Genomic DNA, 56,843 nt, shown 5'->3' on the forward strand with positions numbered 1-56,843 from the left:
TGTGGTTTTCTCTTCCTTTGTGCGCTGCGCGGCCCGCCCCCGCGCCGGTCCCCCACTCGGGGGGGGGGGGGCCGCGCCCCCCCGACCGGGGGGGGGGGGCGGCGCGCCCCCCCCGCCCGATCGGGGCCGCGTGGCTGCGGTACTTCGACGAGACCTCGCCCGCCTACGGGTTCGTCGGTCCGGACGTCCCGGAGCTGGCGATCGGTGTCGATGCCGCGAGCCGAGGCGGCGGAGTCGGCCGGAAGCTGCTGCGCGCGCTCTTCGAGTCTGCGAGAGCGCGGGGCATCGCCCGGATCAGCCTCAGCGTCGAGCGAGCGAACCCGGCCGCGCTGCTCTACGCGGCCGAGGGGTTCACCGTCGTGGAACGCCGCGAGCACGCCGACACCATGCTGCTGAGACTCTGAGCCGCGAGCTCGGCGTGCCACACTGCCCCCATGGCCAAACCCACCACGATCGACGAGTACCTCGACGCGTTCCCCGAGGCCGAACGCGCGCTGCTGGAGCAGCTGCGGCGGCTCGCCGACGAGGCGGTTCCGGACGCGACCGAGGCGATCAAGTGGGGCAATCCCGCGTGGGTGCACCCGTCGGGGACGATCCTGTTCGTGATCAGCGGCCACGCCAAGCACGTGAACTTCGCGTTCACCCCGAGCACGAAGGAAGCCTTCGAAGCCGACCTGGCAAAATTCGACACCGGCAAGGGCACGGTGAAACTCCGCTACGACCAGCCGCTTCCGGAAGACCTCCTCCGCCGCATGATCGCCCACCGCCTCCGCGAGCACGAACAGGACGGCGTCCTGTGGATGTGATCAACCGGTCAGCACGACCACGTCGTTGATCCACTCCGCGCCCGACCACTCGGCAGGCAACTCGGCCAGGCACTCGGCCGCCGCCGCGCGTGCGGCCGAGGAGTCACCGAGAGCGCTCAGGACCAGTGCCCGCTGCCCCAGGAAGAAGCACGGGCGGTACCAGTAGCCGCTCTCGGGCAATTCGTCGTCGGGTGAAAGCCGCTCCACCAGCCGATCGGCCTCGACGAGCGAGCGGGCCCGCCGCCGAGGTCTCGTCCTCGAGCCGACGCACGGAGAACAGAACAGCAGCGAGCGCGTTCAGCCCCGCCTCGTCGGCACGACCTGGTTGTGCCGCACTCGCGAGGAGACGCTCACCGTCGTCGGTTCCCGACAACACACTCGCGGGGTCGAACACATCGGCCTCGGCGAGCTCGGCGGACAGCAGTTCCCTCCCGGTGCGCTGGAGCTGATGGACGCCTGGTGCGGAATGCCCTGCATCGCTTGCACTTTGCGGGTGCCCGGGTCGTTCGATCAGCTCGCGTAGTGGTCTGTGGCGTTGATCAGGGCGTCGAGGATTCCGGGTTCGTCGTAGGCGTGGCCCGCATCGGGGATGATCCGCAGGTCTGCCTCCGGCCAGGCTTCGGCGAGCTCGAAGGCGGTGAACGGTGGGGTGATGACGTCGTAGCGGCCTTGGGCGATGGTGCCCGGGATGCCGTGCAGGCGGTGGGCGTTGGCGAGGAGTTGGCCTTCGGCGAGCCAGGCGCCGTGCACGAAGTAGTGGGTTTCGATGCGGGCGAAGGCCGCGGCGAACGCGGGGTCGCCGAAGTTCTCGACGAGCTCCGGGCGCGGCAGCAGGCCGATCAGGCTCGCCTCCCAGCGGCTCCAGGCGATGGCGGCGCGTTCGCGGACCTCGTCGTCGGGGTCGTGCAGCATCCGGTGGTAGGAGCGCAGCACGTCGTCCCGCTCGGATTCGGGCACCACGGCGATCAGGTCGGCCCAGCGGTCGGGGAAGAGGTTGGCTGCGCCGCCCGCGTAGAGCCAGTCGAGCTCGGACCGCCGGCAGGTGAACACGCCGCGGAGCACGAGTTCGGAGACGCGCTCCGGGTGGGTTTCGGCGTAGGTCAGCGCCAGGGTGCTGCCCCACGAACCGCCCAACACCAGCCAGGATTCGATGCCCAGGTGTTCGCGGAGGCGCTCGATGTCGGCGACCAGGTGCCAGGTGGTGTTGCTGCTCAAATCGGCGCCGAGAGCTCCCGCGTCGGGCGTGCTGCGACCGCATCCGCGCTGGTCGAACAGCACGATCCGGTAGGCGTCGGGGTCGAAGAGGCCGCGGTGCGCGGGCGTGCAGCCGCCGCCGGGACCGCCGTGCAGGAACACCGCGGGCTTCCCGTCCGGGTTGCCGCTCTCCTCCCAGTGGACGAGGTTGCCGTCGCCGACGTCGAGGTGACCGGAGGCATGAGGTTCCCGCTGCGGGTGGAGATCGCGCATGCACGCCATCGTGCCCCAGCGGTCGGCGGCGCGGGGGTGGTTTCGCGGCCCGACCTGCGGGACGTGATCACGGGGGGTCGTCAGAGGCGACGGACGCCCTCCAGGACCGCTTCCAGGAGTTGGCGGTTGGGTCGTTGGGCTTGACGGGACGCCTTGTCCGTGACGAGGTCACCGCGGTCGATCAGGTCCGACACCAGGACCTTGGCGACCACGATGGGCGTGTCCAGATGCGCGGCGACCTCGGCGATGGACATCGGGCGCACGCACAGGCGCAGGATCTCCTCGTGCTCAACGGAAACACCGCTGCGATCGGCACCGCTCCACGACGTCAGCAGCTGGGTGGCGACGTCGAGTTCCGGTCGTGCCGGGCGGGTGCGACCGTGCACCATGGCATACGGTCGCACCAGCGGCCCGGACTCCTCGTCCAGCCAGAGCTGGCCGTCTTCAGACATGGGAGCGCCTTCACTGCTGGCGCAGCTGCGACACGGCATCCACCCTCGGGGCCGCGCTCAGGTACTCGCCGACACGGATCACCATCAGGTTCATCTCGTAGGCGATCATGCCGACGTCCGCGTTCTCGTCACCGAGCAGCGCCATGCACGCACCGGCGCCCGCCGCGGTGACGAACAGGAACGCGGTGTCCAGTTCCACCACGGTCTGCCGGACGCCACCGCCGCCGAAGTGCCTGCCGGTCTCCTTGGCCAGGCTCTGCAGCGCGGAGGCCATGGCCGCCAGGTGGTCGGCGTCTTGCGGGGTCAGTCCCTCGGACCTCGCCAGCAGCAGCCCGTCACCGGAGAGCACTACCCCGTCGCGGGCGCCCACGACCCGGTTGACCAGGTCGTCCAACAACCAGTTCAGGTCATCGTCAGAACCGATCTGTTCGCTCATTCCTGCGCTGCTCCTCGAAATCGTCGGGTCAAGCTCGGTCGCGGCCGCCGGCCCGGCGCGCATCCAGGGTTCCGCGTTGGAACGCCGACATGGTGCCACGCGTCCGCTCAGGCTGGAGCGCCGCAGTGTCCTGCGCAACTCCGCCGTCGGGTTCGTCGCGCAACTGCGGGGCCAGGTTCTGCTGGCGGTCGCGGCGCGGCAGCTGGGGCCGCTCGACGTCGGGATCGTCCGACGGGAAGCGCGGTTCGAACTCGGCCACGGGCTCCTCGATCGCGGTCACCGGGGCGGTCCGCGCCTCGCGGACCACCGACTGCCCGGTGGCTCGTTCTCGGGCCTTCTCGGCCAACTGCGACATGCTCTGCTTGTCGCCCTGCGCCGCCTCTTCGGCGACGATGTGCGGTGGCAGCAGCACGAACGCCACCGTGCCCTGCTCCTCGGCTTCGCGGAGGTCGACCTCGATGCCCCGGCGGGCCGCCAGGCGAGCGACCACGAACAGCCCCAGCCGGGAGTCCCCGCGACGCGTGATGTCCTCGAAGCGCGGCGTGGTGGCCATCAGGACGTTGGCCTCGTCGCGGTCGGCGGGGCGCATGCCCAGGCCCTCGTCCTCGATCTGGATCAGCACGCCGCGCGGCGTGTCGCTGCTGTAGACCTGGACCTGCGAACGAGGCGGCGAGTAGGACGTGGCGTTGTCCATCAGCTCGGCGAGCAGGTGGATCACGTCGCCGACCGCAGCGCCGACCAGCGAGATCTCCGGCGCGGAGTGCACCCGGATCCGGTAGTAGTGCTCGGTTTCGGCGACCGCGGAGCGGATCACGTCGATCAGGCGCACCGGCTTGCGCCACTGCCTGCCCGGCTTCTCACCCGCCAGGATGATCAGGTTCTCGGCGTTGCGCCGGGACCGGGTCGCGAGGTGGTCGAGCTGGAACAGGCCCTCCAGCCGTTCCGGGTGCTCCTCGCTGCGCTCCATCTTGTCCAGGGTCTTGAGCTGGCGGTGCACCAGACCCTGGTTGCGGTGCGCGATGCCGAGGAAGACCTTGTTGGCGCCTTCCTTGGCCTGGTTCTCCTTGACCGCGGCGACGACCGCGGTGTGGTGGGCGGTGTTGAACGCGTCGGCGACCTGGCCGATCTCGTCCGCGCCGTAGTTCAGCGGGGTCAGCTCGGCTTCGATGTCGAGCTCTTCGCCGTGTTCGAGCCGCTCCATCACGTTGGGCAGCCGCTCGGTGGCCAGCAGCAGGGTGTCGTCGCGCAGCTTCTCCAGGCGCCGGACGAGCACCCGGTTGACCAGCACCCGCGCGTTGCGGGCGGCCAGCATGATGCCCAGCAGCATGGCGGCGAGCGCGACGAGGCTGCCGACGATCACGCCGATGAGGTGTCCGCCGGTGTTGCTGACGGCCATCAGCGCGCCGGAGCGGACCTGCTCGACGGCGAGGGCCGAGAGGTCGCCCGCGACCTGCGCGGTGCTCTGCCGCCAGGAGGCCTCGTCGACGGCGAAGCGGCCGGAGCGCTGCGGCGGGTGGCCGATGAGCTGGTCCTCCTGCTGAGCGACGCTCGCCCAGGCAGGACCTCCTCGCAGCCGCTCGGCGATGTCTCCGGCGCGCGGCTCGGCGGCGGGGATCTCGGCTTCGAGGGTGTTGCGGTAGGAGCCGACGAGCTGGGCGAACTCGAGGTGGGCCGCGGTGCTGAACTCGCCGTCGGCGAGCGCGATGGTGCCGACCGAGGCCGCGCGCGACATCTGGTCGGCGGCGCGGAACAGCTCGGTGCCCACGTGCCCGGCGTGGCCGCTCTCGGTGTCGGCGACGGTCTCGGTGTAGGACTCGAACACGTCGAGCCCGGCGTCGAGGACCTGGTTGTAGTAGTCCAGGGCCTGGGTGCGGCCGGCCTGACCGGATTCGGCGCTCTGCCGCTGCTCGGGCAGCTCGGCGAGCAGCCCGTCCAGCTGCTTGATCTTGCCCGCGACCTCCGGGGAGGCGGATTCGCCGGCGACCCGCAGCGTGCGGCGCATCTCGGCGACGGTGCGGTCGGTCTTGGGCCGCTGGGCGGCCACGGCGGTCGGATCGGCTCCCGGGCCGCTGAGCCGGTCGACGACGAGCCGCCGCTCCTCCTGCAGGGCCGCGAACGCGTCGGCGCTCGGGAGCGCCGCGTCGCGGATCTCGGTGGCGACCACCCGGGAGTGAAAGCCCTGGTAGATCGGCACCGCCGAGAACGCCAGCCAGATGGCCAGCAGGATGATGCTGGGTGCCAGCCCGACGCGGGTCAGGCGGGCCCGGATCGTCTTGTGCTCACTACCCGAACTGCTCCGCGTCACAGCGCCTCGTAACCGTCGAACCGGTCGCGGTTCGGCGCACGTTCGCCGGAATCGCGACTCAACTCAGCAGGGCTCCGCGACCGGGGATGCGGCGCGGAATTCGGCATCAGCATGAGGCACGCGAGTCTGGAACTCACCGCTCGTGACCAAGCCGATACCACTGTCAGCGTCGAACATCGTTCGCCCGACAGGATGAACGAACCCTAGCACAGGGTGATCTTGAGCCCCGATGAACGTCATCTCCCGCGCAATCCCGAGAAACGTGCGACCGAGGATCATGCCGACATTTCGAGAGGTCGATTCTGGAATCCGCGCATCCGAGCGCGCAGGATGGCGGCATGACCAACGACGTGGCGATCATCGGCGGCGGAATCGTGGGCCTGGCCACGGCTCACGCGCTCATCGAGCAGCAGCCCGACCGCCGGATCACGGTGCTGGACAAGGAACGTCACTGGGGCGCGCACCAGACCGGGCACAACTCGGGCGTCATCCACAGTGGACTTTACTACCCGCCGGGCAGCGCGAAGGCGCGGTTCGCACGAGCCGGCGGTGAAGCGATGTACCGCTTCTGCACCGATCACGGAATCCCCGTGCGGCGCACCGGGAAAGTGGTGGTCGCCACCTCGACCGATCAACTGCCCCGACTCGCGGAGCTGCAACGCCGCGGCACCGCCAACGGCGTGCAGGTCAGCGAACTCGACCAGATCGGCCTGCGCGAACGCGAACCCCACGTGCGCGGGGTGCGGGCGCTGCTGGTCCCCGACGCCGGCATCACCGACTTCGCGGCGGTCAGCGAGAAGCTGGCCGAGCTCCTCGCCGAGCGCGGAGTGGACCTGCGACCCGCCACCGAGCTGCTCGGAGTCCGCCGCGACGGCTCCGACCTGGTGCTGCTCACCGACCGGGGTGAGATCCGCACCCGCCGGGCGGTCAACTGCGCGGGGCTGCACAGCGACGCCGTCGCCGAGCTCGCCGGGACCACGCCGCCCGCCCGCGTCCTGCCGTTCCGCGGCGAGTACTACGAGACCACGTCCTTCAGCCGAGACCTGGTCAACGCGCTGGTCTACCCGGTACCCGACCCCGCGTTCCCGTTCCTCGGCGTGCACCTGACCCGCATGATCGACGGCAGCCTGCACGTGGGCCCGAACGCCGTACCGGCGCTCTCGCGCGAGGGCTACCGATGGGGCGCGATCTCGCCGTCCCACCTGCAGCGACTCGCCACCGACCCGGGACTGCGGGTGCTGGCCAAGAAGTACTGGCGCACCGGTGCGGCCGAAATCGCCCGCTCCGCACTGAAACCCCTGTTCCTGCGGGCCGCCCGCACCCTGCTGCCCGACCTGCGCGGCCACGACCTGCTGCGCGCCGAGGCGGGCGTGCGCGCTCAGGCCATCACTCCCGACGGCACCCTCGTCGACGACTTCCTGGTGGTGGAGGACGAGAACTGGGTCCACGTCCTCAACGCCCCCTCCCCCGCCGCGACGGCGTCCCTGCTGATCGGCAAGGACATCGCCGCCCGGCTGCGATCCCGGGGCTGAGCGCGCTCAATCCCGGGCCTGGGTGAGGTCTTCGAGGTATTCCTGCAGGGTCTTGCCGAGGAGGTAGGTGTCGGCGGGGGCGACCATGGTGAAGGTGTCGTCCGGCGATTCCGGGATGACCGCCGAGCGGCCGGTGGGCGAGTGCCGGATCTCGATGCCGTGGCGCCAGCGCTGGAACTCGCCGCCCTCGCCCCGGTAGGCGACCGAGAGCCGGGCTTCGGTGTCGTCGCCGCGGGCCAGCAGGTCGGCCACGGCGCGGGCGTCGTCGGTGGGGACCTCGCGCTGCTTGAGCTCGTAGGCGAGCCAGTCCGCGGCCTGGTCCCGTTCGGCGGTCTCCGCCCGCGCTTCGGCGAGTTCGCGCGTGGGGACCGTGACCTCGCAGCCCTCGGCGGGTTCGCGCTTGGGCAGGCACGCGACGAGCGCGGGCCAGGGCGCGTCCGGGCGGACGACCTCGGCGGTCACGTCCTCACCGGACACCCGGACCCGCACTCCCCCGCCGTCGCCGACCGCGACGACCGCGCGCAGCTCGGGTTCGTCCGGGACGCGCACCTCGGCCAGGCCGAAGACCGACGCGCGCGAGAGCGTGCTCGCCACCTCCCGCAACTGCTCGGACACGTCACCGGGTTCCGGTGCGACGCCCAGGAATTCGGCCACCTCGTCGGTCACGTCGCCCAGCAGCGCGGCTAACTCGCGCAGTCCGCACTGCACCGACTCAGTCCCCCTCCGGCTGCGCGATGCGGCGGACGATGCCGGCCAGCGCGCTGCTGACGATGGACACGATCAGCGCGCCCCAGAAGGCCGCCCAGAAGCCGTCGACGTGGAACGGCAGGTCGAGCTCGCCCGCGAGGTAGCTGGTCAGCCAGAACAGCAGGCCGTTGACGACCAGCCCGAACAGGCCCAGCGTCAGCACGTAGAGCAGGCAGCCCAGCGTTTTGGCGATCGGCTTGAGCACCAGGTTGACCAGGCCGAAGATCACCGAGACGGCCAGCAGCGTCAGGACCTTGGTGGTGGTGTCCTCGCCGGAGAGGTCGATCCCCGGCAGGGCGGTGGTGATCCACACCGCCACCATCGTGATCAAGATGTGCAACAGCAGTCCCACAGCGCCTCCCTAGTCGATCTACCGGAAACGCTACCGCCGAACGCGCTCGCGGGTCAGTCGAACAGCGTCCCCACGAGGTCGAGGGCGTCGGCGCGGGTGCGGGTGCGCGCTTCCAGGAACCGGTAGACCAGGCCCTGGCGCAGGCCCCACGGGCAGATCTCCAGCTCCGGGAGTTCCAGCGACTCCATGATCACTTCGGCGACGATCGCGCCGGCCAGGATGCGCCTGCCCCTGCTGCGGGAGACGCCGGGCAGCTGCGCGCGCTGCTCGTGGTCGAGTTCGGCGAGCCGGGGGATCCACCGCGACAGTTGCTTGAGGCGCAGCCGGTGCGGTCGGCGGGCCACCTCGTCCGGCGAGCTCTCGGTGAGCACTGCGAGCTGGCGCAGCACCTTCGACAGCGCGAGCGGGTGACCGCCCTCCACCCGGCTCAGGGCTTTCGGGATCGTGGCGTGCAGCTCCCGCCGCAGGTCGGCGAGCTGCGCGGGCGTCGGCGGGTCGTCGGGCAGGAACTGCCTGGTCAACCGGGCGGCTCCGTGCTGGAGCGAGACGACCAGATCGGGGTCGGTGCCGGTTCCCGTCGCGACGTCCACGGTGCCGCCGCCGATGTCCACCGTGGTCATCGCCTGTCCGCTGCGGCCGTGCCAGCGGCGGGCCGCGTGGTAGGCGACGGCGGCCTCGTCGCGCGGGGTGAGCACGCCGATGCGCACGCCGGCGGCCTCGCCCAGGCGCTTGCGCAGCCGAGCACCGTTGCTCGCGTCGCGCACCGCCGAGGTCCCGTAGGCGATCAGCGCCTCGGTCGGCTTGTCGGACGCGGCGCTCACGCAGTGCCGCACCGCGCGTTCGGCGTCGGCGATGCCCTCCTCGGTGACCCGGCCGTCGGGCAGGGTGTGCTCGGCGAGCCGGGTGCGGGACTTGACGCTCCAGGTGGCGCGGGGCATCCGCGGGCTGGCGAGGTCGACGATGTCCAGGCGTGCCGCAGCGGAGCCGATGTCGAGCATGGCGAGTCTCATGACGAAGTCACAGCCTTGATGAACGACATGCCACCAGCATGGGCATGGCGTACGTCGTGCGACCAAATCGCCGCGTCGCATTGCGAGGTGCATCACATGAGGCGACGGTGCGGGCGGGCTCCCCGCTGGGGCGTACTCGGCGGTAACCTCGCCTGCAGACCTCGGCGGTGTCGCCGCGACCCGCCGCCGCCGGACCCGGAAGGAACGGCCGATGCGCATCGGGATGCCGCTGAACTACAGCGGAGGCTTCAAGGAAACCGTCGACGACCTGGCGACGTACGAGAAGGCCGGGCTGGACATCGTCTACGTCCCGGAGGCTTACTCCTTCGACGCGGTCAGCCAGATGGGCTTCATCGCCGCCAAGACCGAACGGCTGGAGATCGCCTCCGGCATCCTCCAGATCTACACCCGCACGCCCACCCTGACGGCGATGACCGCGGCCGGGATGGACTTCGTCTCCGACGGCCGGTTCACCCTCGGCATCGGAGCCTCGGGACCGCAGGTCATCGAGGGCTTCCACGGCGTTCCGTACCACGCGCCGCTGGGCCGGACCCGGGAGATCGTCGACATCTGCCGGCAGGTGTGGCGCCGGGAGAAGGTGGAGCACAGCGGCAAGCACTACAACATCCCGCTGCCCGCCGAGCAGGGCACGGGCCTGGGCAAGCCGCTGAAGCTGATCAACCACCCGGTGCGCGAGCGGATCCCGATCCTCATCGCCGCCATCGGCCCGAAGAACGTCGAGATGGTCGCCGAGATCGCCGAGGGCTGGGAGCCGATCTTCTTCCTGCCCGAGCGCGCCGGTGACGTCTGGGGCGAGCCGCTGGCCGCGGGCAAGGCCAAGCGCGACGCCTCGCTCCCGCCGCTGGACGTGGTCGCGCAGGCGCCGCTGGCCATCGGCGAAGGCCTGGAGGAGCTGGTCGACTTCGTGCGACCTATGGTCGCCCTCTACGTCGGCGGCATGGGGGCCAAGGGCAAGAACTTCTACAACAACCTCGCCCGCCGCTACGGCTACGAGGCCGAAGCCGAGGAGATCCAGAACCTCTACCTCGACGGCAAGAAGGACGAGGCCGCCGCGGCCGTGCCGCGCGACCTGCTGGAGAAGATCTCCCTCATCGGCACCGAGTCGCACGTCAAGGAACGGCTGGCGGCGATGAAGGAAGCCGGTGTCACCACCCTCAACGTGACGCCCTTCGCCGGTGACGCCCCGGGCCGCGCCAAGCTCATCGAGCAGGTCAAAACCCTCGCCGAGGACGTCTGACCCACGACGCGAACGGGGCCCGAGGTGACCACTCGCCACCTCGGGCCCCGTCCCGTCCCCGATTTCAATGGAACTCCCGCCCCCGATTTCCACTGAAGTCCCGTCCCCGACTTCAGTGGAAGTCCGGTGATGGCGGATTTCCGTTGAAATCGGGGTTCTGACTTCCATTGAAATCGGGAACCCCCGCGGGGGTCAGGCTTCGGCCGGGGTTCGGGCCGGAGCGGGTTGCTTGGTGTGGGTTTCGCGCAGGTAGAACGCTGCGGCGAAGGTGCACACCGACATCGCCAGCAGGAACACCGAGACCGACGCCGAGGTGCCGGTGGCGGCCAGCAGCGCGGTCATGATGAACGGTGTTCCGCCGCTGACCAGGATCGCCGCCAGCTGGTAGGCCAGCGACGCGCCGGAGTAGCGGACCCTCGGGTGGAACAGCTCGCTGAGGTAGGCCGCGAGCGGGCCGTAGGTCATGCTCTGCCCGACGCTACCGATGCATCCGGCCAGGGCGATGAGCCAGATCGACGCCGTGTCGATCAGCCAGAAGAACGGGAACGACCACAGCGCGAGCATCCCGGCCCCGATCAGGATCATCGGGCGGCGGCCCAGCCGGTCGGACCACGAACCGGAGAAGAAGATCACGAAGATGCCGACCAGCGAGGTCAGCAGCGTGACCCCGAGCAGCTGCTGGCGGGGCAGGCCGAGTTCACGGGTGCCGTAGTCGAGCAGGCCGGAGATCCCGATGTAGAAGAACGTGTTCGTGGCGAACAGGAGCCCGGCGCCCAGCAGCACGCTGCGCTTGTGATCGCGCAGGACCTCCATCAGCGGTGCCTTGACGACCTTCTTCTCCTGGCGCTCCTGCAGTTCCTGGAACACCGGGGTGTCCTCGATCTTGAGCTGGATGTAGAGCACGACCGGCGCGAGCACCGCGCTGAACAGGAACGGCAGCCGCCATCCCCACGACAGGAACGCCTCCTGGCTCATCATCGCGCCGACTCCGAGGAACGCGAGGTTGCCGAAGATGACGCCGAACGGCACGCCCATCTGACCGAACGTGCCCGCCATGCCGCGCTTGCCGCTCGCGCTGTTCTCGGTCAGCAGCAGCACGATGCCGCCCCACTGCCCGCCGACCGCGATGCCCTGCAGGAATCGCAGCGTCACCAGCAGGATCGGAGCCGCGACTCCGATGGTGCCCGCACCGGGCAGCACGCCGATGAGGAACGTCGCCGTGCCCATCATGATCAGGCAGGTCACGACCGCGGGCTTGCGGCCGATCTTGTCGCCGAGGTGGCCGAAGACCAGGCCACCGATGGGGCGGGCGACGAACCCGGCCCAGAACGTCGCGAAGGACAGCAGCACGCCGATCAGCGGTGAGGCGTTCGGGAAGAACTGCGTGCCGAACACCAGCGCGGCCGCGGTGGCGTAGATGAAGAAGTCGTACCACTCGATGGAACTGGCGATCAGCGCCGCGCCGAGCAGCTTCTTCGGCGTTCTGGGTGGTTCTTGTGCAGTCATCGAAAGACTCCCTTGTCTTAGGACCAGACCGACCGGTTGGTATGACTGTGATGTCCGTCTCGTCTTGAGTCAAGGGGCAATCTTCGGCCGGTCAGCCCTCGTTGAGCACCCGGATCGGGGAACCCGCCGCGAAGGCCTGGACGTTCTCGACGGTCTCGACGAAGAACGCCTGGTAGGTGTCGTCGGTGACGTAGCCGATGTGCGGGGTCAGGACCGTGCGCGGCGTGTCGCGCCACGGGTCGTCGACGGGCAGCGGCTCGGTGTCGTAGACGTCGATGCCCGCGCCGGCGATCCGGCCCTCGCGCAACGCAGTGCGCAGCGCGTCCTCGTCGACGATCGGGCCGCGCGAGGTGTTGATCAGGTACGCGGTGGGCTTCATCAACGCCAGCTCGGCGGCTCCCACCAGACCGCGGGACCGCTTGCCCAGCACCAGGTGGATGCTGAGCACGTCGGACCGCGCGAACAGCTCGTCCTTGCCGACCAGCCGCGCGCCGGCCTCGGCCGCGCGCTGCTCGGTGAGGTTGCCGCTCCAGGCGATCACGTCCATGCCGAACGCCCGTCCGACCGTGGCCATGTGCGAGCCGAGCCGCCCGAGCCCGAGCACGCCGAGGGTCTTGCCGCCGAGCTCCACGCCCACGCCGGTCTGCCAACCGCCGGTGCGGATCTGCCGGTCCTGCCCGGGGATGTCGCGCAGCAGCGCGAAGATCAGCCCCCACGCCAGCTCGGAGGTCGCGCCCCACCCGCCGCCGCTGCCGGTACCGGACACCACCACGCCGTGCTCGCGCGCCGCGTCCAGGTCGATCGAGGCGTTGCGCATGCCGGTGGTGACCAGCAGCTTGAGGTTCGGCAGCCGGGTGATCACCTCGCGCGGGAAGCGGGTGCGCTCGCGCATCGCGGCGATCACGTCGAACGGCTCCAGCCGCGAGACGAGCTCGTCGACGTCGTCGATGTGCTCGGTGAACACCTCGACGTCGAGCCCGTCCCAGTCGGCGTAGCTGCGGGCGACGTCCTGGTAGTCGTCGAGCACTGCGATCCGCATGTCAACCCTCCGCTTCGGCTCCGGCATCACGGGACGGCGAAAATCCTACGCAGGTGATCGCATCCGACGGGGGTGGCGCGGGACACTGGGCCACGTGACCGGATCGACCGTGCTGCACCTGCTGCCGTTGAGCACCTTCCACAACGACCGCGACCAGCCCATCACAGCCTCCAGCCTGTCCTCGCAGGGCTTCGTGCACTGCTCCCCCGACGTGCCCACCACGCTGGCCGTGGCCAACAACCTCTACAGCGACGTCGAGGAGCCGATGGTCGCCGTCGAGCTGGACCCGGGGAGGCTGTCCGCACCGGTGCGCTGGGAGGCCGCCGACCCGGCGCCACCGCCCGGGGTGTCCGACGAGGCGCTGTTCCCGCACGTCTACGGCCCGCTGGATCGCGAATCGGTGATCGGCATCCGCTACGCGCGCCGCGACGTCAAGGGCCGATTCCTGTCGCTGGAGTCGCGCAGCCGCACCGCCGAGGAGTTCGACCTGCTGCCGCATCCCGAGGGCGGTTGGTACCGGCGGACCTGGGCCAGCCCGGTCGAGGTCGAGCGCCCCAACGGCACCCGGCCGACCGCGACCACGATCTTCTTCCTGCTCCCGCCCGGCCAGCGCTCGGCGTGGCACGTGGTGGCCTCCGACGAGGTGTGGCTGTGGCACCGCGGCGGCCCGCTGACGCTGCACCTGGGCGGCACCGGGGCGAAGCCCTCCGACCACCCCGAGCAGCTGGTGCTGGGCGCCGGTGCGGGGCAGACCCCGCAGGCGGTGATCCCGGCGGGGACCTGGCAGTGCGCCTCCGCTGCAGCGACGGTCGAATCGCTGGTCACGTGCGTGGTGTCGCCGGGGTTCGACTTCGCCGATTTCGAGGTGCTGTAGGCGGGTCGAAGGAGGAGTGCCGCGGCCCCGGCCGGCGCATCGCACCGGGACCTCCCGCGACGACGACGTCACCGCGCGGGCCGCGGACGGTTGCGACGACGGCGGCTGCCGCCGGTAGGAACGCTCCCCTGGCCAGCAGCGCCGCGCGGTGCCTGCGGTAGGCGGCGACGAGACCGCGCTGGTGATCGCGGTGTCTGCCTCGGCGTGTCGTGCCGGAGCCGAGCATTCCTCGCTCCACCCACGACATCACGATCGAGAACCCGAGAACGATTCCAATGCCGATGCCCGCCGCTCCGGCGAACCCCGTCAATGAATTCAGCACCGGCAACACCCCCGAAACCTAGCCGGTCCGCGTCCATCGGTTGCCCGTGCGACGCCACCCGGTACCCCGGTCGGGTCGGCGGCCTCGCGTTCGAGTCGTCCGATGCACGAGCAGATCCACTGTGGCCTGTTGTTTTCACGGTAGGTGCGGGAAGCCGTGAACGCCGCACACGTTCCGGCCCGATCGCCCCAACGGGTGAAAACGATTTCGCGGCGGATCGATCCTGTGCTCCGAACGATCGTTGATCGGGCAATCTGATGGTCGTCAGGGCTACCATCGAGCCCGAAGTCGCCGCGTTCCGAGCTGGTCGGCGGGCAACCCACCACCACCGTCGCGCGTGTTGACCCGAGAGGCCCGATTCCCAAGTCCGGGGAGGTGTCGGCCGTGCGGGGTTATCCCGTTCATCTGCTCTTCCACCTGCTGGCGATCGTCGCCGGCCTCGCGGTCGGCGTCGGCGGTGCGCTGTGGTGGCTGGGCAAGGACCGCAACGCCCTCTACCTGGCCATCACCGCGCTGATCGTCGGGATCGTCGTCCTGCTGCTGCAGGGCTTCTACATCAGCGCCAGCCAGCCGCGACGTCCCGTTCCGCGCAGGCCCATGCCGCCGGCTCCACCGTCGCACCCGCGGTTCCAGCCGGTCGCCGAGCGGCGCGAGCCGACACGCCCGGACCTGGAGCCGGTCGCCCCGCCGGAGGCGGGATCCGACTCGGTCGACCAGGAGACCAAGACTTCGGCGATCGACGCCCTCAACGAGCACACCAAGGGCTGAGTCGTCGCATTGCAGCGGCCGTTTTTGCCACCGAACCCTTGCGATGTGTGACGCGAGTCACCATCCTGGGCTGAGTTTCGGGTTCACCCGGGAGGCCAGTCATGTCGATCATGCGGGTCAAATCGGTCGAGCAGTCGATTCAGGACGCCGAGGCACCGGAATTCCGGTTGCGCCGCGTGCTCAGAGCGGTTGACCTTCTCGGCATCGGGATCGGCGCGATCATCGGCACCGGGATCTTCGTGCTCACGGGTGTCGCCGCGGCCACCGACGCCGGGCCGGGCATCTCGATCTCCTTCGTCATCTCCGGCATCGCCTGCGGACTCGCTGCCCTCTGCTACGCCGAGTTCGCCTCGGTCGTGCCCGTCGCCGGGTCCGCCTACACGTTCTCCTACGCCTCGCTCGGCGAGTTCCTGGCCTGGATCATCGGCTGGGACCTGATGCTGGAGTTCGTCATCGGCGCCTCCACCGTCTCCGTGGGCTGGTCGCAGTACTTCGTCGAGGCGCTCAGCGCGGTCGGCCTCGGGTTGCCCGAAGCGCTGACCGCCGCACCGGGCGCGGGCGGGGTGATGAACCTGCCCGCCGCGATCATCGCGCTGCTGCTGACCGTCGTGCTGGTGGTCGGCATCCGGCTCAGCGCTTCGGTGACCAACGTGGTCGTGGCGATCAAGCTGGCCGTGGTGCTGTTCTTCATCATCTTCGGCGCGTTCTTCGTCAAGACCGCCAACTGGGACCCGTTCATCCCGCCGCACCAGCCCCCGGACCCGTCCGAGACCGGCTCCGCGCTCAACGACCCGCTGATCAACGCGATCTTCGGCGGCACCGGCTCGTTCGGCGTCAGCGGCCTGGTGGCCGGAGCCGCGCTGGTGTTCTTCGCCTACATCGGCTTCGACATCGTCGCCAGCGGCGCGGAGGAGACCCGCAAGCCGCAGCGCGACATGCCGATCGGCATCCTCGGCTCGCTGGCCATCTGCTCGGTCCTCTACGTGCTGGTCTCGCTGGTGATGACCGGCATCGTCAAGTACGACAAGCTCGACACCGCCGCACCGATGGCCACCGCGTTCCAGGCGATCGGAGCTCCGTGGGCCGTCGGCCTGGTGTCGCTGGGCGCGATCGCCGGTCTGACCACGGTGATCCTCATCCTCATGCTCGGGCAGGCCCGCGTCGGCTTCGCGATGGCCCGCGACGGGCTGCTGCCGGTGTACTTCGCGAAGGTCCACCGCAAGTACCGCACGCCCTACCGGATCACGGTGATCACCGGAGTCGTGGTCGCGATCATCGCCTCGCTGACGCCGATCGACGTGCTCGCCGAGATGACCAACATCGGCACCCTGTTCGCGTTCGTGCTGGTCTCGATCGGCGTGCTGGTGATGCGCCGGACGCGACCGGACCTGCCGCGCGCGTTCCGCGTCCCGCTGGTCCCGGTGATCCCGATCCTCGCCGCGCTGGCCTGCCTCTACCTGATGCTCAACCTCGAAGGCTGGACCTGGCTGCGATTCGGCATCTGGATGGCCCTCGGCCTGCTGATCTACTTCGTCTACAGCAAGCACCGCAGCCGTCTCGGGCGCGGCGAGACCATCGAGGACGCCGCCGAGGAAACCGACTGAGACCTCAGGCGACGAGCTGCTCGTCGACGAAGCACCACATCCAGTTCTCGCCCGGCTCGAAGGAGCGGATCACGGGGTGGCGGGTCTGCTCGTGGTGGGCGGTGGCGTGCCGGTTGGGGCTGGAATCGCAGCAACCGACGTGGCCGCAGTCCGTGCAGATCCGCAGGTGCGCCCACACGCTCTCACCGGCGGCGAGGCAGTCCTCGCATCCGTTTACGCTGCTGGGGTTCGGCCGCTGAGTGGCGGCACCGGTCAGGTGTGCGCAACGATCCGACATCGTCTGGTCCCTTCTCTCCTGCCGCTCAGCATGTCCCGACGGGAGTGAGCATGCACGACCTGCCCGCTTTGATGGCCCTGCTCGCCGGAGCGCTGGCCGTCACCGCCCTGTCCCGCCGGCTCGGCGTGTCGGCACCGCTGGTGCTGGTCGTGGTCGGGCTGGGGGTCTCGGCGATCCCGGGCGTGCCGGACTACGCGATCAACCCCGACGTGATCCTGCTGCTGATCCTGCCACCGCTGCTGTACTCGGCGGCGCTGCACAGCTCGACGGTGGGGATCAAGGCGAACCTGCGGCCGATCGGGCTGCTGGCGATCGGTCTCGTGCTGTTCAGCACGGCGATCGCCGGGGTGGTCGCGTGGTGGCTGGTGCCCGGTTTGCCGCTGAGCGCGGCGCTGGTGCTCGGTGCGGTCATCGCCCCGCCGGACGCGGTGGCGGCGACGTCGATCGGCCGCCGGGTCGGGTTGCCGCGCAGGCTGATGACGGTGCTCAGCGGCGAGAGCCTGGTCAACGACGCGACCGCGCTGACCGCCTACCGGGTCGCGGTGGCCGCGGCGATCGGCACCGGCACCTCGCTGCTGTCGGGCCTGGGCATGTTCCTGCTGGCGGCGGTGGGTGGAACGCTGATCGGTCTGGTGATCGCCTGGGTGGTCAACCGGGTCAAGCCGCTGCTGCGCGACGACATGCTCGACAGCGCGGTCGGGCTGATCGTGCCGTTCTTCGCCTACTTCGTCGCCGAGGAGGCGCACACCTCCGGAGTGCTGGCGGTGGTGGTCGCCGGGCTGTACCTGGGTCACCAGGCGCCCGCGCGCAGCGCGGCGACGCGGGTGCAGGACAAGGCCGTGTGGGGCGCGGTGGACACGCTGCTGGAAGCGGTCGTGTTCGCGCTGATCGGCCTGCAGCTCAGCAGCGTCGTGGCCGGGGTGAGCACCGGGTTCGGGCCGCTGCTGCTGGCGGGCTGCGCGCTGACGGTCGCGGTGGTGCTGGCGCGCGTGGTGTGGGTGTTCGGCGCGATGTACCTGCCGGAGTGGCTGCGCGGCAAGCGCCCCGACTGGCGGTACAAGCTGGTCGTGTCGTGGGCCGGGATGCGCGGGGTGGTGTCGCTCGCTGCGGCCTCGGCGATCCCGACGGTGACGCTGTCCGGGCAGCCGTTCCCGCACCGCGACGAGGTGCTGTTCCTGACCCTGTTCGTCACGCTCGCGACGCTGCTGCTGCACGGCACCACGCTGCGCCGGTTGATCGAGCGGCTCGGCGTGACCGGCGGGGAGGACTACACCGACGCGCTCGCGGAGGCCCAGGCCAGGCACAACGCCGCGCGCGCCTCGCAGGAGCGCCTCGACGAGCTGACCGCGGAGACCGAGCCACCGGGTGACGTGGCCGATCAACTCCGGCGGGCAGCGGAGCAGCGCGCCAACCGGGCGTGGGAACGGCTGGGCCGCTCCGACGAGGAGCTGGGCGAGAGCCCCACGGCCGCCTACCAGAGGTTGCGCAGCGAGATGCTGGCCGCCGAGCGGGCGGTGTTCGTGCAGTTCCGCGACGCCCGCCGGATCGACGACGAGGTGCTGCGCCGCGTCATGCACCAGCTCGACCTGGAGGAGCTGTCACTCACCCGGGACTGACGGGAGGAAGCCCAGCTGCGCCGACAGGTCCGCGGACGCGTCCCGCATGTACCCGACGGCCTCTCTCACCCGCTCGCGGGTGAAGCGGTAGGTGGGTCCGGACGCGCTCAGCGCCGCCACCACGTTGCCCTCGTGGTCGTAGACGGCCACGGCGGCGGCGTTGAGCCCGATCTCGAACTCCTCGTAGCTGGTCGCGTAGCCGTCGTGGACGATCAGCTCGAAGTCCTTGCGCTGCTGGCGGGCGGCGGTGACGGTCTGCTCGGTGTACTGCTCCAGCTTGCGCGCCAGGACGCGGTCCTGGTCGTCGCGGGGAGCGTGGGCGAGCAGCACCTTGCCGCTGGAGGTGGCGTGCAGCGGCGTGCGCTGGCCGACCCAGTTGTGCGCGGTGACCGAGGCGGTGCCCCTGGCCTGGCTGATGTTGATGGCCACGTCGAAGTCGCGGATGGCGATGTTGACGGTCTCGCCGAGTTCGGTGGCCAGCGAATCGCAGTAGGCCTGGCCGATGCGCGAGAGGTCCAGCCGCTCGGTGGCCGCGCCCGCGAGCCGCACGATCCCGAAGCCGATGGCGTACTTGCCGCGCTCGCCCAGCTGCTCGACCAGACCGCGCGATTCCAGCACGCTGACCAGACGGGAGGCGGTGGACTTGTGCACGCCGAGCTCGCCTGCGATCTCGGTGATGCCCACCTCGCCGTTGCGGGCCAGCAGTTCCAGCACGGTCACCGCCCGGTCAACAGATTGCACCAGGGCACCCGAGCTACTTCCGCGTGATTGAGACGCACTAGCCACGGGCCAGACCCTATCGGCTCGCCGGACCTATTCCGCGATCATCCGGGATGGGCGGGAATTTCTGTTCCTCATTGTGCAACACCCGAGGTCACTTGGCGAGCGCCGAGCAACGCCGTGGCGAGGTGGTCGGCGTAGGAGTTGCGGACCAGGACCCGGTAGCCGGCGTCGAGGCGCCAGACGATCACCGGGACCCCGGCGACGAGGGTCTGCGCGCAGCGCCCCGGGACGAACACCCCGGGGTGCAGGTCGAGGGAGCACAGGGCTTCCAGGACCTCGCGGTCGTGCAGGCGCAGGGTGGTGCGGGCCGCCGACACGTCGACCAGGCTCCGATGGCCCGGCTCGGTGCCGGTGACCCCGATCAGCAGGTGCTCGTCCGGTCCGAGACCGAGGGCGGCGCGATGCTCGTCCCCGGTCACCCGGTCGACCTCCGGAAGTCGCAGTCCCAGCGCGAACTCGGCGTCCGTGCGCACGTCGAGCTGAGGCAGGAACGGCTCCTCGACCAGGACTTCCGCGAGCTCGGCCGCGCGGTGCCCGAGCGGGCTGCGGCGCAGGTCAACGTCGACCGTCACGGCGGGCTCCTTCCGGGTCGTAGAACACCGGCTCGCGCACCCGCACCGGCACCTCGCGGCCGTCGAGCGAAACCCCGACGCGCTCGCCGATGCGGTCCCGCCCGGACTCGACCAGCGCCAGCGCGATGGTGCGGCCGAGGATCGGACTGCGGTAGCTGGAGGTCACGTGGCCGATCCCGCCCGCCAGGCGGACTCCTTCCGGCAGGAGCTCGGCGGGGTCCTCGGTCAGCAAGCCGACGAGCTGTTCGCGGTCGGCTCGGGCGGTGTCGGAACGGCTCAGCGACCGCTTGCCGATGAAGTCCTTGCGCTGCGAGACGGGCATCCCGAGGTCGAGCGGGGTGACGGTGCCGTCGGTGTCCTGGCCGACGATGACGTAGCCCTTCTCCGCGCGCAGCACGTGCATCGTCTCGGTGCCGTAGGGCGTGACGCCGACGTCCTCCCACAGCGCCAGGCCGTACCAGGACGGGACGTTGATCTCGTAGGCCAGTTCACCGGAGAACGAGATCCGCGCGATGCGGGCGGGAATCCCGTTGTGCAGCGCGGTGTCCCGGAACTCCAGGAACCCGAGCTCGCCCAGGTCCGGCGCCAGCCGCGCGACGACCTCACCCGAGTCGGGGCCGGTGACGGCCACCGCCGCCCACTGCTCGGTGACCGAGGTGCAGCGCACGTCGAGGTCGGTCCACTCGGTCTGCAGCCACTGCTCCAGCCAGTCCAGCACCTTCTCGGCACCGCCGGTGGTGGTGCTCAGCAGGTAGTGGTCGGGAGCCAACCGCAGCACGACTCCGTCGTCGAAGACCATTCCGTCGGCGGAGCACATGATCCCGTAGCGCCCCTTGCCGACCGGCAGCTTCGCGAACCCGCCGGTGTAGACGCGGTTGAGGAACTCCGGCGCGTCCGGGCCGACGACCTCGATGCGGCCGAGCGTGCTGACGTCCTGCATGGCGACCCCGGTGCGCGCGGCGAGGCACTCGCGGTGCACGGCCGCGGCCATGTCCTCGCCGGGCCGCGGGTAGTGACGCGGGCGCCGCCACTGCCCCACGTCCTCGAACACCGCGCCGTGGGCCACGTGCCAGGAGTGCATCGGGGTGGTGCGGATCGGGTCGTGGAGGTCACCGCGCTCGTGGGCGGCCATCAGCGCGAACGGGACCGGGACGTAGGGCGGGCGGAACGCGGGAGTGCCGACCTCACCGGGTCCGACTCCGAGTTCGGCGGCGATGACGGCCATCGCGTTGACCCACGAGGTCTTGCCCTGGTCGCTGCCGACCCCGATGGTCGTGTAGCGCTTGATGTGCTCGACCGAGCGCAACCCGGCGCCGATCGCGCGTCGGATGTCGGCGACCGTGGCGTCGCGCTGGAAGTCCACGAACTGCTCGGTGTCGTCGCCGGGCGTCAGCCAGACCGGGTGGGGCGGGCGGATCGGTTCCGGCGGCAGGTCCGGCGCCGCGGGCGCGGCCGTTCCCGCTGCGCGGGCGCCCGCCCGGAGCCCTTCGGTGATGCAGCCGGGGAGGTCGAAGGTTCCGTTCGCGGCACCGGCGACCAGGCCGTCGACCGGCCGCACCGCGGCGATGCCGTCGTCCCAGAGGCGGTCGCCGTCGTGCAGGTGCAGCACCGGGCTCCAGCCACCGCTGACCGCCAGCAGATCGCAGTCGATCTCCGTGCCGTCGGACAGCAGCACCGATTCCAGGCAGCGGCCGGAGGTGGCGGCGACGGTGGCCCCGGCGATCACCGGGACGTCGGCGGGTGGCGGGTCGCTGCGGCTGTCGACGATGGCCCGCACCCGGCACCCGGCGGCGGCGAGCTCAGCGGCGGTGGCGTGCGCGCTGTCGCCGGTGGTGGCCACGACCGCCTCGCGACCGGGCACCACGGCGAACCTGCGCAGGTAGGTCGACACGGCCGAGGCCAGCATGATCCCGGGCCGATCGTTGCCGGCGAACACCAGAGGCCGCTCGTGCGCCCCGGTGGCCAGCACGACCCGGCCCGCCCTGACGTGCCACATCACGTTCCCCTGAGCGATCAACAGGTAATCACCCGCATAACGCCCGATCACCGTAGCCCCCAACAAGATTCGAACCCCCTCCTCACCTCCACCCCGACGACCCCACCCCACGTCGCCCCGAGTACCGCCGTAATCAGAACCCGGAATACCGCCGTATTCGTGTCCCCGATTACGGCCGTATTCGGGATCGGGGGTCTGAACACGGCCGTGATCGGTCAGGGTGGTGACGGCGTGGGTGATCCAGTCGATGGGGCGTTCGCCGCCGAGGGTCGGGCCGTGCTCGACGAGCAGGACGCGTGCTCCTGACTGCCCTGCGGCCAGGGCGGCGGCGACCCCGGCCGGGCCTCCGCCGATCACGGCGACGTCGGTGTGAGCGTTCCTGCGGTGGCACTTCGGCGCGTCGCCGCTGGTCAGCCGACCGACGCCGGGGATGCTCTCGGCCTCGAGCCCGTCGCGCAGCGGAACCTCGGTGGCCTGCGCGAACGGATCTCCGTCCACGCTCACCAACGCGTTCGGCTCGGTGAGGTCGGCGGTGAGGACACCGCGCGGCCGGTCCAGGTAGGTCGAGCGGGCCACCTCGACGCGTCCGGACGCGAGCAGCGCCGAGGCGAGCGTGTCGCCGGGATGCCCGGAGAACTCGGTCCCGTCGAAGGTGAATCGCAGGGTGCGGGACCGGTCGATCCACCCGCCGTCGTCGAGCCGCATCACGCCACCTCGTCGGTCTCGGTGTTGCGCCACAGCTCGAACCAGCGGCGGCAGCCGGCCGAGTGCACCCACCGCTCCCGCCACCAGCCGCACGGGTTGTCCCGCACGAACAGGAAATCCGCCCACTCCCGGTCGTTCAACGCCCCGGGCTCGGCCGGGTAGTCGACGGCCTGGCCGCCGTAGCGGAACTCGACCTCGTCGCGCTCCCCGCACCAGGGGCACCGGATCCGCAGCATCGCGACCTCCCGGGATCAGTGCGCGACGGCCGCCGCGCCGTGCTCGTCGATGAGGGCGCCCGTGACGAACCGGTCCAGCCCGTAGGGCTCGGCCAGCGGGTGCGGGCGTCCGTGGGCGATGGTGTCGGCGTAGACCTGACCGATCCCGGGGGTGGCCTTGAAACCTCCTGTTCCCCAACCGCAGTTGAGGTACAGCCCCTCCCACGGGGTGGGGCCGATGATCGGCGAGGCGTCGGGGGTGACGTCCACCGTGCCCGCCCAGGTCCGGATCACGTGCGCGCGGGCGAAGATCGGGAACAGCTCCAACGCCGAGGCGAGCTGACGCTCGATCACGTGCACCGACCCGCGCTGCCTGTACCCGATGCGGGAGTCGATGCCCGCTCCCACGACCAGCTCGCCGCGATGCGCCTGGCTGCAGTAGACGTGCACGTGGTTGGACATCACCACGCACGGGTGCACGGGTTCCAGCAGCTCGGAGACCAGCGCTTGCAACGGGTGGCTCTGCAGCGGCAACCGCAGGCCGAGGGTGTCGGTGAGGGTGCTTGTGCGTCCCGCCGCGGCCAGCGCGACCCGGTCGGCGCCGATGTCGCCGCGCGAGGTGCGCACCCCGCGCACCCGGTCGCCGTCGGTGAGGAACCCGGTGACCTCGCAGCCCTCGACGAGGTCCACGCCCATCTCGTCGGCGCGGCGGGCGAAGGCCCACGCCACCAGGTCGTGCTTGGCGATGCCGCCGCGCGGTTGCCACGTCGCGCCGAGAACCGGGTAGCGGCAGTCGGTGTTGATGATCGGGCAGATCCGCGAGACCTCCTCGGGCCACACCCATTCGGCGTCGATCCCGTTGGCGCGGTTGGCGAAGACCCGGCGTCGGGAGTCGCGCACCTCCTGCTCGGTGTGGGCGAGGTTGAGCACGCCGCGCTGGCTGAGCAGCAGTTCGCAGTCGAGCTCGGCGGGCAGCGTCTCCCACAGCTTCAAGGCGTGCTCGTAGATCCCGGCGCTGGCGTCCCACAGGTAGTTGGAGCGGATGATCGCGGTGTTGCGGGCCATGTTCCCGCCTGCCAGCCAACCGCGTTCGAGGACGGCGACGTCGCGGATGCCGTGTTCGCGCGCGAGGTAGTAGGCGGTGGCCAGCCCGTGCCCACCGGAACCGACGACGACCACGTCGTAGTGCCGGGCGGGCTCGGCGTTGCGCCACAGCCTCTCGGGCGGTTGCGGAAGCGGTGCTGCGACCACGGCCACCTCCCTGCGATTCGGAGGTGAACCCAGGCTAGGAGCGCCGCGACGAGCGGGTCAATTCACGAAAGAGGGACGGTGCTTCCCGTTGTCCCACAACAAGATCCACGGCTGAAAATTCGTGTCGACGGGCTCTTGACGCACCCCTTTCCCCGAGCGCACTGTTGCGGTATGCGCAGATAGTTGTCGTAGACGCAACAAGGCGGCAGCCATGGTTTCGAGCGTCCAAATCCTGCTCGTGGGGGCGGGCATCGTCGGGTGCAGCACCGCTTACCACTTGGCGCGCCAGGGGATCACCGATGTTCTCGTGGTCGATCAGGGACCGCTCCCCGCGACCGGCGGTTCGAGTTCGCACGCACCGGGCCTGGTCTTCCAGACCAACGCCTCGGAAACGCTGAGCCGGCTCGCCGCCGACACCGTGCGCCTGTACTCCTCGTTGGAGGTCGACGGGTCGCCCTGCTTCCACCCGGTCGGCGGCATCGAGGTCGCCACCACCCCCGAGCGCTGGGACGACCTGCACCGCAAGCTCGGCCTCGCCACCGCGTGGGGCATCGGCGGCGAACTCCTCGACCCCGGTCAGGTGCTCGAACGCATCCCCGGCATCGACGCCGACCGGATCCACGGCGGGCTGCACGTGGCCACCGACGGGATCGCCAAGCCGGTGCGCGCCGCCGAGGCGATGATGCGCGAAGCGCGGCGGCTCGGCGTGCGCTTCGAAGGCGCGACCGAGGTCACCGGGTTCGAGATCACCGGCGACCGGATCACCACCGTGCGCACCACGTCCGGGGACGTGACAGCGGAAACCGTGTTGTGCTGCGCGGGGATCTGGGGCCCGAAGATCGGCCGGATGGCCGGGGTGACGATCCCGGTGCAGCCGCTGGCGCACCAGTACGCGGTGACCACGCCGGTGCTCGACGACGGCGAAACCGAAGTGGCGCAACCGATCCTGCGCCACCAGGACCGGTCGATGTACTTCCGCCAGGTGCACGACCGCTACGGCATCGGCTCCTACCGGCACCGGGTGATGCCGGTGCGCACCGACGAGCTCACGCCCACCGTCACGCCCGGCACCGAAGCTCCCTCCGAAGGCGGTGGCTGGAAGGGCATGGCCTCGGTGCACCCGTTCACGCCGGCGGACTTCGCCGGTCCCTGGCGGGAGGCGCGGCGACTGCTGCCCGCGCTGCGCGAGGCCGAGATCGGCGAGGGCATGAACGGGTTGTTCCTGTTCACCTCCGACGGGATGCCGGTGCTGGGCCGGTCCGAGGTGGAGAACTTCTGGATCGCCGAGGCCGTGTGGATCACCCACGCCGGCGGCGTCGGCCGGGCGATGGCGCAATGGCTGGCAGGGCGCACCCCGGACATCGACCTGCGGCAGGCCGACCTGCGGCGCTTCGACGACTTCGCCCGCAGCCCCGCCTACCTGGAGCAGCGCAGCGCGCAGAGCTTCCGCGAGGTCTACGACATCATCCACCCCCAGCAACCGCCCGAGCAGCCCCGGCCGCTGCGCACCAGCCCGTTCCACGACCGGCAGCGCGAACTCGGCGCGGTGTTCCTGGAGGCCTCCGGGTGGGAACGGCCGCACTGGTACGCGAGCAACGAGAAGCTCTTGCAGGGCAGGGAGATCGCGCGTCCGGGGGAGTGGGCGGGCCGGTTCTGGTCACCGATCGTCGGTGCCGAGCACCTGGCCGCCCGCGAAGGCGTCGCGATGTTCGACATGACCTCGCTGCCGCGCGCCGAGGTCACCGGCCCCGGCGCGCTCGAGCTGTTGGGCCGGCTCACCACCAGCAAGATCGACCGGCAGCCCGGCTACGTGACCTACACGCTGATGCTCACCCCCGAGGGCGGCATCCGGTCGGACATCACCGTGGCGCGGCTGGAGCGGGATCACTTCCAGATCGGCTGCAACGGTCCTCGCGACATCGCGTGGCTGCGCGACAACGCCGACGCGACCGCGCAGGTCCGCGACATCACCGGCGGCACCTGCTGCATCGGGCTGTGGGGTCCGCGCGCCCGCGAGGTGCTGGCCGCGCTGGCCGACGTCGACGTCTCGCACGAGGAGTTCCGGTTCTTCCGCGCCCGGCGGCTGCACGTCGGCGAGGTTCCGGTGGTGGCGCTGCGGCTGTCCTACGTGGGCGAGCTCGGCTGGGAGCTCTACACCTCCGCCGAGTTCGGCCGACGCCTGTGGGACCTGCTGGCCGGTGCCGGTCACGGCATCTTCCCCGCCGGCCGCGGTGCGTTCAACGGCATGCGGCTGGAGAAGGGTTACCGCGCCTGGGGCACCGACATGTGGACCGAGCACACCCCGGACGAAGCCGGTGTCGCCTTCGCGGTGAAACCGGACAAGGGGCCCTTCACCGGCCGAGAAGCCCTGCTCCGCCGGGGAGAACCCACCCGCCGCCTGGCCTGCCTGCGCATCGACGACGGCACGGTCCTGATGGGTTCCGAACCGGTCCTCGCCGGCGACGAACCGGTCGGCTTCACCACCAGCGCCGCCTACGGCCACACGGTCGGCGCGAGCCTCGCCTACGCCTGGCTCCCCGCGGACCTCGCCCAACCCGACACCCACCTGACGGTCACCTACTTCAACCAACCCCACCCCGTCACGGTGATCCCAGACCCCACCTACGACCCCGACATGACCCGAATGCGCCGCTAAACCCCACACCAGACCCGAAAAACCCATCCCCCACCCAAAAACCATCCCGACCCCTCCGACGACCCCACCCGATTTCAGTGGAACTCAGAACCCGGACTTCCACTGAAACCCGGGACCGGACTTCCACTGAAACCCGGGACCGGACTTCCACTGAAATCGAGGACCCGACTTCCACTGAAATCGAGGACCCGACTTCCACTGAAATCGGGGGTCGGAGTTCCACTGAAATCGCGCGATCGAGGCTTGGAGCGAGCAACATGAGCGTCAACTCGAACCCCGGGGTGCTGCTGTACCCGCGGATCCGGAAATCCCCGTTCTTCTACGCCTCGCGGCGTCACGGGGTGGCGATGTACAGCGTCTACAACCACACGTACCACCCGAGGCACTACGGAGATCCGGTCGCCGAGTACTGGGCGCTGCTGGAAGGCGTGACGCTGTGGGACGTCGGCGTGGAGCGGCAGGTGGAGATCACCGGGCCGGACGCGTTCGAGTTCACCAACATGCTCGTGCCCCGCGACCTCACCAAGTGCAAGGTCGGGCAGTGCAAGTACGTGTTCGTCACCGGCACCGACGGCGGCATCCTCAACGACCCGGTGCTGCTGCGCCTGGGTGAGAACCACTTCTGGCTCTCGCTGGCCGACAGCGACGTGCTGATGTGGGCCAAGGCCCTGGCCCACGGGCTCGGCATGGACGTCGACATCCGCGAACCCGACGTCGGCCCGGTGCAGGTCCAGGGCCCGAAGTCCGGTGCGGTGATGGCGGACCTGTTCGGCGAGTCCATCTTGGACATTCCCTATTACTACGCGGTGGAACGAGAGCTTGCAGGGATGCGGGTGGTGGTCTCGCGCACCGGCTACACCGCTGAGCTGGGCTACGAGATCTACCTGCACGACGCCTCCCACGAGGGCGTTCGGCTGTGGGACGCGATCTGGGAAGCCGGCGAGCCGCACGACCTCACCGTGATCGGCCCCTGCCACATCCGGCGCATCGAGGCCGGGATCCTGTCGTGGGGCTGCGACATCACCGCCGACACCAACCCCTTCGAGGTCGGCTACGGCTTCGAGAAGACCTGGATGGTCGACCTCGACCAGGAGGCCGACTTCATCGGCAAGGACGCGTTGCGCCGCATCAAGCAGGACGGCGTGAGCCGCAAGCTCGTCGGCGTGCGCATCGACGGTCCGAGCGTGGGCTCGTTCAACGACGGCGCGATGATCGACGTCTTCGAGGTGCACGACCCGCACGGGCTGCGGATCGGCGAGGTCACCTCCGCCGCCCACTCCCCGCGCGTCGAGGGCAACATCGGCTACGCCATGGTGCCGATCGCCTACCAGGAGCCGGGCACCGAGCTCGTCGTGCGCACCCAGCACGGCCCGCAGCAGGCGGTCGTGTCCGAGAAGCCGTTCCTGGACCCGACCAAGGACATCCCCAAGCGCCTGGCGCGGAGCGCGTGAAGGGGGCGAGATGGCATCTGAACTGCAGCGATCCCTCGACCGGATGCGCTACGAGGTGCTGCCGGTGGGCAACGCGCGGGTGGACGCGCTCGACCCCGGCAGCACGGTGACCGTGACGGCCTCGCCGGCCAGGGGCATCGGGCCGACCATCGACTTCACCGAGCGGCTCGCCGCGATGGGCATGCGCGCGGTGCCGCACCTGGCCGCGCGCTCGATCCGCGATCACGCGCAGCTGGCGGGCGTCCTCGACCGGCTGGACGCCGCCGGGGTGAGCGAGGTGTTCGTGATCGCCGGGGACGCCGCGAAGCCGCTGGGCGAGTTCGCCGATTCCCTCGCGCTGCTGCGCGCGATGGAGCGGATGGGACGGCTGCCGGCGCGCATCGGCATCGCCGGTTACCCCGAACGGCACGCGTTCATACCAGACGACTGCGCCGTTCGGGCCATGGCGGAGAAATCTCGTTACGCCGACTACGTGGTCTCGCAAATCACGTTCGATCCCCGGACGATCAACGATTGGGCCCGCGACCTGCGGAATCGCGGGGTGGGAGCACCCGTGTACGTGGGTGTCCCGGGGGTGGTGGACGCCCATCGGCTGTTGCGCATCGCGCTGAAGATCGGGTTGGGTGAGTCGACGCGGTTCCTGCGAAAGCAGTACGGCGCGGTCTCGAAGATGTTGGCACGCTACACGCCGGAGGAGCTGTTCGACGAGTTGTCCCCGCAGCTGGGCGACCCGGATTCGCCGATCGCGGGCTGGCACCTGTTCACCTTCAACGAGATCACCAAGACGGTGCAGTGGCGCGACGATCTGGCGGCCCGGCTGTCCGGCTACGCGGACCGACCGGCGTAACCGACACCTCGCAGGAGGTCCTGGCATGACCATCCCGTCCGATTTGGACATCTCCCGTGCGACAGAGCTGCGTCCGATGGACGACATCGCAGCGCAGCTCGGCATCGGGGAACACCTGCTGGAGCCCTACGGGCGCAACGTCGCGAAGATCTCTCTCGACGCCATCGACGAGCTCTCCGACCGGCCACGCGCCCGCTACGTCGTGGTCTCGGCCATCACCCCCACACCGCTGGGCGAGGGAAAGACCACCACGACCGTCGGGCTCGGGCAGGCGCTCAACCACATCGGCAAGCGCTCCACGGTCGCCGTCCGGCAGCCCTCGATGGGCCCGACCTTCGGCATCAAGGGCGGCGCGGCAGGCGGCGGGTACAGCCAGGTCGTGCCGATGGAGGCCCTGAACCTGCACCTCACCGGCGACATGCACGCGGTCACCGCGGCCCACAACCTGCTGTCGGCGATGGTCGACAACCACCTGCACAAGGGCAACGCGCTGGGGATCGACCCGCACCGGATCACCTGGCGCCGGGTGCTCGACGTCAACGACCGCGACCTGCGCAACATCGTCTCCGGCCTCGGCGGCAGGCAGGACGGCGGACCGCGCCAGACCGGTTTCGACATCACCGCGGCCAGCGAGGTGATGGCGGTGCTGGCGCTGTCGACGTCGCTGGCCGACCTGCGGCAGCGGCTCGGTCGCATCGTCGTCGGCTACACCCCCGACGGTCAGCCGATCACCGCCGAGCAGCTCAAGGCCGCGGGCGCGATGGCGGTGATCATGCGCGACGCGCTCAAGCCGAACCTCATGCAGACCACCGAGAACACGCCGGTGCTGGTGCACGCCGGGCCGTTCGGCAACATCGCGCACGGCAACTCCTCGATCGTCGCCGACCTGGTGGGCAGCCGCTGCACCGACTACCTGATCACCGAGGCGGGTTTCGGCGCGGACATGGGCGCCGAGCGGTTCTTCAACATCAAGTGCCGCACCTCCGGGCTGCGGCCGGACGCCGCCGTGCTGGTGGCGACGGTCCGCGCGCTCAAGGCGCACTCCGGCCGCTACAAGGTGGTGGCGGGCAAGCCGTTGCCGCCGGAGATGCTGGAGGAGAACCCGGACGACGTGCTCGCCGGCGCCGACAACCTGCGCAAGCAGATCGACAACATCCGGTTGCACGGCGTCTCCCCGGTGGTGGCGATCAACGCCTTCCCGAGCGACTTCACCAGCGAGCACGAGGCGATCCGGCAGGTCGCCGAGGCCGAGGGCGCGCGCGTGGCGGTCAGCAACCACTTCACCGAGGGCGGCAAGGGCGGCGCGGAGCTCGCCGAAGCCGTCGTCGCGGCCTGCGAGGAACCGGCCGGTTTCCAGGTCCTCTACCCCGACGAGGCCGACCTGCGCACCAAGATCGAGACCATCGCGACGAAGGTCTACGGCGCCGACGGCGTCAGCTACGCACCGGCGGCGGCCAGGTCCCTCGACAGCTACGAGGCCAACGGCTACGGCGACCTGCCGGTCTGCATCGCCAAGACCCACCTCTCGCTGAGCTCCGACCCGACGTTGCTGGGCGCCCCCACGGGCTGGACCCTGCCGGTCCGCGAGGTCCGCGCGTCGGTCGGCGCGGGATTCGTCTACCCGATCTGCGGAGACATGCGCACCATGCCGGGCCTCGGCTCGCACCCGCAGGCCGAGTCGATCGACCTGGACGCCGACGGCAACATCACCGGGCTGATGTGAGGGTCGAGATCAGCACCGACAGCGCGGACGGTGCGGTGACAGCGGATCGCCTCGGGGCCGACCGGATCGAGCTGTGCTCGGCCGGGGCGCTCGGAGGGCTGACTCCCGGGCCGGGCCTGCTGTCGGCGGTGCTCGACCGGTGCCACCGCAGCCAGGTGCACGTGCTGATCCGGCCTCGGGAGGGCGGGTTCGCGTACTCGCCCACCGAGGTCGCGGCGATGCGCGCCGACGTGCGGCACGCCGTGTCCGCGGGAGCGACCGGCGTCGTCGTCGGCGCGCTCGGCGCGGACGGGCGGCTCGACGCCGCCGTGCTCGGCGAGCTCATCGCCGAAGCCGGCGGCGTCCCGGTCGCCCTGCACCGGGCGATCGACGTCTGCCCAGATCCGGTCGAGGCGGCGCACATCGCCGCCGAACTGGGCATCCGGCGGATCCTCACCTCGGGCGGGGCGACTCGCGCCGAGGACGGCGTCCCGGTGCTGCGGCGCATGGCGGGAGCCGGCATCACCCTCACCGCCTGCGGCGGGATCCGCTCGCACAACGCCCGCCGCATCGCCGAAGCCGCAGGCATCGACGAGATCCACGCGGCACCCCGCCAACAAATCCCGTCGTCCGGCGGCGAGGTCGACTTCGGCCCCCGCGCCCTCCTCGACGAGGCCGAAACCCGCGACCTGATCGCCACTGCCCGCCTGATCTCAGGTGCGGCACTCAATCCGGACCGCCGAGCGACGTGATCCACGAGCGGTTGCCGGGCTTCGGGTCGCCCTGCTCGACGTTCCCCGCCTGAACGAGATCCCGGACCGACCCGCTGTTCCAGTTGTCCGCATCTGACGTCGAACTTCGCGCGAAACTCGCGTTCCCTCCTCCGAACCGGCAGAGCGACGTGGCCTACCGTTGCCGGCATGGGAGTCGTCCGGTCGGTCGTGTTGTTCGTCCTGGCCGCCGTCGCCGAGATCGGTGGGGCGTGGCTGGTGTGGCAGGGCGTGCGGGAGCAGAAGGGCCTGCTGTGGATGGGCGCGGGCGTGATCGCGCTCGGGATCTACGGGTTCGTCGCCACGCTGCAACCGGACGCGAACTTCGGCCGCATCCTGGCCGCCTACGGCGGGGTCTTCGTCGCCGGATCGCTGGTGTGGGGCGTCCTGCTCGACGGCTTCCGCCCGGACCGCTGGGACGTCATCGGGGCGCTGATCTGCCTCATCGGCGTCGCGGTGATCATGTACGCGCCGCGCCAGGCGTGAACCCCGCCGCTCACTCCGCCAGCGTCAGCTGCGAGAACCGCACCGGGAAGCCCGCGCCGTCCGGGGAGGCGCACATGGGCCCGGCCTGGGCGGGCACGTCCGGTGGGAAGTAGGCCATGCGGAGGATGTTCACGGGTTCGCCGTCCTCGGCGGCGTAGCGGACGTGGACGGCGTCCTCGAAGCGCTCGATCTCGACGGTCACCGACTCGACCTCGCCGTGGGCCACCGACAGCGGCAGCAGGCTCCAGTCGGAGTGCTCGCGGGTGACCACCGCCGACAGGTACTGCTCGCCGTCGACGTACTCGATGCCCGCCTTGATCCAGTTCCGCTCGTCGATGCGCAGCATCAGCCCGGCCTGGTCGTGCTGTTCGCGGTAGTCGCCGAAGAACCTGGTGCACATCCGGAACTGGGCGCCGACCGGTTGCAGCAGCGCGTGCCCGGTGTCGCGGTTGAAGCCGTAGTGCGTGGTCTGCCAGAAGTCCGTGTCCGTGTCGCTGGTGACCGTCAGCCCGGCGTAGTTCAACCAGTTCGCCGGTTCGTTGAGCCACTGCCACCCGTTGAGCTCGAACAGCGTGAGATCTTCGGCTTGCTGCATTGCCCACCGCTCCGTTCGGTCCAGGCAACCGCCGTGGCGGTCCGCACTCCCCCGACGCACCGTCAGGCAACGGAGGATACAGGCGCCCGAGGACCGAGGTGAGCACGCCTCGTGATCAGCCGACCACCCGGAGTCGGGTCAGCGGACCACGGTGACCGGGCAGGCCGCGTGGTGCACGATCTTGACGGCGACCGACCCGACGAGCATGCCGGTGAACGCGCCGTGGCCCTTGTCGCCGACCACCAGCAGGTCGGCCTGCTTGGACAGCTTGACGAACTCGTCGATGACCTGGCCGCGGATCAGCTTCGGGCGGATGTCGACACTCGGGAAGTCGGGCTTGACCCTGGCCAGCGCCGAATCCAGCGCCTCCTGGCCTTGCTTCTGCAGCTCCGCGTCGGTGGACGTGAGGTGGTAGCCGAACTGCACCGGCTGGTGCCAGATGGTGACCGCGTGCAGGATTCCGCCCACCTGTCGCACCTGGTCGGCGGCCCAGCGCAGCGCGTGCACCGACTCCTCCGATCCGTCCACTCCGACGACGACGGTCTGCGGCATGACGAAACCCCTTCACGAGTTGCCGTGATCTCGCCCGGATCGTAGGGCGGTTCCGGCAGACCCGCAGCGCGTCAGAGCTCGCCGACGTCGGTGATGCGGACGACCGCGCCGCCGGCTTCGTCGGAGGCCGCGAGGTCGACTTCGGCGCTGATGCCCCAGTCGTGGTCCTCGGCCGGGTCGGCGAAGATCTGCCGCACGAGCCAGCGCTCGGACTCCTCGGTGATCATGATCATCTGCGGGCCGCGCGCGTCCGGGCCGATGCCGATCTCGTCGTGCTCGTCGAAGTAGTCCTCCAACGCGTCCGCCCACGCGTCGGCGTCCCAGCCCTCGTCCGCGTCGAGTTCGCCGAGCGCCTCGTAGCGGCGCAGCGCGGCGAGTTCGACGCGGCGGAACAGCGCGTTGCGGACCTGCACCCGGAAGGCGCGCAGGTTGCGGGTGACGCGCTCGGGCTCGACCTGTGCCGCCTTGGCGGGATCGTCACCGGGATGGCGCAGCTTCTCCCACTCGTCCAGGAGGCTGGAGTCGACCTGGCGGACCAGCTCGCCGAGCCATTCGATGATGTCGGTGAGCTCCTCGGTCTTGGCGTCGTCGGGCACCGTGTGCCGCAGCGCCTTGTAGACGTCGGCGAGGTAGCGCAGCACGAGCCCTTCGGAGCGGGCGAGCCCGTAGTGGTTGACGAACTCGACGAAGTTCATCGCCCGCTCGTACATGTCGCGCGCGACGGACTTCGGCGACAGCTCGTGCTCACCGACCCACGGGTGCCCCTTGCGGTAGGTCTCGTAGGCGGCTTCGAGGAGTTCTTCGAGCGGCTTGGGGTGGGTGATCTCCTCCAGCAGCTCCATGCGCTCGTCGTACTCGATGCCGTCGGCCTTCATCTGCGCCACGGCTTCACCGCGAGCCTTGAACTGCTGCTGCGACAACACCTGTCGCGGATCGTCCAACGTGGACTCGATGACGCTGAGCACGTCCAGCGCGTAGGTCGGCGACTCGGTGCCGAGCAGTTCGATGGCGGCCAGCGCGAACGGCGACAGCGGCTGGTTGAGCGCGAAGTCGAACTGCAGGTCCACCGTCACCCGGATCCTGCGGCCCTGGTCGTCGGGGGTGTCGAGCTGTTCGACGACGTCGGCGGCCAGCAGCGCCCGGTAGATCGCGATCGCCCGCAGGATGTGCTTGCGCTGGGTCGGCCGGTCCTCGTGGTTGTCCTCGAGCAGGTGGCGCATCGCCGTGAAAGCATCGCTGCTCCCATCGGAGTGGGGCCGGTTGATGACGTTGAGCAGCATGGAGTGGCTGACGTTGAAGCTGGAGCGCAGCGGCTCCGGCTCGGCCTCCACCAGCTTCTCGAAGGTCTTCTCGCTCCACGACACGAAACCCTCGGGAGCCTTCTTGCGCACCAGCTTGCGCTTCTTCTTCGGGTCGTCCCCGGCCTTGGCCAGCGCCCGCTCGTTGTCGATCTCGTGCTCCGGCGCCTGCACCACGACGAACCCGGCGGTGTCGTAGCCGGCACGACCGGCGCGGCCGGCGATCTGGTGGAACTCGCGCGCCTTGAGGTGCCGGGTGCGGATCCCGTCGTACTTGGTCAGGCCGGTGATGAGCACGGTGCGGATCGGCACGTTGATGCCCACGCCGAGCGTGTCGGTGCCGCAGATGACCTTGAGCAGACCCGCCTGGGCGAGCTGCTCCACCAGCCGCCGGTACTTCGGCAGCATCCCGGCGTGGTGCACGCCGATGCCGTGCCTGACCAGCCGCGACAGCGTCTTGCCGAAGCCCGCGGTGAACCGGAAGTCGCCGATCGCCTCGGCGATGGAGTCGCGCTGCTCGCGGGAGGCGACCTTGACGCTCATCAGCGCCTGCGCCTGCTCCAGCGCGGAGGCCTGGTTGAAGTACACGACGTAGACCGGGGCCTGCTGGCCCGCGAGGAGTTCCTCGATGGTCTCGTGCAGCGGGGTCTTGGCGTAGCGGAAGTTCAGCGGGATGGGCCGCTCAGCGGAGGTGACCACCGCCGTGTTGCGGCCGGTGCGTCGGGTCAGGTCCTCCTCGAAGGAGCTGACGTCGCCGAGCGTGGCCGACATGAGCACGAACTGGGCGCGCGGGAGCTCCAGCAGCGGCACCTGCCAGGCCCAGCCGCGGTCGGGTTCGGCGTAGAAGTGGAACTCGTCCATCACGACCTGGTCGACGTCGGCGTCCGCGCCGTCGCGCAACGCGATGTTGGCCAGGATCTCCGCGGTGCAGCAGATGATGGGCGCGTCGGCGTTGACGCTGGAGTCGCCGGTCATCATGCCGACGTTCTCCGCCCCGAAGACGTCGACGAGGCTGAAGAACTTCTCCGAGACCAGCGCCTTGATCGGGGCTGTGTAGAAGCTGCGCTTGCCGGTGGCCAGGGCCGCGAAGTGCGCGCCGGTGGCCACCATGCTCTTACCCGATCCGGTGGGGGTCGACAGGATCACGTTCGCGCCGGTCACGACCTCCATCAGCGCTTCTTCCTGCGCCGGGTAGAGCTCGATGCCCAATGAGATCGTCCATTCGACGAACGCCTCGAACTGGGCATCGGGATCGGGATCGCCGGCGGTGAGCGCTGGGAGCTGGTCGGTGAGCTTCATCGTCCCCCCATCGTCCCTGGCCATCCCCAGCGCTGGTCACCCGGGGTGGCCAGGCACGACCCTTCCTCCGGCCCGGTGTCGTTGCTGGTGGAAGACCGTGGTGATCAGCGACCATGGGAGACGGCCTCGGTGTCGGGCGAGAGGAGGGCGCCATGTCGACCCGCAACGTGCGCTTCGTCGGCGGGCCGCTGGACGGCAGAGTCCAGGACCTGCGCGACCACGAAGCAGTCGCAGGCCGCCTGCTCAAGCACATCCACCTGCACGACGGCCCGAAGATCGAAACCCAGTACGAACTCCGCTACACCCCGGAGCACGGATGGGTCTACCACCTCTGCGGCACCCAGCCGTAGCTGTTCGAGAATCCGTGGTCCTCTTGCTCAGCGGTGCGGGCAGCGGAACCTCAGACGCCTTCTGGCTCCGGGATCCGAGACTGATGTATGGCCAATGCACGGCGCTTCGGCTGTCCTCCCCAGAAGACGCCTGAGAACCCGCGGCGGCGCCGCTTGCTCAGGCGGGGAAAAAGAAAGCGCCTTCGGCGCTTGCCTGACGTGCAGTAGTGAACGCCGTTTACCATTCAGAGACACGCGTCACAGATTTGATCGGTTTCACAGCCCCAGCAGCGGCTTACCATCCTCCGTATGGTGGCGCACTCGACGACGAGCGGCGGCCGGCCGGAGCTCCCGCTGGCTGCGGAGTTCCCGGAGCCGACCCGCGAGCAGTGGCAAGCGCAGGTTCACAAGGTGCTGGAACGATCCGGTCTGGTCGGCGACGAGCCGCCCGCGGGACCGGTCGAGGACGTGCTGAACTCGACGACCCACGACGGCATCCGGGTGCGCCCGCTCTACACCTCCGCGCCCGCCGACCCGGGCCTTCCGGGCCTGGCGCCGTTCGTGCGCGGCAGCCGGCCGCAGGGCGGCGTCGCCGAGGGCTGGGACGTGCGCCAGCGCCACGAGCACCCCGACGCCGCCGAGACCAACCGCGAGGTCCTGGCCGACCTCTACAACGGCGTCTCCTCGCTGTGGCTGCGCCTGGGCGCGGCCGGGATCGCGATCGACGACCTCGCCGACGCCTTGAACGGCGTGCACCTGGACATGATCGGCGTGACGCTGGACGCGGGTGCCGATTTCGCCGCCGCCGCGAAGGCCTTCCTGGCGCTGGCCGCCGAGCAGGGCGTGCCGTCCGGACAGCTGCGCGGCAACCTCGGCGCCGACCCGCTCGGGCTGCAGGCGCGCACCGGCCAGGCCGGCGACCGGGATGCCGCCGTCGAGCTCACCCAGCGCTGCGCGGCGGAGTTCCCGCAGCTCACAGCACTGACCGTCGATGCGTTGCCGTTCCACGACGCGGGTGGTTCCGACGCCGAGGAGCTGGGCTGCTCGCTGGCCGTCGGGGTGACCTACCTACGGTGGCTCACCGAGGCGGGCATGGATGTCGACACCGCCGCCGGGCAGCTGGAGTTCCGCTACGCGGCCACCGCGGATCAGTTCCTGACCATCGCCAAGCTGCGCGCGGCCCGCCGCCTGTGGGAGCAGGTCACCCGCTCCTCCGGGGTCAGCGAGCAGGCGCGGGCGCAGACCCAGCACGCGGTGACCTCGCAGGCGATGCTGACCCGCCGCGACCCGTGGGTGAACATGCTGCGCGGCACCATCGCCACCTTCGCCGCCGGAGTCGGCGGGGCCCAATCGGTCACGACGCTGCCTTTCGACGCCGCCATCGGCCTGCCGGACGACTTCGCCCGCCGCATCGCCCGCAACACCCAGGCTCTGCTGCTGGAGGAATCCCACCTCGCGCAGGTGATCGACCCCGCGGGCGGCTCCTGGTACGTCGAATCGCTCACCGACGAACTCGCCCGCAAGGCGTGGTCGTGGTTCCAGCGCATCGAGGCCGTCGGCGGGATGCCGGAGGCCCTGCGATCCGGTCTGGTGGCCGAGGAGATCGCCGACACCTGGCAGAACCGGCGCGCGGCGATCGCCCGCCGCAGCGACGCCATCACCGGGGTGACCGAGTTCCCGAACCTGCACGAGGCGCCGTTGGAGCGCACCCCCGCTCCGGAGCAGCCCGGCGGCGGCTTGCCGGTGCACCGCTACGCGGAGGACTTCGAGGCGCTGCGCGACGCCGCCGACGCGCGGCTGGCCGAGACCGGTGAGCGACCTGCGGTGTTCCTCGCGACGCTGGGGTCGCTGGCGGCGCACAACGCGCGGGCCTCGTTCGCCCGCAACCTGTTCGCCGCGGGCGGCCTGGACTCCACCGAAGCGGGCGCGACCGACTCGACCGATGCGGTGCTGGCCGCCTACTCGGGCGCTCCGGTGGTGTGCCTGTGCTCCAGCGACAAGATCTACGCCGAGCGCGCCGCCGAGACCGCGCAGGCGCTTCGGCAGGCCGGTGCGAAAACCGTTCTGCTGGCCGGGAAACCGAGCGACGTCGAGGGTGTCGACGGCTACGTCCACGCCGGTTGCGACGCGCTGACCGTCCTCGACGCCGTGCACGCCGAGTTGGGAGTCCGACGATGACGCAGATCCCGAACTTCGCCGAGGTCCCGCTGGACGCCCCGTCCGGCGCGGACGAGGACCGCTGGCGGTCGGAGGTCCTGGCGGCCACCGGCAAGGAGTCCGACGCGCTGGCGTGGGAGGCCCCGGAGGGCATCGACGTCAAGCCGCTCTACACCGAATCCGATGTGGACGGTCTGGACTTCCTGTCGACCTACCCGGGTCTGGCGCCGTTCCTGCGCGGCCCGTACCCGACGATGTACGTCAACCAGCCCTGGACCGTGCGCCAGTACGCCGGGTTCTCCACCGCGGAAGCGTCCAACGCCTTCTACCGGCGCAACCTCGCCGCCGGGCAGAAGGGCCTGTCGGTGGCCTTCGACCTGGCCACCCACCGCGGCTACGACTCCGACCACCCCCGCGTCGGCGGCGACGTCGGCATGGCCGGTGTGGCGATCGATTCGATCCTGGACATGCGCCAGCTCTTCGACGGCATCCCGCTGGACAAGATGAGCGTGTCGATGACCATGAACGGCGCCGTGCTGCCCATCATGGCGCTGTTCATCGTCGCGGCCGAGGAACAAGGTGTCGCACCGGAGCAGTTGGCCGGGACCATTCAGAACGACATCCTCAAGGAGTTCATGGTCCGCAACACCTACATCTACCCTCCGCAGCCCTCCATGCGGATCATCTCCGACATCTTCGCCTACACCAGCCAGAAGATGCCGAAGTTCAACTCCATCTCCATCTCCGGCTACCACATCCAGGAAGCCGGAGCCACCGCCGACCTCGAACTCGCCTACACGCTGGCCGACGGCGTGGAATACCTGCGCGCGGGCAAGCAGGCCGGGTTGGACATCGACGCGTTCGCGCCCCGGTTGTCGTTCTTCTGGGGCATCGGCATGAACTTCGCGATGGAGGTCGCCAAACTCCGCGCCGCGCGCCTGCTCTGGTCGAAACTGGTCAAGCAGTTCGAGCCGACCAACCCGAAATCGCTGTCGCTGCGCACGCATTCGCAGACCTCCGGCTGGTCGCTGACCGCCCAAGACGTCTACAACAACGTCGCCCGCACCTGCGTCGAGGCCATGGCCGCCACCCAGGGCCACACCCAGTCCCTGCACACCAACGCCCTCGACGAGGCACTGGCGCTGCCGACGGACTTCTCCGCCCGCATCGCCCGCAACACCCAGCTCGTGCTGCAGCAGGAATCGGGCACCACCCGGGTCATCGACCCCTGGGGCGGCAGCTACTACCTCGAAAAGCTCACCCAGGACCTCGCCGAACGCGCCTGGGCCCACATCACCGAGGTCGAAGACGCAGGCGGCATGGCCCAAGCCATCGACGCCGGCATCCCCAAGCTGCGCATCGAGGAAGCCGCCGCCCGCACCCAGGCCCGCATCGACTCCGGCCGCCAGCCCCTCATCGGCGTCAACAAGTACCGCTACGACGGCGACGAGCAGATCGAGGTCCTCAAGGTCGACAACGCCGACGTCCGCAACCAGCAGCTGGACAAACTCCGCCGGTTGCGCGCCGAGCGCGACACCCAGGCGTGCGAGGACGCGCTGCGGCGCTTGACCGCCACGGCCGAGGCCTCGTTGTCCGACGACCGCCCCGACGACCTCGCCCACAACCTCCTCGCGCTGGCCGTCGACGCCGCCCGCGCCAAGGCCACCGTCGGGGAGATCTCCGACGCGCTGGAGAAGGTCTTCGGCCGCCACTCCGGCCAGATCCGTACGATCTCCGGCGTGTACCGGGAGGAATCCGGCCCGTCCGAGCAGCTCGAATCGGCCCGCCAGCAGGTCGAGGACTTCGCCGAGGCCGAAGGCCGCCGGCCGCGCATCCTCGTCGCCAAGATGGGCCAGGACGGCCACGACCGCGGCCAGAAGGTCATCGCCACCGCCTTCGCCGACCTCGGCTTCGACGTCGACGTGGGCCCGCTGTTCCAGACCCCCACCGAGGTCGCCCGCCAGGCCGCCGAAGCCGACGTGCACATCGTCGGGGTCTCCAGCCTCGCCGCCGGACACCTCACCCTGGTGCCCGCGCTGCGCGAGGAACTGGCCGCGATCGGCCGCGAGGACATCATGATCGTCGTCGGCGGCGTCATCCCGCCCGCCGACTTCGACGCCCTGCGCCAAGCCGGAGCCTCGGCGATCTTCCCGCCCGGCACCGTCATCGCCGACGCCGCCTCCGGACTCCTCGACGAACTCCGAACCCGCCTCGAACACTGATGCCACGCAAGATCGACATCCACGACTACGCCCAGGGCGTCCTCGACGGCTCGCGCACCAAGCTCGCGCAGGCCATCACCCTGGTGGAGTCCACCCGCGCCGACCACCGCGCGCTGACCCAGGAGATGCTCACCGAGCTGCTCCCGCACAGCGGCGGCGCGCACCGGATCGGCATCACCGGTGTGCCCGGCGTGGGCAAGTCGACGTTCATCGAGGCGCTCGGCACGACGCTCACCGAGCAGGGCCACCGGGTCGCGGTGCTGGCCGTGGACCCGTCCTCGACGCGCAGCGGCGGCAGCATCCTCGGCGACAAGACCCGCATGGGCCGGCTCGCCTCGGACCCCTCGGCGTTCGTGCGCCCCTCGCCGTCGGCGGGCACGCTCGGCGGCGTCGCCCGCGCGACCCGCGAGACGATCCTGCTGATGGAAGCCGCCGGCTACGACGTGGTGCTGGTGGAGACCGTCGGCGTCGGGCAGTCCGAGGTGACGGTGGCCGGGATGGTCGACTGCTTCCTGCTGCTGTCGCTCGCCCGCACCGGTGACCAGCTGCAAGGCATCAAGAAGGGCGTGCTGGAACTCGCCGACATCATCGCCGTCAACAAGGCCGACGGCGAGCACGAGATGGAGGCCAAGAAGGCCGCCCGCGAGCTCCGCAGCGCCCTGCGACTGCTCACGCCGGTCAGCGCCTCCTGGACTCCCCCGGTCCTGACCTGCAGCGGCCTGCGGTCCCTGGGCCTGGACACCCTCTGGGAGCAGATCCGCCAACACCGCACGACGCTGTCGGAGTCCGGCGAACTGGCGGCCAAGCGCAGCAGGCAGCAGATCGAGTGGACCTGGTCGATGGTCCGCGACCAGCTCATCGCCGACCTCACCCACGACCCCGAGGTCCAGTCGATCCTCCCCACCATCGAATCCCAGGTCGCCGAGGGCAAACTCCCCCCAGCCCAAGCAGCCCAAACCCTCCTCAAAACCTTCCGCCGAACCTGACCCGACCCCTCATCCAACACGACCCGATTCCCCTTCTCCCGTCCCCGACACCACCCCTGAGCGTCACCTCCGGACGTGGTGTTCACGATTTCCATGGAAATCAGAACCACGATTTCCATGGAATTCGGAACTCTGATTTCCGTTGAAATCGTGAGCACCGTCGGGACCCCGGTGGGAGCGGCGGACGGGGAAGTCCGATACTGGGTGGGTCATGGTGTTGTGCGCGAATCGGGACGGTGAGCGTATGCGGATCAGCGTCGATCCGGACTCCGAAGTACCGCCCTTCGAGCAGGTGCGGTCCAGCATCGCCGAGCAGATCACGTCGGGTGATCTGGCGGTCGGCGCGAAACTGCCCACCGTGCGGGCGCTGGCCGCCGAGCTCGGGATCGCGGCGAACACCGCCGCGAAGGCCTACCGGGAGCTCGAACAGGCCGGGCTGATCGAAACACGCGGCAGAGCAGGAACTTTCGTCAGCGATGCGGGCGACCAGGCCGCCGCGCGAGCCGCCGAAGCCGCCGCGACCTACGCGCAGATCACCCAAGCGCTGGGAATCCCCAAGACCGAAGCCCTCGCGATCGTGCAAGCAGCGCTGAAGGCCTAGAGCTGTTCAGAAATTGCGTTGCTTGGCGGTGTCAGTGGCAAAACCTGCGGCGGTGCAGGCTGAGTCCCGCACCTGAAGCAGCGGCTACCGCCGCCTTCCTCAGCAGCACCTAGCCGACCTCGGCCTGCAGGCCTCGCATCGTTGCGATCTCATCCTGCTGGGTGACCAGGACGTCCTGGGCCATCTCGTGGACCTGCTCGTCACGGCCGGTGGACAGCAGCTGCGTCGCCATCATCACCGCGCCCTCGTGGTGGGCGATCATCAACCGCAGGAACAGCCGGTCGTAGTCGGCGCCGCGCGCAGCACCGAGCTGGGCCAGCTGCTCCGGCGTGGCCATTCCCGGCATCGTCCCGTGGTCGTGACCGTGATGCCCGGCGTGCTCGGCACCGTGGGTGTTGAGCCAGCCCTGCATCATCCCGATCTCCGGCCCCTGCGCGCCGCTGATGCGGTCGGACAGGGACCGCAGCTTCTGGTTCTGCGCGCGCTCGGCGGTCAGCGCGGTCATCTCCACCGCCTGCTGGTGGTGGGCGATCATGTTGCGCAGGTAGTCGACCTCGGTCTGGCTCGCCCCGCCGCGATCCGGGGCCGCGCTGGCCACGACCTGCGGCTGGTCGCCCGGGGCGCCGGGTAGCACGACCGGGGGGCCGGACGGCGCGGGTGGCTCCGCCGCGCACCCCGCCAGCACGCCTGCTGCCAGCAGAATTCCGCCTACCGACATCCGCAACATCGTCGTCCCCTCTGGGAAAAGCGTGAAAAAACTGCCGAAAAAGCCTATTCCGACTAGAATCTGGCAACACGATACTGGGCAGGTGCGGTTGTCCGAAACCGCTGTCGACGGCTGCCCAGGGGTGGCGGCGGCGACTTCGTCGAACCAGGGGGTTGATCGGTCTTGATCCCTCAGTCCACCGGCCGGAGGCGCGCGCTGGGCGCGGCCATCGGAGCGCTGGTGCTGGGCTTGTCGCTGGCACCCGCCACGGGCGCGACACCGCCGAGCGATGGTCCCGAGCAGTACTCCGCTCAGCAGGTCGCGGCACCGAACTCCGAGATCGACAAGAGCGAGAACATCGATCACGTGGCGAACCTGCCCAAGCAGGCGCCCTTCAACACCTTGGACGCCTACGGCACCGACATCGCGTTCAAGCAGAACATCGCCTACGTCGGCAACTACGACGGTTTCGTCGTCTACGACATCGCGAACCCGAAGAAGCCTCGCATCATCACGCAGGTGCAGTGCCCCGGCGGGCAGGGCGACATGTCCATCTCGGGCAACCTGCTGTTCGTCTCGACGGACTACCCGCGCAGCAACAACACCTGCACCAGCGAGGAGACCGACTCCGCCGACCCCAACGGCTGGGAGGGCATGAAGGTCTTCGACGTCAGCGACCCGGCCAAGCCGCGCTACGTCTCGGCGATCGCGACCGACTGCGGTTCGCACACCCACACCCTCGTGCCGGACAAGGCCGGCGAGGCCGTGTACCTCTACGTCTCGTCCTACGGCCCGAAGGCCGAGTTCCCGAACTGCCAGCCGCCGCACGACAAGATCTCCATCATCAAGGTGCCGCTGGCCAACCCGGCCGCTCCCGAGCTGATCAACGCCCCGGTGCTGTTCCCGGACGGCGGCAACCCGGGTGCCCCGGACGGCGTCAGCGCCACCACCGGTTGCCACGACATCACCGCGTTCCCGGAGAAGGACCTCGCGGCGGGCGCGTGCATGGGTGACGGCGTGCTGTTCGACATCTCCGACCGGGAGAACCCGCGCGTGATCAACCAGGTCCGCGATGACACGAACTTCGCGTTCTGGCACAGCGCCACGTTCAACAACGAGGGCACCAAGGTCATCTTCACCGACGAGCTCGGCGGTGGCGGTGCCGCGACCTGCAACGAGGCCACCGGCCCGACGCGCGGTGCCAACGGCATCTACGACATCACCGGCTCCGGTGCCGACTCGAAGCTGGCGTTCAAGAGCTACTACAAGATCCCGCGCCACCAGGCCGACACCGAGAACTGCGTGGCGCACAACGGATCTCTGATCCCGGTCGCGGGCGGCGACTTCATGGTCCAGGCGTGGTACCAGGGCGGCATCTCGGTGTTCGACTTCACCGACTCCACCAAGCCGCAGGAGATCGCCTACTTCGACCGCTCGGCGTTCAACCCGAACGAGCTGCAGCTGGCGGGTTCGTGGTCGGCGTACTACTACAACGGCCACATCTACTCCAGCGGCATCCAGGAGGGCCTGGACGTCCTCGACCTGCGGGACGAGCGGACCGACTCCGCCAAGAAGGTCCGCTACGAGGAGTTCAACCCCCAGACCCAGCCCGTCTACCAGAACTGACCCCTGACGCGAAGGCCCCCACCGCAGGAATCGCGGTGGGGGCCTTCGCCGTTCGTGGTCAGGCGCGGGTGAGGCTGTCCGGGACGTCGAAGGACAGCAGGGGTTCTCCGATGTGCGGACCCGCGGCGACGGAGCAGCCGATCTCGCGCCAGAGGGCGAGCTGCTCCGGTGTCTCGACGTCGTCGACGCACAACCACACGCCGTTCATCAGCGGGATCAGCGCGCGGAGGGCCTGGATCTCGGGCACGTCCGGGCTTTCGGCCTCGTGCACCAGACGGACGAGGTCGCGCGACAGCCGCACCGAGTCCACCGGCATCTCGCGCAGCAGCCGGAGTTCGCCGGGCGAGCCGGTGAAGTCGTGCAGCGATGCCTTGACGCCGCGAGAGCTCAGGTGCCGCAGGTTGTCCCGCGCCTCCTCGTTCTCGCTGATCGCGGCGATCGGCATGCACAGCCGCAGCCAGCGCGGGTCGAGCTCTGAACCGTCGAGCACCCGGTGCACCACGGCCGCCAGGTCCGGGTCGCGGCCTTGGTCGGGGCTCAGCGACACCGACAACCGCACCTGGTGGCCGGCCTCGTACCACTCCGCCAGGTGCTGCCACGCCGTCTGCAGCATCCAGTCGCGCATCGACAGCGTCACCCCGGAGCGCTCCGCGAGGCGCAGGCAGTCGCCGTGCTCGATGACGCCGAAATCACCTGTGTCCCAGCGGAACTCGGCTTCCAAGGTGCAGAGCGCACCGCCGGAGATCACCACCTGCGGGCGGTAGACGACGTCGAACTCGCCCATCTCCAGCCCGCCGGGCATGATCGCCGCGAGCTGGCTCTCCTCGCGCTCCTCCGGGGCCAGGTCGGGGTCGAACAGCGCCCACTGCCGCTTGCCCGCGGCTTCCGCGCGCCGCAGCGCGACGTCCGCCGCCCACAGCATGTTCGCCGCGTCGGCCTCCTCCACGACCCGCTGCACCACGCCGATGCTGGCGGAGGCGGCGATGCCGCGTCCGCCGACGTAGACGGGCTCGGCGAGCATCTCGTTGATCAGCTGGGTCATCACCGGGACCGACGGCGTCTCCGCCTGCTCCCAGACAAGCAGTGCGAACTCGGTGCCGCCGAAGCGCGCGACCAGCGCCTCCTCGTCCTCGACGAGGTTCTCCAGCCGGCGCGCGACGGTCCTGATCAGCTGGTCGCCGACCGGGTAGCCGAGCCCGTCGTTGATCAGCTCGAAGCCGTCCAGCGCCAGCTGGTAGAGCGCGAGCCGGGCGCCCCGGGGCAGGTTGACCAGCGCCGCTTCCAGCCGGGTGTGGAAGAACCCGCGGTTGGGCAGACCGGTCAGCGCGTCGTGCAGCGCCTGGTGCTGGAAGCGGTCCTGCAGCAGGTGCAGCTCGGTGATGTCCTCGACCATGGTGACCACGCCGCTCGGCGCCCCGTCGGCCCCGCGCAGCACGGAGACGCCGAGGTAGCACCACGCGGCCTGGCCGTCGGCGCGCACCAGGCGCTTGCGGTCGCTGATCCGCTTGGAGTTCGCGCCGTCGATCAGCTCGCGGTAGGAGGCGCTGAGGTACTCGGCGTCCTCGGGGTGGAAGAGCCGGTCGATGGTCATCGGCGCCAGGTCGTCGCGGTGATATCCGAGCACCTGCTCGAACGCCGGGTTGACCTGCACGAACCTGCCTTCGAGGTCGCTGATGGCGACGCCGATCGGGGTGGAGGTGAACACCTCGCTGAAGCGCGCTTCGCTGGCCTTGAGCTCGCGGTCGGTCTTGAGCTTGGAGGCCAGCAGGGCCTTGTTCAGCGTCTCCTGCTGGGCGAAGGTGCTCTCGCGATCGGCCGCGGCGTATCCGGCCGCGATCTCGGTGAGCACCGACAGCAGCGCGTCGACCTTCGTGGTGTCCGAAAGCAGCGCGTCCTGAAGAACCTTCAGGGTCACCGAAAGACTTTCTTCGCCGGTGGCGCGGATTTCGACGAGCCGGGCACCCACGGCACGCCCGGTCTCGACGGCCCGGGAGGTGTCGCCCAGCGCGAGCACCACCATGTCCAGCAGTTCCGCGAGCGACGCCTCGACCTCTTCGGGGGAGAACGGGAGGTAGGCGGTGGCGCGGAGTTCGGACGTCCAGCGGCGCGTGACATCGGCCCGCCACTCGGACTCCGGCGGTGGTCCGACCGGATCTCCCTCGCTCATCTCACCCGTCCGTCAGCGTCAACCTGGCGAAGCGAAACGATCTGCGCGCACACCTGGTGGTGCGCACCCGGACAGGGTACCGGGCGAGCACCACCAGGCCGTCAAGGCCGTCGGATCAAAATCGATCAACCCGAGGTTGATCAGTGCGCTTCCTCCAGCGTCTCGCCGTCGGCGACCAGCGCGTCGATCTGCGCCGTGTCGGTCTCGTCGAGGCTCAGCGCACCTGCGGCGGCGTTCTCCTCCAGGTGCTCCACCGACGAGGTGCCCGGGATCAGCAGGACGTTGCGGGAGCGGTTCAGCAGCCACGCCAGCGACACCTGCGCCTGGGTGACGCCGTGCTTGCCCGCGATGGACTTCAGCGTGTCGTCGCCGCGCGCCCGGCTGTCGGCGAAACCGGATCCCAGCGGGAAGAACGGCACGAACGCCACGTCCGCCTCGGCGGTGGCGCGCAGCAGCGCCGCGGAGGTCCGGTTGACCGCGTTGTAGAGGTTCTGCACCGAGGCGATCGGGGTGATCGCCCGCGCTTCCTCGAAGTGATCCAGTTCCACGTTGGACAGACCGATGGTGCGGATCAGTCCCTGCTGCTTGAGCTCGTGCAGCGCCCCGACCTGATCGGCGAAGGCGATGCCGTCCTGCGGGCCCATGTCGCGCAGGTAGACCAGGTCGAGGGCGTCGACCCGCAGCCGGCGCAGGTTGTCGTGCACCTGGGAGCGCAGCGCGGCCGGGTGGTTCAGCGGCAGCCAGTTCGCCTTGTCGTCCCGGTAGGCGCCGATCTTGGTGGCCAGCACCAGGTTCGAGGCGTAGGGGTGCAGAGCCTCGGCGATCAGCTCGTTGACCACCCACGGCCCGTAGAAGTCGCTGGTGTCGATGTGGTCGATGCCGAGCTCGACGGCGCGCCGCAGGACCGCGATCGCCGCGTCCCGGTCCTTCGGCGGGCCGAACACGCCCGGCCCCGCCAGCTGCATCGCGCCGAACCCGACGCGGTTGACCGCCAGGCCGCCGCCCAGCTCGAACTCGCCACCCAAAGCATTCGCAATCGTCACGCTGCGATGCTGCTGGATAACCCGCGCCTCGGCAACAAGTTCGTGCCGACGCACACGTGGGGCCGTCCCTCCGGACGAGCCGTCACACCTGCGGCATCAGCAGCAGCCAGAAGCCTCCGACCAGCAGCGATGCCAGTCCGATGAGGAACCACAGGAACATCCAGGCCCCGCCGCCGAGCCCGGTAAGCCGCGCCAGCTGGTCGGCGTCGGAATCCCCGGCGCGCCCGCGTCGCCGCTTCCGCCCCAGCTCGCTGAGCGGCCGCAGCCCGCCGATGAGCAGGAACCAGCACAGCAACGCCGCGCACAGCGCCTGCCACGGCGGGCTCGCCAGCCACGACACCGCTCCGAGCGCACCTCCGGTGACCACCACCGACAGCACGCCGTAGGCGTTGCGCACGGCCAGCAGCACCAGCACCAGCAGCGCGATGCAGCCCCACAGCATCCACCGCGCCCGGTCGGAGGTGACCAGCCACGCACCGCCCAGGCCCAGCAGCGACACCGCCGGGTAGCCCGCGAGGAGGGTGAACACCATGCCGGGCCCGTGGGCTCGGCCGGTCGAGACGGTCAGCCCGGAGGTGTCGGAGTGCAGCCGGATGCCGTTGAGCTTGCGGCCGCTGAGCAGCGCGACCACCGCGTGCCCGCCCTCGTGGGCGATGGTCACCACGTTGCGCAGCGGCAGCCAGGTTCCGCGGTTGAGCACCAGGGAGAGTGCGATCACCCCGGCGATGAGCGCGGCGACGTTCCCGGAATCGAGGAGCCGCGCGGTCGCGTTCCGCACTATTTCGTCCACGGCGGAACCCTAACGGGTCAGCTGAAGTAGTTCGGCACGTCCAGCGGTCCACCGGCGGCGTCGAACTCGTCACGGACCGCGTCCCGCAGCGCACCGTCGGTGAGGTAGTCCACTGTGGTCAGCGCGAGCCCGATGGCGCCGTCGATCACCGCGGCGTCGCCGGCGGCGGAACCGGCTGCGGCGGCGAAACCTTCGGTGTGCAGCGACAGGTTCGCATCACCCAGACCGATCATCGGGTGGATGGCGGGCATCCGGAAGCTGAGGTTGCCCAGGTCGGTGGAACCGGTCAGGTAGTCCGGGACGATGCCGCGAGGCAACGAGGTGCGACCGCGCCTGGCCTGGTGCTGCGCCCATCGGGCGGCGAGCGCGTCGTTGTGCCGGATCGGCAGGTAGGCCGGGTTGTGGTCCCAGTTCAGCTCGACGCCGCAGCCGGTCATCGCCGCGGCGCCGTGCGCGATCGACTCCACCCGCTGCGCCAGGTCCTGCAGCGAGCCCGGTTCGGCGGAGCGCACGTAGAACAGCGCCGCGGCCCGGTCGGGAACGACGTTGGGGCGCTTGCCGCCGTCGGTGATCACGCCGTGGATGCGATCGGTGGAGGGCATGTGCTGACGCATCGCCGCCACGCCCTGGTAGGTCGCCACCACCGCGTCCAGCGCGTTGCGGCCCATGAACGGCTGCGCGGAGGCGTGCGCGGCCACGCCGTGGAAGACGACCTCGACCTGCCTGCGCCCGAGGAACGGGTGGGTGGCGATGTCGTGCGAGAACGGGTGCAGCATCACCACGGCGTCGACGTCGTCGAAGACCCCGGCCCTGGCCAGGTGCTCCTTGCCGCCGCCACCTTCTTCGGCGGGCGTGCCGAACAGGCTGATCCGGCCGCCGGTTCGCCGCACGGCGGTGGCCGCGGCGAGGAACCCGCCGACACCGGCCGAGCAGATGATGTTGTGCCCGCAGCCGTGCCCGATGCCGGGCAGCGCGTCGTACTCGGCGAGCACCGCCACGTGCGGCCCGTCCGTCCCGACGCCGGTGCGCAGCGCGGTGTCCAGCCCGCCCACGCCGACCTCGACGTCGTGGCCGAAGCGCCGCAGCAGCTCGGCGGCCCGCGCGACCGACCGGTGCTCGGCGTAGGCCTCCTCCGGATCGGCGTGCAGGTCGTGGCTCAGCCCGAGCAGGTCACCGCCGTGCTCGGTGACCCACCGCTCGACCTCGTCGAGCAGCGCCTCATCGGCACCGGCGTGCGCGGACCGCAATGGCTCGGCAGAGGCCACGGCCTTCTCAGTGGCTGCGGCGACGGCGCGCAGGTAGGACTCGTCAGGCTGAACCGGCTGTGTCACAGCACCGACTCTAAGCCGCCGGGCGCATCACTCGGGAGCAACGACGCTCCGCTGGTCGAGAACGCGATGGGCCAGGAGCGTGCCGCCGACCACGGCGGCCGGGATGATCAGCAGCTGCAGGACCGGCACCAGGCACAGCAGGTAGGCGGGCAGGCCGAAGCCGAGCGTCATCGCCTTGTGCTCGCGCAGGCTGCGGTGGCGCTCGCCGAAGGCGAGGCCGCGCCGCTGGAACACCAGGCCCACCATCTCCAGGCTGATCACCCACGCGCCGAACAGCGCGCCCAGCACCACGCCCGCGATCTGCCCGGCGACCGGGACGAACCCGATCACCAGCAGCACCACGGCCCCGAGGAGCGCGACCAGGACGAGCTTGAGCGAGTCCCGGACTCCCCTGCCGAGCTGGCGGGCGAATCCGGCGCCGTCGTCGGAGGTGTCCAGCCCGAGCTGCTTCTCCGCCTGCTCGGCGATGTGCTCGTAGAACGGTCCACCGATGAGCAGCGTGAGCGCGATGAACGAGATCGACCCCAGCACGGCCGCCGCGCCCACCAGGGCGGCGCCGAGCAGGACGCGCAGCCCCTTGCGGGCGAAGTCGGCCCAGCCGTCGGCGAACGGGGTCATCCAGCTGGTCAGGTCACCGCTGAAGTAGATCAGCGCACCCAGGCTCCCCAGCAGCAACAGCGCGCTGATCAGGGCGGGGATCGCGCCGAGCAGCAGCAGTTTCGGACTGCGCAGGATGATGCCCGTTCCGGATCCCAGCGCGCGGATTCCGGCGGCGAACGAACTCATTCGAAACTCCCGTGATCGGCGATCTCGAACCACCGTACTGCGTGCCCGGTGAGCAGATTCACCGATCGACCGCAGACAGATCGACGCTTGAGTTAGGTTAGCCTCTCTTACATTACTGCTCCGGGCGGTGAGCCCGGAACCGAACGAACAGGGACTCGGTTATGACTCCTCCCCCCAGCGTGATCGGCCGTCGGGGATTCCTGATGGGCGCGACCGGACTCGTTGCGGCGGGCCTGGCCGCGTGCGGCAGCGGCGGCGGCGCGAACCCGAGCGAGAACGCGCCTTCCGGCCCCGGATTCCCGGTCCGCATTCCCAACCGCTACGGCGCGGCCGACATCCAGGCGGCCCCGCAGCGCGTGGTCACCCTGGGCATCACCGACCACGACGTGCTGCTGCCGCTGGGCGTGATCCCCGCCGGCCTGACCAAGTGGGGCCCGTGGGAGAGCGGCGTCGGCCCGTGGGTGGAGCCCATGCTGGGCGGCCGGCGCCCGAAGGTCTTCGGCAGCGAGGTCGACGTCGAAGGCGTCATCGCCCTGGCACCCGAGGCGACCATCGCGCTGCAGAGCGCGCTGACCCAGGAGCAGTACAACCGGCTGAGCAGCTTCGCCCCGGTCGTGGCGCAGCCGCCGAACTCCATCGACTACGGCATCAACTGGCGGGTGCAGGCCGAGGCCATCGGACAGGCCCTCGGCAAGCAGGCCGAGGTCGCCGACCTCCTCGGCAAGACCCAGGCCCGCATCGATGAAACCCGCAAGGCCAACCCGGTTCTCGAGGGCAAGACGCACGTCGTGGTCCGCACCGACGCGGCGGGCACCTACGCGGCCTACACCAAGCAGGACGCCCGCACCGCGCTGCTGGAGCAGCTCGGGCTGCGCCTGTCCCCGGCGATCGAGGGCATGGACAGCGGCGGCAAGTTCAACGTCAAGGTCAGCAAGGAGCAGGTCTCGCTGCTCGACGCCGACGTCGTCATCGTCACCACGGCCAAGGCCACCGACGTCGAAGCGGTCCGCAAGGACGCGCTGCTGAACAACCTCCCGGCTGCCAAGCGGGGTTCCCTGGTCCTGCTCGACGACTACGACCTCACCATGGCCCTGGGCTCGGCAACGCTCTCCAGCATCCCCTACGCCCTCGACCACCTCACCCCGAAGCTCCTCGAAGCCCTGTCCTGACCGGCGGCCGGGATTCGAATTTCGCGCGAAGTTCGAGGCAGGACTTTGGCGTTCAAATTTCGCGCGAAATTCGAACTCTCGGGCCTACGCCTTGAGCGAGTCGACCAGGTCCGTCCAGGGCTCCCACGGGGAGTCCGGTTCGGGCTGGTGAGCGGTGACCATGTCGCCGTCCCGGCCGATCGCGAACAGCGTGCAGGCGCCGTCCGGGCGGCTGATGGCGACCGGATCGCCTTCGAGCTCGCCGCCCAGGTCCGTCCACGCCGACCAGCCGCCGTGGGCGGACTGCTGCTCGGCGGTGTGGATCGCACCCGCGGTGTCGCGGACGAACACCTCCAAGCGGCCGTTGGGGTTGAGACCGATCGCCGGGGTGCCGACGAAGTCACCGCCCAGGTCGGACCAGTTCCCACCTTCGCCGGGCCGTTCCATGCTGTACAGCTGCTGGTCGTCGCCGACCGCGAGCAGCACGACCACGCCGTCGGCGAGGCTCACCACCACGGGGTCGCCGGCCATGCTGCCGCCGAGGCCCTTCCACTCCGACCAGCCCGCGCCCGCGGTGCCCTGCGTGGACATCACGACCTCGCGCTGCGAGTTCCGGGCGAACACCGACACGGCGCCGTTCGCACCGAGCGCGATGGCGGGACGGCCGATGAGGTCACCGCCGTGGTCGTCCCAGTCGGTCCAGTGCCCGCCCCGACCGGCCTGCGCGGCGCTGTGCAGCTTGCCGTCCTTGCCGACCGCGAACAGCGCGAGCGCGCCGTCCGGCCGCAGCACCGCCACCGGGTCCTCCTCGATCTGACCGCGCAGACCGATCCACGGACTCCACTTCGCACCCTGCTGCGGGCACGACGCCGTGATCACCTCGCCGTGGCGGTCGCGCACGAAAACGACCATGCCGCCCGAAGGTTCGCGCACCACGACCGGACGTCCCTCGGGCTCGCCACCGATGCCCAGCCAACCGACCCAGTCGCCACCGGGCGAGACCTGCCACGCGGTGACGACCTCACCGGACGTCGACGTCGCGAACGCCGACAGCGCACCATCCGGGCCCGGCAGGATCCCGGACCCGAACACGGTCGGCACCACCGGCTGCGGCGGCGGAGGCGGCTGCGGAGCAGGCGGCGCCGGCGGCGGCTGCGGCGGCTGCGGCGGCCGCCCCTGCGGGGGCTGGCCAGGCTGCGGCGGCCCCGGCGGCTGGCCCTGGTTCGGCGGCTGCGGAGGGCCAGGCGGTGGCGGCACCGGCGGCTGGCCGTGCGGCGGCTGCGGACCGGGCGGCGGTTGCGGCCCAGGTGGCGGTGCCACGTTCAACGCCCGCTCGGTGTCCTGGATCAGCTGCCGCGCCTCGGCCTCGTGCTGGTCGTAGCGATCGCGGTACCTCGGGTCGGGCTTCTGAACAGCAGCGGCGATCTGGCCAGCCGAGCGGTTTCCGTTCTTCTGCTCCTCCTTTACCGCCTCGGCCAAGAACCTGTGCGCCGCGTGGTTGACGTTCAATACCTGGGCGGGTGTTCCCCACCCCTGCGATGGGCGCTGCTGGAACACCCCCAACGAATCATGGTCTCGAGCACCGTCGATGTTCGACATCCGAGATTCGACCAGCCCGGTCTCGAACGCTGCGAGCAGAAGCCTTTCGCTGACCCCCATTTCCTTGGCCACCAAATAGATGGTCTTCATGACCTCTGGATCCGGAGGCCCCGGCTTACCCATGCGCGGCGGAGGCCCGGGCGGCGCAGGCGGAAGCGGGTGCGGCGCCGGAGGCTGCCCCTGAGGAGGCTGCGGCGGGCGCGGCTGCTGGGGAGGCGGCGGCTGCTGCGGCGGCGGAGGCGGCGGCACCGCTGCTCCTCCGAAAATCGGGAGATTCCACGGACGCCGGTCATCAGCAGGAGCGCCGGGGAGAACAGAGATGTGGAAGTGCTTCGTGTGCGGGTTGCTCCCGTTGTACGGCGTCCACTGCCACGGGTTGTTCCCAGGGCGGGAATCGAGGATGAGCCCGTTGGCGATGATGTACTTGATCCGCGGGTCACGACTCGCCGCGAGTTCGTCGGTGATCCTGTTGATGTCCACGCCGTTTGCCGGGTCGTGCGTGACGTCGATGGCGTGCACGACACCGTTCGCATCGGGGTTGTGATCGCTCCCCCGACTTTGATGCGACTGGTCACCGATCCAACCGTCGCTTGCCGTGTTGCGTTGAGGAAAAGCTCGATTGAACTGTTCTCTCAGCGTTTCCAGGCTTCCCGCCCGCCTCGGGGTCATTGCGTCTCCGTTCTTCCAGTCCCTTAAGACCTGGCGTCAGTCCGAGTGGAGGTGTGTTGTCTGAAGCTGGAGGTCGCCGCAGACCGGACCGAAGGTCCATTCCACGGTGATCGGCTCGTTGCTGCCGTCGGGGTAAATGTTGATCTTGGGCGGATCGTCGACGCAGTTGCCTGCCGGGTACTTCCACCAGATGTCCTGGGACACGCCCTCACGAGTTCCGATGCTCATCGCGCTGAACGGCGCCGCGCCGGCGACAACCTGAGTGGTCGCCGGCCTCACCACGCCGTTCAGATCGATGAATTCGAGCCTCGGGTCGCCTTCGATGGTGCAGGCCTTGGCCCCTACGTTGGCCAAGCGCAGTTTCACTCGCGACCCGTCACTCGGCTGATTCGGGTCATCGTTCAGCTGCACCATGTTCGCCGGGTAGAACCGGGCACGCAGCTCCGATGCCTTGCAGGGCTTCTGCGTCGGGATCTCCTCCGGATGCGAAGCCTTGGTCTCCCCGGCCTCCTGCTCGCTCGAGCTCTCCTGCGATTCGGCGCTCTCCTGCGGCGCGGGTTGGGTCACCGTCACCACCGCCGGTGGTTGCTGCGCCTGCGGCGCTTGCTGGCCGCAGGACACCGTCACCGCCGCGGTCGCGGCGATCAACGCCCCCAGGCGCTTCCCCCTGATTTTCAGCACTTCGCGGACCTGTCCTCCCCTTGTCACGCATCGGCCGAGCGGTCGGCCGGAATCCGGGGCGGGAGTCTTCCAAGCGGGTGATGTTCTCCAGGGCCATTTCCGTGAAAACGATAGGTAGATCACTGAATCAGCCGAGGCATTGGCGATGAATGGCCAGCAACGCAACCCGATCGGCGGTATCCCCATTCCGAGAGCGATTGTTATTCGGGCGCGGAATGAGTATTTCTACTTGCACGACATGCTATTTCGGAATGCGAAAACGGCCGTTGCCGACCCCGGAGAAGGTCGGCAACGGCCGTTTCGGTTGCGGAGAAGAGGATCAGGCGATGATGCGGATCGGGTCCTCCAGCAGCGAGGTGAACTGCTGCAGGAACGCGGCACCGACCGCGCCGTCGACGGCGCGGTGGTCCGCCGAGAGCGTCACGCGCAGGATCTTGCGCGCCACGAACTCGCCGTCGCGGACCTGGACCTCGTCGCGGGCCGCGCCGACCGCCAGGATCGCCGCCTCCGGCGGGTTGATCACCGCGCTGAACTGCTCGATGCCGAACATGCCCAGGTTGGAGATCGAGAAGGTGCCACCGGACATCTCGTCGAGCTTCAGCTTGCCCTCACGCGCCCGGCCCGCCAGCTCGCGGCTCTCGGCGGCGATCTCCGAGACGCTCTTGCGGTCGGCGTCCTTGACCACCGGCACCACCAGACCGCCCTCGATCGCCACCGCGACGCCGAGGTTGATGCGCTTGTGCTGCAGCATCTTGTCGCCCGCGAAGGAGACGTTGACCGCCGGGTTGGCGCGCAGCGAAGTCGCCACGGCCTTGACGATCAGGTCGTTGACGCTGATCTTCGGGCCACCGGCCGACTGCAGGCGCTCGTTGAGGCTCGCCCGGAACTCCAGCAGTTCGGTGACGTCGATGGCGCTGGTCAGGTAGAAGTGCGGCGCGTTCTGCTTGCTCTCCGTCAGGCGCTTGGCGGTCACCTTCCGGATGTTGGACAGCGGGATCTCCTCGACGTCGTCGCTGACGACGGCCGGAGCACTGGCCTGCGCGACCGGAGCCGGGGTGGGCTCGACCGGAGCCGCCGAGGCGGCGGTCTCGATGTCGGCGCGGATGATGCGCCCACCGGGACCGGAACCCCGCACGGTGCTCAGGTCCACGCCCTTCTCCTTGGCCACGGCCTTGGCCAGCGGCGAAGCCTTCGGCTTGCTCCCGGGCTCGGCCGGGGCCGCGGTCTCGACCGGAGCCGGGGCCGGAGCTGCGGGCGCTTCCTCGGCAGCGGGTTCGGCGGCGGCCGGAGCGGGGGTGGCGGGCGCCGGAGCCGCCTCGGCGGCGGAACCGGAACCGTCGCCGAGCACCGCGATCGGCTCCCCGATCGGAACGGTCGTGCCGGCCTCGACCAGGATCTTCTCCAGCACCCCGTCGTCGTAGGCCTCCAGCTCCATGAGGGCCTTGTCGGTCTCGATCTCGGCCACCACTTCGCCGCGCGCGACCTTGTCACCGACCTGCTTGTGCCAGTTCGCGATCACGCCCTCCTCCATGGTGTCGGAGAGCCTCGGCATCTGAATGTCAGTCATCGTCTTCCTCGGGTGAGCACGGGACTCAGCGGCGGCGGCCCACCGCGTCCAGGGTCTGGTGAACGGCGGTGGTCAGCGACTCCGCGGACGGCAGGGCGGCACGTTCCAGCGGCTTGGCGTAGGGCAGCGGCACCTCGGCCGCCGCGACCCGCCGCACCGGGGCGTCGAGGTAGTCGAAGGCACCGTCGGAGATCGAGGCCGCGATCTCCGCGCCGATGCCGTAGGTCAGCCAGTCGTCCTCGGCGACCACGGCGCACCCGGTCTTGCGCACGGACTGCACCACGGTGTCGCGGTCCAGCGGGCGCAGGCTGCGCAGGTCGATGACCTCGGCGTTGATGCCCTGCTCGTCGTGCAGCTTCTCGGCGACCTGCTGGGCGACCACTGCCATCCGCGAGTAGCCGATGATCGTGATGTCGGTGCCCTCGCGGGTCACCTTCGCCTTGCCGATCTCGGCGGGCTCCACCACGTCCGGGACCTCGCCCTTGGTGTTGTAGAGCGCGAGGTTCTCCAGGAACAGCACCGGGTCGTCATCGCGGATCGAGGCCAGCAGCAGCGCCTTGGCGTCGGCGGGCGTGCTCGGCGCGACGACCTTCAGGCCCGGCACGAACGCGTAGTACAGCTCGATGTTCTGCGAGTGGGTGGCGCCCAGCTGCTGACCGCCGCCACCGGGGGTGCGCAGCACCATCGGGACGCTGGTCTGGCCGCCGAACATGCCGTAGATCTTGGCGGCGTGGTTGACGATCTGGTCGAGCGCGACCAGCGAGAAGTTGATCGTCATCAGCTCGACCACCGGGCGCAGGCCCAGCATCGCGGCGCCGACGGCCGCACCGACGAAGCCCTCTTCGGCGATCGGGGTGTCGCGGACGCGCTTCTCGCCGAACTCCTT

Annotated in this window: 50 protein-coding genes (1 of these 50 running past the window's edge); 21 read left to right on the top strand and 29 right to left on the bottom strand. The window is 70.0% G+C overall.

Going from position 1 to position 56,843, the window contains the following annotated elements; translation table 11 throughout:
- A partial coding sequence (locus AB0J91_RS21050) for a GNAT family N-acetyltransferase (RefSeq protein ID WP_363871418.1) occupies positions 1 to 404 on the top strand: 404 nt, incomplete at its 5' end.
- 30 nt (positions 405 to 434) lie between these two features.
- The gene (locus tag AB0J91_RS21055) at positions 435 to 806 is read left to right on the top strand and encodes a DUF1801 domain-containing protein (protein ID WP_363871421.1); all 372 of its coding nucleotides are present in this window, start codon (positions 435 to 437) and stop codon (positions 804 to 806) included.
- On the opposite strand, the gene AB0J91_RS21060 is transcribed toward AB0J91_RS21055, so the two are convergent.
- From AB0J91_RS21060 to AB0J91_RS21080, 5 genes are all read right to left on the bottom strand, one after another.
- Positions 807 to 1,013 carry a hypothetical protein gene (locus tag AB0J91_RS21060; protein ID WP_363871424.1) on the bottom strand — a complete coding sequence of 69 codons (207 nt, stop codon included), beginning with the start codon at positions 1,011 to 1,013 and terminating at the stop codon, positions 807 to 809.
- Between the two features lie 303 nt (positions 1,014 to 1,316).
- Positions 1,317 to 2,273: a prolyl aminopeptidase gene (gene pip / locus AB0J91_RS21065; RefSeq protein WP_363871427.1), complete on the bottom strand. Its 957-nt coding sequence runs from the start codon at positions 2,271 to 2,273 to the stop codon at positions 1,317 to 1,319.
- A gap of 80 nt (positions 2,274 to 2,353) precedes the next feature.
- Positions 2,354 to 2,725 carry a DUF742 domain-containing protein gene (locus AB0J91_RS21070; RefSeq protein WP_363792505.1) on the bottom strand — a complete coding sequence of 124 codons (372 nt, stop codon included), beginning with the start codon at positions 2,723 to 2,725 and terminating at the stop codon, positions 2,354 to 2,356.
- A gap of 10 nt (positions 2,726 to 2,735) precedes the next feature.
- On the bottom strand, positions 2,736 to 3,161 hold the full coding sequence (locus AB0J91_RS21075; protein ID WP_363792507.1) for a roadblock/LC7 domain-containing protein: 426 nt from the start codon (positions 3,159 to 3,161) through the stop codon (positions 2,736 to 2,738).
- Between the two features lie 28 nt (positions 3,162 to 3,189).
- On the bottom strand, positions 3,190 to 5,466 hold the full coding sequence (locus AB0J91_RS21080) for a nitrate- and nitrite sensing domain-containing protein (protein WP_363871430.1): 2,277 nt from the start codon (positions 5,464 to 5,466) through the stop codon (positions 3,190 to 3,192).
- 338 nt (positions 5,467 to 5,804) lie between these two features.
- On the opposite strand from AB0J91_RS21080, the gene lhgO reads away from it, so the two are divergent.
- Positions 5,805 to 6,998: an L-2-hydroxyglutarate oxidase gene (lhgO, locus tag AB0J91_RS21085; protein WP_363871433.1), complete on the top strand. Its 1,194-nt coding sequence runs from the start codon at positions 5,805 to 5,807 to the stop codon at positions 6,996 to 6,998.
- A gap of 6 nt (positions 6,999 to 7,004) precedes the next feature.
- On the opposite strand, the gene AB0J91_RS21090 is transcribed toward lhgO, so the two are convergent.
- The 3 genes from AB0J91_RS21090 to AB0J91_RS21100 are packed head-to-tail and all read right to left on the bottom strand — an operon-like array spanning position 7,005 to position 9,107.
- Positions 7,005 to 7,706 (bottom strand): ESX secretion-associated protein EspG, encoded by a 702-nt coding sequence (locus AB0J91_RS21090; RefSeq protein ID WP_363871436.1) that lies wholly within the window; start codon positions 7,704 to 7,706, stop codon positions 7,005 to 7,007.
- 4 nt (positions 7,707 to 7,710) lie between these two features.
- The gene (locus tag AB0J91_RS21095) at positions 7,711 to 8,097 is read right to left on the bottom strand and encodes a phage holin family protein (RefSeq protein WP_363792517.1); all 387 of its coding nucleotides are present in this window, start codon (positions 8,095 to 8,097) and stop codon (positions 7,711 to 7,713) included.
- Between the two features lie 53 nt (positions 8,098 to 8,150).
- Positions 8,151 to 9,107, bottom strand: a complete 957-nt coding sequence (locus tag AB0J91_RS21100; RefSeq protein WP_363871439.1) for an exopolyphosphatase — start codon at positions 9,105 to 9,107, stop codon at positions 8,151 to 8,153.
- Between the two features lie 211 nt (positions 9,108 to 9,318).
- Here AB0J91_RS21100 and AB0J91_RS21105 point away from each other — a divergent pair, with 211 nt between their 5' ends.
- Positions 9,319 to 10,365: an LLM class F420-dependent oxidoreductase gene (locus AB0J91_RS21105; protein ID WP_363792521.1), complete on the top strand. Its 1,047-nt coding sequence runs from the start codon at positions 9,319 to 9,321 to the stop codon at positions 10,363 to 10,365.
- A gap of 192 nt (positions 10,366 to 10,557) precedes the next feature.
- On the opposite strand, the gene AB0J91_RS21110 is transcribed toward AB0J91_RS21105, so the two are convergent.
- Together AB0J91_RS21110 and AB0J91_RS21115 are read right to left on the bottom strand one after the other, a co-directional pair.
- Positions 10,558 to 11,871, bottom strand: a complete 1,314-nt coding sequence (locus AB0J91_RS21110) for an MFS transporter (protein WP_363871442.1) — start codon at positions 11,869 to 11,871, stop codon at positions 10,558 to 10,560.
- Positions 11,872 to 11,962: 91 nt separating this feature from the next.
- Positions 11,963 to 12,910 carry a D-2-hydroxyacid dehydrogenase family protein gene (locus tag AB0J91_RS21115; protein ID WP_363871445.1) on the bottom strand — a complete coding sequence of 316 codons (948 nt, stop codon included), beginning with the start codon at positions 12,908 to 12,910 and terminating at the stop codon, positions 11,963 to 11,965.
- 94 nt (positions 12,911 to 13,004) lie between these two features.
- On the opposite strand from AB0J91_RS21115, the gene AB0J91_RS21120 reads away from it, so the two are divergent.
- The 3 genes from AB0J91_RS21120 to AB0J91_RS21130 all read left to right on the top strand — a co-directional run bounded on the left by AB0J91_RS21120 (position 13,005) and on the right by AB0J91_RS21130 (position 16,478).
- On the top strand, positions 13,005 to 13,784 hold the full coding sequence (locus tag AB0J91_RS21120) for a cupin domain-containing protein (RefSeq protein WP_363871448.1): 780 nt from the start codon (positions 13,005 to 13,007) through the stop codon (positions 13,782 to 13,784).
- Between the two features lie 706 nt (positions 13,785 to 14,490).
- Positions 14,491 to 14,874 (top strand): hypothetical protein, encoded by a 384-nt coding sequence (locus AB0J91_RS21125; protein WP_363871450.1) that lies wholly within the window; start codon positions 14,491 to 14,493, stop codon positions 14,872 to 14,874.
- A gap of 101 nt (positions 14,875 to 14,975) precedes the next feature.
- On the top strand, positions 14,976 to 16,478 hold the full coding sequence (locus AB0J91_RS21130; RefSeq protein WP_363871453.1) for an amino acid permease: 1,503 nt from the start codon (positions 14,976 to 14,978) through the stop codon (positions 16,476 to 16,478).
- Between the two features lie 4 nt (positions 16,479 to 16,482).
- Here AB0J91_RS21130 and AB0J91_RS21135 read toward each other — a convergent pair whose 3' ends face one another.
- Positions 16,483 to 16,755: a UBP-type zinc finger domain-containing protein gene (locus AB0J91_RS21135; RefSeq protein ID WP_363871456.1), complete on the bottom strand. Its 273-nt coding sequence runs from the start codon at positions 16,753 to 16,755 to the stop codon at positions 16,483 to 16,485.
- A 50-nt stretch (positions 16,756 to 16,805) separates the two neighbouring features.
- Here AB0J91_RS21135 and AB0J91_RS21140 point away from each other — a divergent pair, with 50 nt between their 5' ends.
- Positions 16,806 to 18,371 (top strand): Na+/H+ antiporter, encoded by a 1,566-nt coding sequence (locus AB0J91_RS21140; protein ID WP_363871459.1) that lies wholly within the window; start codon positions 16,806 to 16,808, stop codon positions 18,369 to 18,371.
- Here AB0J91_RS21140 and AB0J91_RS21145 read toward each other — a convergent pair.
- From AB0J91_RS21145 to AB0J91_RS21165, 5 genes are all read right to left on the bottom strand, one after another.
- The gene (locus tag AB0J91_RS21145; protein WP_363871462.1) at positions 18,354 to 19,112 is read right to left on the bottom strand and encodes an IclR family transcriptional regulator; all 759 of its coding nucleotides are present in this window, start codon (positions 19,110 to 19,112) and stop codon (positions 18,354 to 18,356) included. The two genes, AB0J91_RS21140 and AB0J91_RS21145, sit on opposite strands and share 18 nt — an antisense overlap.
- 113 nt (positions 19,113 to 19,225) lie before the next feature.
- Positions 19,226 to 19,726: a sarcosine oxidase subunit gamma gene (locus tag AB0J91_RS21150; RefSeq protein ID WP_363871465.1), complete on the bottom strand. Its 501-nt coding sequence runs from the start codon at positions 19,724 to 19,726 to the stop codon at positions 19,226 to 19,228.
- Entirely contained in the window at positions 19,710 to 22,427 is a 2,718-nt protein-coding gene (locus AB0J91_RS21155; RefSeq protein WP_363871468.1) for a 2Fe-2S iron-sulfur cluster-binding protein, read from the bottom strand. Before AB0J91_RS21155 ends, AB0J91_RS21150 begins: the two co-directional genes overlap by 17 nt.
- A complete protein-coding gene (locus AB0J91_RS21160; protein WP_363792545.1) occupies positions 22,427 to 22,663 on the bottom strand; it encodes a sarcosine oxidase subunit delta in 237 nt (78 codons plus the stop codon). Before AB0J91_RS21160 ends, AB0J91_RS21155 begins: the two co-directional genes overlap by 1 nt.
- A 15-nt stretch (positions 22,664 to 22,678) precedes the next feature.
- Complete coding sequence (locus tag AB0J91_RS21165) at positions 22,679 to 23,893, bottom strand: sarcosine oxidase subunit beta family protein (protein ID WP_363871471.1); 1,215 nt, start codon at positions 23,891 to 23,893, stop codon at positions 22,679 to 22,681.
- A 211-nt stretch (positions 23,894 to 24,104) separates the two neighbouring features.
- Here AB0J91_RS21165 and AB0J91_RS21170 point away from each other — a divergent pair, with 211 nt between their 5' ends.
- The 6 genes from AB0J91_RS21170 to AB0J91_RS21195 all read left to right on the top strand — a co-directional run bounded on the left by AB0J91_RS21170 (position 24,105) and on the right by AB0J91_RS21195 (position 31,805).
- Positions 24,105 to 26,549, top strand: a complete 2,445-nt coding sequence (locus tag AB0J91_RS21170) for an FAD-dependent oxidoreductase (RefSeq protein ID WP_363871474.1) — start codon at positions 24,105 to 24,107, stop codon at positions 26,547 to 26,549.
- Positions 26,550 to 26,806: 257 nt separating this feature from the next.
- Positions 26,807 to 28,000, top strand: coding sequence for a glycine cleavage T C-terminal barrel domain-containing protein (locus AB0J91_RS21175; RefSeq protein ID WP_363871477.1), 1,194 nt, complete (start codon positions 26,807 to 26,809; stop codon positions 27,998 to 28,000).
- A 10-nt stretch (positions 28,001 to 28,010) separates the two neighbouring features.
- Positions 28,011 to 28,847 carry a methylenetetrahydrofolate reductase gene (locus tag AB0J91_RS21180; RefSeq protein WP_363871480.1) on the top strand — a complete coding sequence of 279 codons (837 nt, stop codon included), beginning with the start codon at positions 28,011 to 28,013 and terminating at the stop codon, positions 28,845 to 28,847.
- A 25-nt stretch (positions 28,848 to 28,872) separates the two neighbouring features.
- A complete protein-coding gene (locus tag AB0J91_RS21185) occupies positions 28,873 to 30,570 on the top strand; it encodes a formate--tetrahydrofolate ligase (RefSeq protein WP_363871482.1) in 1,698 nt (565 codons plus the stop codon).
- The gene (locus AB0J91_RS21190) at positions 30,567 to 31,301 is read left to right on the top strand and encodes a copper homeostasis protein CutC (RefSeq protein ID WP_363871485.1); all 735 of its coding nucleotides are present in this window, start codon (positions 30,567 to 30,569) and stop codon (positions 31,299 to 31,301) included. The genes AB0J91_RS21185 and AB0J91_RS21190 overlap by 4 nt, the downstream gene beginning before the upstream one ends.
- Before the next feature lie 168 nt (positions 31,302 to 31,469).
- Positions 31,470 to 31,805, top strand: coding sequence for a YnfA family protein (locus AB0J91_RS21195; RefSeq protein ID WP_363871488.1), 336 nt, complete (start codon positions 31,470 to 31,472; stop codon positions 31,803 to 31,805).
- A 10-nt stretch (positions 31,806 to 31,815) separates the two neighbouring features.
- On the opposite strand, the gene AB0J91_RS21200 is transcribed toward AB0J91_RS21195, so the two are convergent.
- The 3 genes from AB0J91_RS21200 to AB0J91_RS21210 all read right to left on the bottom strand — a co-directional run bounded on the left by AB0J91_RS21200 (position 31,816) and on the right by AB0J91_RS21210 (position 35,549).
- Complete coding sequence (locus AB0J91_RS21200) at positions 31,816 to 32,400, bottom strand: DUF1349 domain-containing protein (protein ID WP_363871491.1); 585 nt, start codon at positions 32,398 to 32,400, stop codon at positions 31,816 to 31,818.
- Between the two features lie 138 nt (positions 32,401 to 32,538).
- Positions 32,539 to 32,952: a universal stress protein gene (locus tag AB0J91_RS21205; protein WP_363871494.1), complete on the bottom strand. Its 414-nt coding sequence runs from the start codon at positions 32,950 to 32,952 to the stop codon at positions 32,539 to 32,541.
- A gap of 71 nt (positions 32,953 to 33,023) precedes the next feature.
- Positions 33,024 to 35,549: a DUF3516 domain-containing protein gene (locus tag AB0J91_RS21210; protein ID WP_363871497.1), complete on the bottom strand. Its 2,526-nt coding sequence runs from the start codon at positions 35,547 to 35,549 to the stop codon at positions 33,024 to 33,026.
- Positions 35,550 to 35,701: 152 nt separating this feature from the next.
- On the opposite strand from AB0J91_RS21210, the gene AB0J91_RS21215 reads away from it, so the two are divergent.
- The 5 genes from AB0J91_RS21215 (at position 35,702) to AB0J91_RS21235 (ending at position 41,844) form a co-directional block, all read left to right on the top strand.
- Positions 35,702 to 35,899: a hypothetical protein gene (locus AB0J91_RS21215; protein WP_363792568.1), complete on the top strand. Its 198-nt coding sequence runs from the start codon at positions 35,702 to 35,704 to the stop codon at positions 35,897 to 35,899.
- 288 nt (positions 35,900 to 36,187) lie between these two features.
- The gene (mutA, locus tag AB0J91_RS21220) at positions 36,188 to 38,056 is read left to right on the top strand and encodes a methylmalonyl-CoA mutase small subunit (protein ID WP_363871500.1); all 1,869 of its coding nucleotides are present in this window, start codon (positions 36,188 to 36,190) and stop codon (positions 38,054 to 38,056) included.
- Positions 38,053 to 40,257: a methylmalonyl-CoA mutase gene (gene scpA, locus AB0J91_RS21225; protein ID WP_363871503.1), complete on the top strand. Its 2,205-nt coding sequence runs from the start codon at positions 38,053 to 38,055 to the stop codon at positions 40,255 to 40,257. Before mutA ends, scpA begins: the two co-directional genes overlap by 4 nt.
- Positions 40,257 to 41,243 carry a methylmalonyl Co-A mutase-associated GTPase MeaB gene (gene meaB, locus AB0J91_RS21230; RefSeq protein WP_363871506.1) on the top strand — a complete coding sequence of 329 codons (987 nt, stop codon included), beginning with the start codon at positions 40,257 to 40,259 and terminating at the stop codon, positions 41,241 to 41,243. Before scpA ends, meaB begins: the two co-directional genes overlap by 1 nt.
- A 244-nt stretch (positions 41,244 to 41,487) precedes the next feature.
- Positions 41,488 to 41,844, top strand: coding sequence for a GntR family transcriptional regulator (locus tag AB0J91_RS21235; protein WP_363792576.1), 357 nt, complete (start codon positions 41,488 to 41,490; stop codon positions 41,842 to 41,844).
- 109 nt (positions 41,845 to 41,953) lie between these two features.
- Here AB0J91_RS21235 and AB0J91_RS21240 read toward each other — a convergent pair whose 3' ends face one another.
- Positions 41,954 to 42,562 carry a DUF305 domain-containing protein gene (locus AB0J91_RS21240; protein ID WP_363871509.1) on the bottom strand — a complete coding sequence of 203 codons (609 nt, stop codon included), beginning with the start codon at positions 42,560 to 42,562 and terminating at the stop codon, positions 41,954 to 41,956.
- Between the two features lie 174 nt (positions 42,563 to 42,736).
- Here AB0J91_RS21240 and AB0J91_RS21245 point away from each other — a divergent pair, with 174 nt between their 5' ends.
- Positions 42,737 to 44,176 (top strand): hypothetical protein, encoded by a 1,440-nt coding sequence (locus tag AB0J91_RS21245; protein ID WP_363871626.1) that lies wholly within the window; start codon positions 42,737 to 42,739, stop codon positions 44,174 to 44,176.
- Positions 44,177 to 44,234: 58 nt separating this feature from the next.
- On the opposite strand, the gene AB0J91_RS21250 is transcribed toward AB0J91_RS21245, so the two are convergent.
- The 5 genes from AB0J91_RS21250 to AB0J91_RS21270 form a co-directional block, all read right to left on the bottom strand.
- Positions 44,235 to 46,343 carry an EAL domain-containing protein gene (locus AB0J91_RS21250; RefSeq protein WP_363871512.1) on the bottom strand — a complete coding sequence of 703 codons (2,109 nt, stop codon included), beginning with the start codon at positions 46,341 to 46,343 and terminating at the stop codon, positions 44,235 to 44,237.
- 140 nt (positions 46,344 to 46,483) lie between these two features.
- Positions 46,484 to 47,386 (bottom strand): oxidoreductase, encoded by a 903-nt coding sequence (locus AB0J91_RS21255; protein ID WP_363871515.1) that lies wholly within the window; start codon positions 47,384 to 47,386, stop codon positions 46,484 to 46,486.
- A gap of 82 nt (positions 47,387 to 47,468) precedes the next feature.
- The gene (locus AB0J91_RS21260; RefSeq protein ID WP_363789275.1) at positions 47,469 to 48,176 is read right to left on the bottom strand and encodes a M50 family metallopeptidase; all 708 of its coding nucleotides are present in this window, start codon (positions 48,174 to 48,176) and stop codon (positions 47,469 to 47,471) included.
- Positions 48,177 to 48,193: 17 nt separating this feature from the next.
- Positions 48,194 to 49,507: a M20 family metallopeptidase gene (locus tag AB0J91_RS21265; protein WP_363871518.1), complete on the bottom strand. Its 1,314-nt coding sequence runs from the start codon at positions 49,505 to 49,507 to the stop codon at positions 48,194 to 48,196.
- A 27-nt stretch (positions 49,508 to 49,534) separates the two neighbouring features.
- Positions 49,535 to 50,293 (bottom strand): EI24 domain-containing protein, encoded by a 759-nt coding sequence (locus AB0J91_RS21270; RefSeq protein WP_363871521.1) that lies wholly within the window; start codon positions 50,291 to 50,293, stop codon positions 49,535 to 49,537.
- Positions 50,294 to 50,454: 161 nt separating this feature from the next.
- Here AB0J91_RS21270 and AB0J91_RS21275 point away from each other — a divergent pair, with 161 nt between their 5' ends.
- Positions 50,455 to 51,462 carry an iron-siderophore ABC transporter substrate-binding protein gene (locus tag AB0J91_RS21275; RefSeq protein ID WP_363871524.1) on the top strand — a complete coding sequence of 336 codons (1,008 nt, stop codon included), beginning with the start codon at positions 50,455 to 50,457 and terminating at the stop codon, positions 51,460 to 51,462.
- 84 nt (positions 51,463 to 51,546) lie between these two features.
- Here the strand turns inward: AB0J91_RS21275 and AB0J91_RS21280 are convergent, their stop codons facing one another.
- The 4 genes from AB0J91_RS21280 to AB0J91_RS21295 all read right to left on the bottom strand — a co-directional run.
- Positions 51,547 to 52,920 (bottom strand): hypothetical protein, encoded by a 1,374-nt coding sequence (locus tag AB0J91_RS21280; RefSeq protein WP_363871527.1) that lies wholly within the window; start codon positions 52,918 to 52,920, stop codon positions 51,547 to 51,549.
- An 825-nt stretch (positions 52,921 to 53,745) separates the two neighbouring features.
- Positions 53,746 to 54,390, bottom strand: a complete 645-nt coding sequence (locus AB0J91_RS21285) for a DUF4232 domain-containing protein (protein ID WP_363871530.1) — start codon at positions 54,388 to 54,390, stop codon at positions 53,746 to 53,748.
- A 319-nt stretch (positions 54,391 to 54,709) separates the two neighbouring features.
- Positions 54,710 to 55,957 (bottom strand): pyruvate dehydrogenase complex dihydrolipoamide acetyltransferase, encoded by a 1,248-nt coding sequence (locus AB0J91_RS21290; RefSeq protein WP_363871533.1) that lies wholly within the window; start codon positions 55,955 to 55,957, stop codon positions 54,710 to 54,712.
- Positions 55,958 to 55,982: 25 nt separating this feature from the next.
- Positions 55,983 to 56,843, bottom strand: the 3' portion of a protein-coding gene (locus tag AB0J91_RS21295; protein ID WP_132677341.1) for an alpha-ketoacid dehydrogenase subunit beta. 135 nt of this gene lie beyond the right edge of the window; the window shows 861 of its 996 coding nt (coding positions 136-996); its start codon lies off the right edge, out of view; the stop codon is at positions 55,983 to 55,985.

It is taken from the genome of Saccharopolyspora sp. NPDC049357 (assembly GCF_040677225.1).
Lineage (GTDB): Bacteria > Actinomycetota > Actinomycetes > Mycobacteriales > Pseudonocardiaceae > Saccharopolyspora.

What these genes read in the sequence shown, in the direction of transcription:
- AB0J91_RS21195 (WP_363871488.1), top strand. Translation starts at nt 31,470, where the DNA reads ATGGGAGTCGTCCGGTCGGTCGTGTTGTTCGTCCTGGCCGCCGTCGCC.
- AB0J91_RS21185 (WP_363871482.1), top strand. Translation starts at nt 28,873, where the DNA reads ATGACCATCCCGTCCGATTTGGACATCTCCCGTGCGACAGAGCTGCGT.
- AB0J91_RS21110 (WP_363871442.1), bottom strand. Translation starts at nt 11,871, where the DNA reads ATGACTGCACAAGAACCACCCAGAACGCCGAAGAAGCTGCTCGGCGCG.
- scpA (WP_363871503.1), top strand. Translation starts at nt 38,053, where the DNA reads ATGACGCAGATCCCGAACTTCGCCGAGGTCCCGCTGGACGCCCCGTCC.
- AB0J91_RS21155 (WP_363871468.1), bottom strand. Translation starts at nt 22,427, where the DNA reads ATGCGGCTCGACGACGGCGGGTGGATCGACCGGTCCCGCACCCTGCGA.
- AB0J91_RS21160 (WP_363792545.1), bottom strand. Translation starts at nt 22,663, where the DNA reads ATGCTGCGGATCCGGTGCCCCTGGTGCGGGGAGCGCGACGAGGTCGAG.
- AB0J91_RS21135 (WP_363871456.1), bottom strand. Translation starts at nt 16,755, where the DNA reads ATGTCGGATCGTTGCGCACACCTGACCGGTGCCGCCACTCAGCGGCCG.
- AB0J91_RS21215 (WP_363792568.1), top strand. Translation starts at nt 35,702, where the DNA reads ATGTCGACCCGCAACGTGCGCTTCGTCGGCGGGCCGCTGGACGGCAGA.
- AB0J91_RS21290 (WP_363871533.1), bottom strand. Translation starts at nt 55,957, where the DNA reads ATGACTGACATTCAGATGCCGAGGCTCTCCGACACCATGGAGGAGGGC.
- AB0J91_RS21270 (WP_363871521.1), bottom strand. Translation starts at nt 50,293, where the DNA reads ATGAGTTCGTTCGCCGCCGGAATCCGCGCGCTGGGATCCGGAACGGGC.
- AB0J91_RS21205 (WP_363871494.1), bottom strand. Translation starts at nt 32,952, where the DNA reads ATGCCGCAGACCGTCGTCGTCGGAGTGGACGGATCGGAGGAGTCGGTG.
- AB0J91_RS21235 (WP_363792576.1), top strand. Translation starts at nt 41,488, where the DNA reads ATGCGGATCAGCGTCGATCCGGACTCCGAAGTACCGCCCTTCGAGCAG.
- AB0J91_RS21070 (WP_363792505.1), bottom strand. Translation starts at nt 2,725, where the DNA reads ATGTCTGAAGACGGCCAGCTCTGGCTGGACGAGGAGTCCGGGCCGCTG.
- AB0J91_RS21140 (WP_363871459.1), top strand. Translation starts at nt 16,806, where the DNA reads ATGCACGACCTGCCCGCTTTGATGGCCCTGCTCGCCGGAGCGCTGGCC.
- AB0J91_RS21100 (WP_363871439.1), bottom strand. Translation starts at nt 9,107, where the DNA reads ATGAGACTCGCCATGCTCGACATCGGCTCCGCTGCGGCACGCCTGGAC.
- AB0J91_RS21250 (WP_363871512.1), bottom strand. Translation starts at nt 46,343, where the DNA reads ATGAGCGAGGGAGATCCGGTCGGACCACCGCCGGAGTCCGAGTGGCGG.
- AB0J91_RS21240 (WP_363871509.1), bottom strand. Translation starts at nt 42,562, where the DNA reads ATGTCGGTAGGCGGAATTCTGCTGGCAGCAGGCGTGCTGGCGGGGTGC.
- AB0J91_RS21105 (WP_363792521.1), top strand. Translation starts at nt 9,319, where the DNA reads ATGCGCATCGGGATGCCGCTGAACTACAGCGGAGGCTTCAAGGAAACC.
- mutA (WP_363871500.1), top strand. Translation starts at nt 36,188, where the DNA reads ATGGTGGCGCACTCGACGACGAGCGGCGGCCGGCCGGAGCTCCCGCTG.
- AB0J91_RS21115 (WP_363871445.1), bottom strand. Translation starts at nt 12,910, where the DNA reads ATGCGGATCGCAGTGCTCGACGACTACCAGGACGTCGCCCGCAGCTAC.
- pip (WP_363871427.1), bottom strand. Translation starts at nt 2,273, where the DNA reads ATGCGCGATCTCCACCCGCAGCGGGAACCTCATGCCTCCGGTCACCTC.
- AB0J91_RS21130 (WP_363871453.1), top strand. Translation starts at nt 14,976, where the DNA reads ATGTCGATCATGCGGGTCAAATCGGTCGAGCAGTCGATTCAGGACGCC.
- AB0J91_RS21200 (WP_363871491.1), bottom strand. Translation starts at nt 32,400, where the DNA reads ATGCAGCAAGCCGAAGATCTCACGCTGTTCGAGCTCAACGGGTGGCAG.
- meaB (WP_363871506.1), top strand. Translation starts at nt 40,257, where the DNA reads ATGCCACGCAAGATCGACATCCACGACTACGCCCAGGGCGTCCTCGAC.
- AB0J91_RS21075 (WP_363792507.1), bottom strand. Translation starts at nt 3,161, where the DNA reads ATGAGCGAACAGATCGGTTCTGACGATGACCTGAACTGGTTGTTGGAC.
- AB0J91_RS21175 (WP_363871477.1), top strand. Translation starts at nt 26,807, where the DNA reads ATGAGCGTCAACTCGAACCCCGGGGTGCTGCTGTACCCGCGGATCCGG.
- AB0J91_RS21210 (WP_363871497.1), bottom strand. Translation starts at nt 35,549, where the DNA reads ATGAAGCTCACCGACCAGCTCCCAGCGCTCACCGCCGGCGATCCCGAT.
- lhgO (WP_363871433.1), top strand. Translation starts at nt 5,805, where the DNA reads ATGACCAACGACGTGGCGATCATCGGCGGCGGAATCGTGGGCCTGGCC.
- AB0J91_RS21180 (WP_363871480.1), top strand. Translation starts at nt 28,011, where the DNA reads ATGGCATCTGAACTGCAGCGATCCCTCGACCGGATGCGCTACGAGGTG.
- AB0J91_RS21055 (WP_363871421.1), top strand. Translation starts at nt 435, where the DNA reads ATGGCCAAACCCACCACGATCGACGAGTACCTCGACGCGTTCCCCGAG.
- AB0J91_RS21170 (WP_363871474.1), top strand. Translation starts at nt 24,105, where the DNA reads ATGGTTTCGAGCGTCCAAATCCTGCTCGTGGGGGCGGGCATCGTCGGG.
- AB0J91_RS21275 (WP_363871524.1), top strand. Translation starts at nt 50,455, where the DNA reads ATGACTCCTCCCCCCAGCGTGATCGGCCGTCGGGGATTCCTGATGGGC.